Source organism: Brenneria sp. L3-3C-1 (genome assembly GCF_016456245.1).
Taxonomy (GTDB): domain Bacteria; phylum Pseudomonadota; class Gammaproteobacteria; order Enterobacterales; family Enterobacteriaceae; genus Brenneria.
Genome location: NZ_JAEMHF010000007.1, coordinates 115,344 through 173,014 on the forward strand (window position 1 = coordinate 115,344; position 57,671 = coordinate 173,014).

The following is a 57,671-nucleotide window of genomic DNA, read 5'->3' on the forward strand; positions in this document are numbered from 1 at the left end:
ACGCAACATACGGCGCAGCGGTTCAGCGGCCCCCCACAACAGTTGATCGCCTACCGTAAAGGCGGACAGATATTCCGGCCCCATATTCAGTTTACGCAGACGGCCAACCGGCGTGGACAGCGTACCGGTTACCGCGGCCGGCGTCAGTTCGCGCATCGTGACGTCACGATCGTTGGGCACGACTTTTACCCAGTCGTTATGGGTTGCCAGCATTTGTTCAATTTCCGGCAACGCCACATCTTTTTTCAACTTGATGGTAAATGCCTGACTATGGCAGCGCAGCGCGCCCACGCGCACGCACAGACCGTCAACCGGGATCACACGGCTACCGCCGAGGATCTTGTTGGTTTCCGCCTGCCCTTTCCACTCTTCGCGGCTCTGGCCGTTATCCAACTGCTTGTCGATCCACGGGATCAGGCTGCCAGCCAACGGCACGCCGAAATTATCGGTCGGCAACGTGCCGCTGCGGGTCAGCGCGGTCACTTTACGTTCGATATCCAGAATGGCTGAAGCCGGATCCTGAAGTTCTTTCGCCACGTCGCCATGCAACATACCCATCTGCACCAGCAGTTCGCGCATATGCCGCGCGCCGCCGCCGGAAGCCGCCTGATAAGTGGCGACGGACACCCAGTCCACCAGATCGTTGGCGAACAGACCGCCCAGCGACATCAACATCAGGCTGACGGTACAGTTGCCGCCGACAAACGTCTTAACGCCATTGTCCAGCCCCTGCTTAATCACCGCATGGTTGACCGGATCCAGAATAATAATCGCCTCATCCTGCATGCGCAGCGAGGAGGCGGCGTCGATCCAAAAACCCTGCCAGCCGCTTGCACGCAGCTTCGGATAGACTTCAGTCGTATAATCGCCACCCTGACAGGTGATAATGATATCCAGCGCGCGCAACGCGTCCAGATTGTAGGCGTCCTGCAACACGCCTTGCTGACCGCCCAACGCCGGCGCCGGTTCACCGTGCTGAGAAGTGGAAAAGAATACCGGGCGGATCATATCGAAATCGCGTTCTTCCACCATGCGCTGCATGAGAACCGAACCGACCATACCGCGCCAGCCAATAAAACCAACATTTTTCATGGTAACTGTCCTGCCTTGGGGGTGACAAAAAGAATTCTGACTGCTGTCTTTTACTCGTCATACTTCAAGTTGCATGTGCGTTGGCTGGTCAAATTCGTTCCAAACGAATTTGACCTTCGTTTGCCGCCTTCCTGCAACTCGAATTATTTAGAGTATCTATACCCAATAGATTTCAAGCTCGTGGGTATTGCGTGATAAACAAGTCTTTCCACCATACAAAATGTACACAAAGTCGCAAGTGAATTTATTCGATGCCGCCGCGCTTTTTAACAGTCATTCTAATATCATCACCCTGATATAGAATGACGCACGACATCTATTTGTTTAATTACCCGTCGATTTCAGGAAATTGGGTTTCAGGAGCTAACGACCACCATGACAGAAATGATCTCGGCAACCGTGCTGTTGCTGTTAATTATGGATCCTCTCGGCAACCTGCCTATTTTTATGTCGGTGCTGAAACACCTCGATCCCAAACGCCGACGCGTGGTGCTGGTCCGTGAGATGCTTATCGCGTTGGGTCTGATGCTGATCTTTCTGTTTGCCGGCGAGCGGATCCTGGCCTTTCTTAATCTACGCACCGAAACGGTATCGATTTCCGGCGGCATCATCCTTTTCCTGATCGCTATCCGCATGATCTTTCCCTCACGGGAAGGCAACAGTACCGGCCTGCCCGCCGGGGAAGAACCGTTTCTGGTGCCGCTGGCCATTCCGCTGGTCGCCGGTCCGTCGATTCTGGCGGCGCTGATGCTGCTGTCGCATCAATATCCCAATCAACTATCGTCCCTGACGCTGGCCTTATTTATTGCCTGGGCGATCTCGTTCATCATCCTGTTAATGTCGGATCTGTTTTTACGACTGCTGGGGGAGAAAGGCGTCAGCGCGCTGGAAAAACTGATGGGATTGATTCTGGTTATGCTGTCGACGCAGATGTTTCTGGACGGCATACGGGCATATATGTCGCTGTAAAAAAACAGGGGTTCGTCGCATCGCGGCCAAACCCCGTCTTATCATTATCAGAGAAACACGCTGCCTATGGCGGCGATCAGGAACGCAATGGTGCCGATCAGCGTTTCCATTACCGTCCAGGTTTTCAGCGTGGTTTTCTCGTCCATTTCAAGGAAACGCCCGACCAGCCAGAAGCCGGAGTCGTTCACGTGCGACAGCACCGTCGCGCCGCCGGCGATGGCGATCACAATAAAGCACAGATCGAACTGACTCAATCCGGTGGTCGCCGCCACGGCCGGCGCCATCAATGCCGCAGTGGTGGTCAACGCCACGGTGGCCGACCCCTGAGCGATACGCAATGCGGCGGAGACGACAAACGCGGCGACAATCACCGGCATACCGGTATCAGACAACATATCGGCCAACGCCGTACCGATGCCGCTGGCGCGTAATACGCCGCCAAACATACCGCCGGCCCCGGTGACCAGAATAATGGAACACACCGGCCCCAGCGCCCCTTCACAGGCTTTATCAAGATGGCGGCGGCTGTGTTGCCCGCTGAACATGATCAGAGAAAACAGGACGGTGATCAGCAGAGCCACCGGGGTTTTCCCCAGCATTCTCAGGAATTGCACCACGCCGCTGTCGCCGTTGATCACCCCCATGACGGTCAGCGTATTCAGTCCGGTATCAAGAAAGATCAACACCAGCGGCAGCAACAGTACGCTCAACACCACTAAAAACGACGGCGGCGTATGTTGGGGGTCGGCTTTTACTTCTTCCAGGAAGGTCGAAGGCAGCGGTAGATGGAATTTCTTACCCGCCCACAGGCCAAACAGATAACTGCCCAAATACCAGGTCGGAAAAGCAATAATCAGACCGACAATCACCAGCAGACCAATATTGGCGCCGAGCAGTTCACTCGCGGCAACCGGCCCCGGATGAGGCGGCAATAGCGCATGCATGACCGCAAATGCCCCGGCGGCAGGCAGCGCATAGGTCAGGGTTGAACCGCCAAAACGCTTCGCCACGCTGAAAATGATCGGCAGCATAACGATCAAGCCCGCGTCAAAAAAGATCGGGAAACCAAACAGCAGCGACGCGATACCTAACGCGAACGGCGCATGGCGTTTGCCAAATTTAATGATCAACGTGTCGGCCAATACGTTGGCGCCACCGGTGATCTCCAGCAAACGCCCGATCATCGCCCCCAGGCCGACCAGCAACGCGACCGAGGCCAGCGTACTGCCAAAACCACTCAGTAACGTCGGTACGATATTTTCATAAGGCGTTTTTGTTACGAGCGCGGTTACCAAACTGACTAATACAAGCGCCAGAAAAGCGTGGATTTTAAAACGCATGATCAGCACGAGCAACAGTGCTACCGCGCCTACGGCGATGAGTAGTAGCACACTGGCACTATAAGCGGATGATATTTCTGTCATAGTCGTAATCTCGTTTCAGTCACCTGATGTGGACTGGTTAATTGTTTGTGAGATACATCACATCATCATTTGATACCGGTAACATGATACGGGTAACATGTTAAAGTTAGGAACTAGTAAGTTTCATTTAATTTACATTTTGGGATGGAGATCAAATTATGCCGGGTCAAAGCGTTATTCTTATGGGCGTGTCGGGTAGCGGGAAATCGTCGGTAGGGGCCGCGCTTGCCCGGGCGATCCATGCAAAATTCATTGACGGCGACGATCTGCATCCGCGTGCCAACATCCAGAAAATGGCCGGCGGCACGCCGCTGAATGACGAAGATCGCGCGCCCTGGCTGGATCGTCTGAACGACGCGGCCTACAGCCTGTATCACAAAAACGAAACCGGCATCATCGTCTGCTCGGCATTAAAGAAACGCTATCGCGACCGCTTACGCCGCGACAATGAAGGGATGACCTTTCTCTATCTGAAAGGCAGTTTTGATCTCATTCTGGCGCGCCATAAAGCCCGGGCCGGACATTTCATGCCGACGGAACTGTTAAAAAGCCAGTTTGACGCTCTGGAAGAGCCCGGCAGCGATGAACCGGACGTACTGACCGTCGACATCGACGGCAGTATGGAAGAGGTGGTTAGCCGCTGCGTTGAGGCGTTGCGCCGCTCCCGCCAAGCGTGACGTAGTGCCGGTAGGGCGGCGATGGCAACACATAATCGGCTAAAGGCTATTGCCGTCCAGCAAGGTAAAGCCCACATCGATCATCGCCGGCTTCACTGGCTCACCTCGCAAACGCGCCAGCAAGAATTCCGCGCCAATCTGCCCCATGCGCTCGCGTGGGGTAAGAACGCTGGCCAGCTTCGGCACCATCGCCTGACCGATATCGTGACCATGAAAACCAGCGATCCCCATGTCTTTCGGCACCTGTAATCCCTGACGCTGACACTCAAACATCGCGCCAACCGCCAGGTCGTCGTTAGTACAGAAAATACTGTCGATTTGCGGGTGCTCGGCCTGTGCCTGTCGTAATAGCTCGCCCCCCAGAGAATAGGAGGAAGCGTGTTCACTCATCACGCAGTAGCTCGTCAGCCCATTATCCCGCATGGCCTGTTCATAGCCGCGACACTTTATGATCGTCCGTTCATCCTGCCGCGCGCCGAGATAAACAACATGGCGGCGCCCCAGTGAAATCATATGCTGGGTCATCTGCCGGGCCGCCTCAAAATTATCGAATCCCACGGCCATATCCAGACAAGGAGACACCGAATCCATCAGTTCGACAACGGGAATGCCCGCGACGTCAATCATCTGACGGGTGCGATCCGTATGCGAACGCTCAGCCAGAATTAAGCCATCGATGTTATAGGCCAGCAACGACATCAGCCGCTGCTCTTCCTTTTCGGGGTGATAGCCATAATGCGCCAACATGGTCTGATAACCCTGCGCTTCCGTGACTCGTTCAATACCGCGCAGCACTTCGGCAAACACCTGATTGGTCAACGACGGCAACAGAACGCCGATCGCCCGGCTGGTGGCGCTGGCAAGCATATTGGGAGCATGATTGGGGATATAGCCCAGTTCATCGAGCGCGATAGCGATCTTTTCCTGCAATGCCGCAGAAACCTGGGCCGGGTTGCGTAAATAACGGCTCACCGTCATTTTCGTCACGCCAACCCGATCGGCAACATTCTGGAGAACTGGTCTTTTTTTCTTCATCATCCACGGAGAGCGCCTGAAAATATTGAGCGGAAGTCTAACAAAAAAAGCGCGCAAGGAATATGCAGAGTCAGCGTTTTGACATCGGAACAAGGTATAAAGAAAAAACCGTGAACACATCCACGGATTACCGGCAGAAATCAACGCGATTAACAGATAATCGCGGCGGTTGGCGTTACCGAATCACGCTTATACCGGAGGCAAATCAAACAACAGGATCTCACTCTCTTTGCTGGCGTGCACCGACAGCGTTTCTTCATCCCAAATGGCGAAAGCATCGCCGGTTTGTGCCGAATGGCCGTTGATTTCCACGCTGCCGCGCACAACCTGGATCCAGATCCGGCGCGCCGCCTGTACCTGATAGATCGACTGCTCCTGCGCTTTCAGCGCCCAGCGCCACAACGTCATATCCTGAAAAATCTTCAGCGAACCGTCACGAGCATCCGGCGACAGCACCAACTGGCGTCCCTGCGGGATATCAAAGCGCTTTTGTTCGTAGCGCGGCGTCAGCCCGTTTTTTTCCGGGATAATCCAAATCTGATACAGGTGAAGTAAATCATCGCTACTGGCGTTGTATTCCGAGTGACGGATCCCGGTGCCGGCGCTCATGATCTGAAACTCGCCGGTCTGGATTTGCGCTTTATTTCCCATGCTGTCCTGATGTTCCACCGTACCGTCCAGCACATAGGTCAGGATTTCCATATCTTTATGCGGGTGCGTACCGAACCCTCGCCCGCCTTCAATCCGGTCTTCATTGATAACACGCAGCGCCGAGAAACCCATGAATTCCGGTTCGTAATAATCCGCAAATGAGAAAGTATGCCAGCTATCAAGCCAGCCGTGATTTGCATGTCCGCGCTGTTGCGCTTGACGTAAATAGATCATGTCAGTTTCTCCCGCGTTTTCGATGAATAAAGTCTAACGGGTCGCTAAGAATAAGATAGCGCAAAAAACTTAACGCGCTGTTCAAAAAATCAGAACGGAGACGTAGGCGGATACCCGCAAAAATGGAGGTTAAATCATGGACAAAAAACGCCCGGAGCGTTTTTCAGCGTTGCGGAGCAACGGCTTTAAGGGGGCGGCAAGGATAGGTGGCGGGCATAAAAAAAAAAGCCAGCACCCGAGCTGGCTAAAAAAATACTGGAAGCAATGTGAGCAATGTCGTGCCTTCGCGGTAAAACCGTCATGGTTATGTGAATCTTACCCACATGAACACGAGTCGGTCTCCCCGGAACGCATGACAATAATAATCATTATCATTCTCGTCTGTAAAGTATTTTTTTCGGTTGTCCGTTTAATCCTGAATCAGCGCCCGGGCCAGCAGGGTTATCGGGTGTTCGCACGGCTTGCTGGTGGACATTTCGATTTGCCATTTGCAGGTCTCGCAGTCGGTTATCACCAGATCGGCCCCGCTTTCCTCTATCTGGCGAAACAGCGATGCGCCAATCCCCTGCGAGGTCGGGTAATTTTCCTTTTTGAAACCGTAGGTTCCGGCAATCCCGCAGCACTGCGAATCCAGCACGATCAGCTCAAGCCCGGGAATGCGTTGCAGCAACGACAGGGTATAAGCGGTCCACCCCATTTTTTCCAGATGACAGGGCGTGTGATACGCTACCCGCAGCGGCAGCGGACGTAACGGCAATGTGCGCCCTTCTTCTTCCAGCAACCGGTACAATTGGCGGGTCGCCAGTTCAATGCCGTCGCGCACATGATCCGTATCGACGCCAAGCACATGCGGATACTCATCGCGCAGCATGAAAGTACAGCTGGAGGATGTCGCCACTACCGGCATGGAACGGCTGTTGATGGCCTCATCCAGCGATTTGATATTGACTCGCGCCTGCTTTCTTGCCCGATCGTGAAAACCATTGGCGACCAGCGGCACGCCGCAACACTTCTCCTTGCTCAACAGCTGCACGCCGATATCCATCGCGTTGAACACCCGGATAAGATCTTTCCCCAACTGAGGATGGTTATAGTTAACGTAACAACCATGAAAGTAGGCGACCTGGTCGCGGTAACGCAGTTGCTCTTGCGCCTGCTGGCGATACCAGCGGCGAAACGTGCCGAAAGAATATTTCGGCAACTGGCGGCGATGGTCGATTTTTAACGCCTTATCCAGTAGCTGACGCACCGGTTTCAGCCCGGTTGCGGTATTCACCAGCGGAGCCAATGGGGTGGCAATGGCGCCCATCAGATCGGTATGACTGAGAATGGCATCGCGCAACGTGGGCTTATGGGCGCTGTAGCTGGCTTTCGCCCGTTGGATAATATCGCCGATTTTGACGTCGGACGGACAGGCGACTTCGCAACGTTTACAGTTGGTACAATATTTCAGCGCCTCATCATACAAGGCAGGATCTTTACGCCGCAAACGTTCGCCATCCGGCCCGGCCTGTTTCGGCCCCGGATACAGAGGATTAACCCGCGATACCGGGCAATAGGTGGTGCAAACCGTACATTTGATACAGTCTTCAAAGCTGTTATCGGTTAGCAGGCTCATTGATTGCCCTCCTTCAGGATCTGCTCGGCGACATACAGCGCGCTGAGCATCGATACGCCCGCTCCGCACCCCTGGGCAATGGGATCGAACCCGGCCAGGACGGCGCCGATGGCATACAGGTTATCCGCCGTTTCGCCCCCGATAGCGGGACGCAGCGTCTCATCGGTTATCACGCCGAATTGCATATAGGGTTGGGAGGCGAACGCGTCCTGACGACTCCACGCGTCCCGCTGCGGCGCAAAGCGTACATCCAGTCCGAAGACGGGTTCAGTCACCCGATCAAATTGCGCAATCAGACCATTACTGAAGAAACTGCCGCTGGCCAGCACAACCTGATTCGCCCGCAGCGGAATATCGTGGTGATTACGGGTGTAGAGCGCCGTCTCCTGCGGTTCCAGTATGGCGCGCTCCACCCTGTCGCCCGGCATGACGATGCCCCCCTGCTGACGAAAACGGCGCAATAATGCCTGATGCAAACGCAGACCCGGCACTGAGGGCGGCAATGTCGGCAACAGCAATACCGGCTTGCCAAGCGCCTCGCGCAGCCCGGTCAGCGCCGAAGCCGCTTCCAGCCCCAGACAGGCGGGCATGATCACCGCATCATTACCACTGGCTAATAACCTCAGCTCTTCCGTCAGCTCCGCCTGATTCTCCGGCAGGTCGAGCACACGGGAGATATTCACCGCTCGGAATTCGCTGGGATTACGACGCAGCCGGTCCAGTACCGGCAGTTTCAAATCATCACTGCGGGCGGCGATCCCCTGCGCCTGAAGCGTTCCAGCCACAATACGGGACTGAAAGTCCAGAAAACCTTCAATACCGGCAATCAGCGGATTTTCCCAACGATCGGCGACCGCCAGACCACGGGTAACGCTGTCCGGCTGACTAAGCCAGCAGGGGCGGAATTTACCTAACGGCGTCATGCGCAGATGATTTTGCCGATAGTCGCCCAGCATAGACATATCGCAACGCGTCAGCAGCGCCTGAACCTGCGGCAACAACGCCGAGATCCGCTCGGCACCCATCAGCGAATAGGGATGATGGGGCGCCTGCCGGGCCAACTCATCCAGCGCGCTTAACGGCTGGTCGATCGGCCGGCCATCCGGCAGACAGGCGAGCAGATCCAGCGCCCCGGAGGAAAAGTGCAAGGCGCTTTGCCCGGCGCTGACGATAGCGCAACGTTTTCCCTGTTCCGCCAGCCGGATGCCGCAGGTTAACCCCGCCAGCCCGCCGCCGATAATCACCACGTCATAGCGCATGCTGTTCCTCCCGAACGTCATCGGCCGTCAAGCCGCATAAGCCCTGATATACCCAACTGGTAAACTCGCTTTCGCGCAGGGTATTGCCCCAGGCCACCGGGCGAATGCCTTTCCAGCGTTCATTCAGAAACTGGCTTAGCTGGGTAATCGACTGCTCCGGCGTCGACTGTCCGAACCGGCACAGTAACCCCGCGGCCCGGCAGGCGCACAGTTCACCCTGACAGGTGCCCATTCCGACGCGGGTACGCCGACGCAAATCAATCAGGTTATTCACCTGTAGCGATTCCACCGCATAACGCACTTCACCGGCGGTGACGGCTTCGCACTCGCATACCAGGCTGCTATCGAGACGCTCGCCGGATAACAGGCGTCCGGCGCGATCGCCATGTCGATAAATAGCCGAGCCGCGCAATGGCGCGGACAGCGGCTTGTCATCAGGGCGTTTTACCGTGAAGTGAGCCGATGAGTTTCGCTCTGCGGTTGCCTCGGAACCCGGCAACGCTCTCTGGGCAGTGGTACAGGCCACGTTGTGCCCCAGCTTTTCACAAATTTTATCCGTCACCCATTCCGCCATCAGCCGGTAGGTCATCAGTTTACCGCCGGTGATGGTGATAAAGCCTTCCAGACCATCGCGGCTGGCATGGTCGAGCAGCACAATGCCGCGGCTGACGCTGCGCCCGCTTGGGTCGCTGTCATTCGCCACCAGCGGACGGACGCCGGCATAAGCACGTAGAATGCGCGTAGCCGCCAGCTGCGGCGCCAATTTGCTGCCCTCACGCATCAGCGTTTCCACTTCGGCGGGGGTGACCGTCATATTATCTATCTGATCGTAATCGATATGGGTTGAGGTGGTGCCAATCAACGAGATGGTGTCGCCCGGCACCAGAATGTCGGCATCGGCCGGTTTACGGCAGCGATTAATCACCATGTTGTTAATGCGATGCCCCAAAATCAGCAGCGCCCCTTTTGCCGGGAACATGCGTACGCGCAGATCGGCGTACTCGGCAATATGCTGCCCCCAGATCCCTGCGGCATTCACCACCACCTGCGCGTAGATTTCGCCTTCAATGGCATGTTTATGATCGAAAACGCGTACCCCGGTGATGCGATCGCCCTGACGGATCAAGCCGATGACCTCATGGTAGGTCAATACCTCGGCGCCATGCTCCTCAGCATCGATCATATTGGCCGAAGTCAAACGGAAAGGATCGATGGTGCCGTCCGGCACCCGCACCGCGCCGATCAACGTCGGATTCGCCGCAGGCTCCAGACGCAGCGCCTCCTGCGGATCAATCGCCCGCGCATCGATACCCGCCTGTTGACAGGCGGCGATAAACTGGGACTGATAGGCGAGATCATCTTCCGGCAGCGTCAGAAACAGTCCGTCGGTTGGTTCGACGCAATGACGGGCGATACGTTTGAGAATCTGGTTTTCTTCAATACACTCACGTGCCGATTCGCCGTCCGTCACCGCATAACGCGATCCGCTATGCAGCAAACCATGGTTGCGCCCGGTGGCGCCGGTAGCCATGTCATGACGTTCGAGCAACAGGCAGCGTAACCCACGCAGCGCACAATCCCGCGCGGTTCCCGCGCCCGTCGCGCCGCCGCCAATCACAATGACATCGGTTTCCCGGTATGACCCGTTATTTTGCATATGCCCTCGCCCCAACCGGATCGTTATAAGGGGCTATTGGGACACAAACAATAGGGATAATGTTTGATAAAGAACAAAAACGAGCATAAAACGAAAATAATTCGGTAATTAAAAGTTATAAATGTGATAAGAGTCACTAAACTTAATCATGGAGTTAAACTCATTCTGTTAACATGAGCGCAAAGAATGTCACAGCGTTATAAAAACATAACATTTGGGTGATGAATCACAGTTAATTATTCGCCTATTCCCTACAATCACGTTCGTAATAGAACAATAAATTGTCGTTTTCTTTCGCATTGGAGATATCTATGCTGAGTATTTTTAAACCTGCAGCTCATCAGCCGCGAATAGCAAAAGATCAAATCGATCCTGTCTATCGCCGCTTGCGCTGGCAGATTTTCATGGGGATATTTTTTGGCTACGCCGCTTACTATCTGGTACGTAAAAACTTCACGCTGGCAATGCCTTATCTGATCGAACAAGGCTTTTCCCGCGGCGACCTCGGTTTCGCGCTATCCGGTATTTCAATCGCCTACGGTTTTTCCAAGTTCATCATGGGCTCGGTATCCGACCGTTCCAATCCGCGCGTGTTCCTGGCTGCCGGTTTAATCCTATCGGCCGCCGTCATGCTGTTCATGGGCTTCGTTCCCTGGGCGACGTCAAGTATTGCGGTAATGTTCGTACTGCTGTTCTTATGCGGCTGGTTTCAGGGAATGGGTTGGCCTCCGTGCGGGCGCACCATGGTTCACTGGTGGTCCCAGAAAGAGCGCGGCGGTATCGTTTCTATCTGGAACTGCGCGCACAACGTCGGGGGCGGTCTGCCGCCGCTGTTGTTCCTGCTGGGCATGGCCTGGTTTAACGATTGGAAAGCCGCGTTATACATGCCGGCGTTTGCCGCTATTCTGGTTGCGCTGATCGCCTTTGCGCTGATGCGCGATACGCCCCAATCCTGCGGCCTGCCGCCGATTGAAGAGTATAAAGACGACTACCCGGTTGATTACAGTGAAAAAGCGGAACAAGAGCTCACCGCCAAGCAAATCTTCATGCAATACGTGTTCCCCAACAAACTGCTGTGGTACATCGCTATTGCCAACGTCTTCGTCTACCTGCTGCGTTACGGTATTCTTGACTGGTCGCCAACCTATTTGAAAGAAGTGAAACATTTCGCACTGGATAAATCATCCTGGGCGTACTTCCTCTACGAATATGCGGGTATCCCCGGCACGCTGCTGTGCGGCTGGATGTCGGACAAGGTATTCAGAGGCAACCGCGGCGCGACGGGCGTGTTCTTTATGACGTTAGTCACCATCGCCACGGTCGTGTACTGGATGAACCCGGCGGGTAATCCCCACGTCGACATGGCCTGTATGATTATCATCGGCTTCCTGATTTACGGCCCGGTCATGCTCATCGGTCTGCACGCGCTGGAGTTGGCGCCGAAGAAAGCCGCAGGTACGGCGGCGGGCTTTACCGGTCTGTTCGGCTATCTTGGCGGTTCCGTTGCGGCGAGCGCCATCGTCGGTTATACCGTTGACTTCTTCGGCTGGGACGGCGGCTTCATGGTGATGATCGGCGGTAGTATCATATCGGTGATATTGCTGATTGTGGTCATGTTCAGCGAGAAAAAACATAAAGCCGAATTAGCAGCACGGTCATAATTCCGGTATATAACTCGCATCCCTCTGGCGGCGTCTATTCGACGCCGCCTTTCTATCAACAGAAAGAGGTTTGACGGCATGAACGCTCAGTGTCAGAGATCCTCACGCCAACCCGCCCGCCGCCGTTACTTCAGAAACAGATCCCGCAGGTAGTTCGGCACCGCATTTTCCACGTTGGTGCCGATCACCTCCAGTTCAGGCAACAAATTCTTTAAACGCTGATGGGCATTTTGCATGATGCAGCCTTTACCGGCCATCGACAGCATTTCGTAATCGTTCATGCCGTCGCCAAAGGCAATACACTCTTTCAGTGAGAATCCGATGATTTTCGCCACCTGCTCCAGCGCATGCCCTTTGGACACGCCTCCGGCCATCACTTCCAGGCAGGTCAGCGTCGAAAAGCTTACGTTAACGCGATCGCCCCAGCGCGCGTTGATCGCCTCTTCCAACGGCAGCAATTGCTCATGAGAATCACAGGTGAAAAAGATCTTGCTGACGCCGTCGGTTTCCAGCAAGGCGGGTTCGAACAGTTTATATTTAAACACCGACTCTTTAAAAAACCGCTCTTCTTCCGGCCGCTGACGGTTCATAAACCACTCATCATTACGATATACATGCGTCAGCATATCCGGGTTATTGTGCACCACGCTGTAAAGATCGCGGGCAATGTCCGGATCCAGATTATGGCTGAAGATCAGATCGCCTTGCGTATTGTGCACCCGTGCGCCGTTGGAGGTGATCATAAACGCGCTGATGCCAAGACCGTCACGGATTTGCGCGACGTCCATATGGTGCCGTCCGGTGGCGAAGACAAAATGAATTCCCTTTTCGGTCAGCGACCGGAGGATCTCTTTCGCATACGGGGATAAGGTATGGTCGGCTGATAATAGGGTGCCATCTAAATCGGAAGCTACGACATGGTACATCACGGTGAGATCTAACCTCTGGTGGTGTTGTGGCGGCACTCGCCGCAAAATTTAATGATAATGAGCAAAATGCTCCAGGATCAGCGCCAATGCCTGAGCACGAATTTTATCTTTCTCAAACAGAATTTCATGCCGCGCCCCTTTAATAACCTGAGGCCCGCCGCCCGCACAGGGATGGCCATGCCGCGCCAACGCCTGACAAAATGCATCCTGACTGCGGTTATCCACCACCCGATCTTCTTCAGCCTGTAATAACAGGATAGGCGTGGTGATATCAGCGGCCTGCGCCAGCAATTGCTTACCCACGATTATGGCTTCGCGCACCCAATGATAGGTCGGCCCGCCAACACGCAAATCCGGGGAATCGGCATAAAATCTCACGCTGCGCTGATAACGCTCGCGGCTGTGGGTCAGCATGTTGACCATGTAAGGCAGCGGCCGCCATTGCCCGGTGCCAATCGCATAATAATCACGCACCGACGGATGCCGTTCCGCCCAGTCAACAATACGCCAGGCCAGCCAGCCAGGCATCGGCAGATGGATGCCGCACATCGGCGCGCAGAGCGCCGCCGCATCAAAGGTATCCGGCTGACGGGCCAGAAACTGCGCCAAAATGGCGCCGCCCATAGAGTGAGCCAACGCAAACCGGCGAGCATAGGCGTAAGGGGCAAGCTGCTGTTGCCACAACAGCTCGACATCGTCCACATAATCGCTAAAACGCAATACGTGCCCGCGATGACCATCTTCGAGCAACCGGCCGGATCGCCCCTGTCCCCGGTGATCCATCATCAACACATCATAGCCATTACTGAACAGATCGTAAGCGACTTCGCCGTATTTTACATAGCTCTCGATACGACCGGAAAAGACCACGACGATTTTATCGTGCTGAGGCGACGTAAAACGCACAAAGCGGATCGGCACGTTATCCACGCCGATAAACTCCCCCTCTTCGCGCTTACGCCAAAAGTCCAACAGTTCTCCGGTAGCAAACGCAGAAAACTGCGCTTCTCGCGTTAACAGGCTATCGTGATACGAAGTCATCACACATCTCCGGTGCAGGCCCGTAAAGCTATCGGAACAATTTTGCGAGCGTTTACCCAATAAATTTCAACGTTGCGGCAGACGGCAACCGAAAGATCCCCTGAGCCTGGATAACCCTGCGACTGGAACGCGGCCACCGCGGTAACCTGAAAGATGGCGGGCATATAGTACAAAGAAAACAACCGGTGTATTGTGACATAAAAAATTTCCGGGAGAAATAAACGCCGGGAGCGTTTTTTGACCATGTCAGGCATGGGTTCGTCAGGGTGGAAGCAGGCCGCCTTGCATGAGTTTTTAACATCGCGGGCGTCCTGTCCGCCATAACAAACCGTATTCAGGGAACATTCATCGATGACCTTAAACTGGTGGCTAACCTATCTACTCACCACGCTGATACTCAGCCTTTCCCCCGGTTCAGGCGCGATAAACACCATGAGCACCGGCATCAGCCACGGATACCGCGGCGCCGTCGCCTCGATCGGCGGCTTGCAGGTTGGCTTAACGATACATATCGTGTTGGTCGGCATTGGGCTGGGTACGTTGCTGTCACAATCCCTGCTGGCCTTCGAAATCCTCAAATGGCTGGGAGCGGCTTACCTGATTTGGCTGGGGATCCAACAATGGCGCGCGGCCGGCGCCTTGGATCTGCAAGCGTTGGCAAGCGCCATGCCGCGGCGCAGGCTATTTAAACGCGCCATTCTGGTTAACCTCACCAACCCGAAAAGCATCGTATTTTTAGCCGCGCTGTTTCCGCAATTCATCATCCCCCATCAGCCTCAGGCGGCGCAATATCTGGTGCTGGGCGTCACCACCGTGGCGGTCGATATTATGGTGATGATTGGCTACGCCACGCTGGCGACACACATTGCCGGTTGGTTGAAAGGGCCGCGACAGATGCAAACGCTAAACCGGATTTTCGGTTCGCTGTTTGTATTGGTCGGCGCGCTGCTCGCCACCGCCAGAAAAGTCTAGCCACGGAGTGAGCTTGCGGGCTCCCCCACCGGCGGCAAGCGCAATCGGCGGGGGAGAACGACCGGCGTCATTAACCGTTAGCGGGAAAAAATCAGATGCAGACCGAAAGCGGTAAACAGCACGCCCGCAACGCCATCCACCCACTTGGCCAACCGCTGATAGCCACGGCGCATGGCGGGTAACGCAAACACCAGTACGACCAGGCTGAACCACAGCAGGGTTTCCACCGCAATCAACACGAACAGCCCCCAGCGCGCGCCGCTGCCGACGCTGTCGCCGACAAATAGCGAAAACACGCTGCCGAAATACACCAGCGCTTTTGGGTTCGCCAGGTTGGTCAGCAGGCCGCGCATAAAGGTTTTACCCCGCCGAGGCAGCGTAATCGCCGCCTCCTGCGTAGTTTCCAACTGCGCTTTACTGCGCGCCGAGCGCAGCATCTGCCAGCCCATCCAGCACAGGTAAGCGCCGCCGGCGAGCGTAATCGCGCGGTGTAACCAGGCCATCTGCTGCAATAACAGGTGTAACCCCAACAGCGCAATGGCCGCCCAGATGACCACCCCCAGCGAAATACCCAGCACGCCCATCATCGCTTCGCGGCGGGAACGGCTGGCCGCCGTTTGGGAAACGAAAAAGAAGTCGGGGCCGGGACTCATCAGCGCGATGAAATGAACCAGCGCAACCGTCAGAAACAGCATTAACATGATTATTTTCCTATCGCTTGAACAAACGTCGGCGCTGAAGATGAATGGCGATCATTCGTCGTCGTCATCAACATGATCGCGAATCATGGTCATAAAAGGAGAGCCGAAACGTTCAAGTTTGCGCTGCCCCACGCCATTAATATTCAACAACTCCGCGGCGGTAATCGGCATCAGTTCGGCCATCTCCAGCAGCGTCGCATCGCTGAACACCACATAGGGCGGAATATTCGCCTCATCGGCAATGGATTTGCGCAGCTTGCGCAGCTTGGCGAACAGTTTGCGATCATAATTGCCGCCGTAAGATTTCTGGCTGGCGCGCGGCTTCAGATTAATCACGCGCGGTACGGCGAGCTGCAACGGCACCTCGCCGCGCAGCACCGGGCGCGCCGACTCGGTGAGCTGTAGCGCGGAATGCATGGCGATATTCTGATTCAGCAGACCCAGGTGGATCAGTTGGCGCAGCACGCTCACCCAATGCTCTTGCGATTTATCCCGACCGATGCCATACACCGGCAGCTTATCGTGACCGAATTCGCGGATACGCTGGTTGTTCGCGCCGCGCAGCACTTCAACGACATAGCCCATGCCAAAGCGCTGCCCCACGCGATAGACGCAGGAAAGCGCTTTTTGCGCCTCTACCAGAGCGTCATAACGCTTGGGCGGATCGAGACAAATATCGCAGTTGCCGCACGACTGCTGGCGACCTTCGCCAAAATAGTTGAGCAATACCAGACGGCGGCAGGTTTGCGCCTCGGCAAACGCGCCCATGGCATTCAGCTTATGGCGTTCAATATCCAACTGTTGTCCGGCGGGTTTCTCTTCCAGACAGCGCCGCAGCCACGCCATATCCGCCGGATCGTAAAACAACGCGGCCTCTGCCGCCAAACCGTCCCGTCCGGCGCGTCCCGTTTCCTGATAGTAGGATTCAATATTGCGCGGAATATCGAAATGCACCACAAACCGGACGTTAGGTTTGTTAATCCCCATGCCAAAGGCGACGGTCGCGACCACCACCTGAAGGTCGTCGCGCTGGAAGGCTTCCTGTACCTGCGCCCGACGCTGGTTATCCAGCCCGGCGTGGTAGGCCGCCACGCTCAGCCCGCGGCTTTGCAGCCGAGCGCTGATATCTTCCACCTTCGCCCGGCTGTTACAGTAAATGATACCGCTTTTGCCGCGCTGGCCCTGCACAAACATCCACAGTTGATCGAGCGGTTTGAATTTTTCAACCAGCGTATAGCGGATATTCGGCCGGTCAAAACTGCTGACCTGAATCAGCGGAGCGCGCAGATCAAGCAGACGAACGATATCCTGTCGGGTGGTTTCATCGGCGGTGGCGGTCAACGCAATTACCGGCAAGCCGGGAAAGTGCTGTTTGATCTGCCCCAGCGCCCGGTACTCGGGACGAAAATCATGGCCCCACTGGGAAATACAGTGCGCCTCGTCCACCGCGATCAGTGACGGTCGCCATTGGATAAGATGGTCGAGGAAGCTGTCGGTGGTCAGACGCTCAGGCGCGATGTACAGCAGTTTGATCTGCCCGCTGCGGCAGCCGGCCATCACCTCAAGCTGTTGCTCGCGCGTTTGGGTCGAATTGAGGCATGCCGCCGAGACGCCGGAAGCCTGTAGTTGATCGACCTGATCCTTCATCAGCGAAATAAGCGGGGAAACCACCAGCGTCAGGCCGTCCATCACCAGCGCAGGGATCTGATAGCACAAGGATTTCCCGCCGCCGGTCGGCATGATCACCAGACAGTCCTGCCCGCCGATGGTCGCGTTGATGATTTCCTGCTGACCCGGTCGGAATTGCTGGTAGCCGAACGTATCACGTAATACCTGAACCGCCAGCGCTTCCTTATTTAATACTTCCGCCGTAGACACGCCTTCCCCAATCCGATGAAATCCAACAGACGCTATTTTCAGCGCCGAACGGTAAAACTGCAATGTTTTAAATCGCGACGCGCCACGTTATCGCCATACTTGCGAACATCGCCGAAAAAACTTTTCGGTTGCCGTCGGTTTGCATCGGAACGCGCGAGCGGACAACGCGTCCCGGCGCCATTCCGACTAGAACTAGAACATATCGTTCAACGTCACCCCAATCCCGAAACGGGTCTGGCGGTGATTATAGTCAATCAGCGACTCACCATAGCCGCTGAATACTTTGGTATAAAAGCGTACATGGTCGGTAAGCGGATAGCTCCAGCCAAGTTCGCCGCCGCCGTAACCGCTGTTCCAGTTATAACGCCCTTCGGCGCTGAATATGCTGTCGCCCCAGACGTAGCCGACGCGCAGGCGGTAGTGCCCCATATATTTGGTGATATCCGGGTTATCGTCCTGACTATCGGATAAACGGATCCACGGCTTGAGGTCCAATTGCCAGTTGCCGTTTTGCGCCATCAGACGAACATAGGCGCGATCCCAACTGCGTGATGTCGGTTCGGAACGCCCGTTCGACTGATGATTGAACCCGACTTCAACATCCCGCAGCGTCCAACCGGCGAACGTGTAATCGGTCGCCCAGCCGAGAAAAACCTGCGGCTCGTAATCCGTTTCACGGAAGGGGGAAGATTCGCTTTTATTGGATAACTGCCACCAGGAACGCTGCGTATACGATGCGCCCAGCAACGAACTGTCGCCGAAAATACCGCGCCAAATCGGGAAACCGAGGCTGAGCTGGAAATTGACCTCATCCTTGCGTGCTTCGTCCGCCCAGTTATAGCTCTGTATCGCAGTTTTATTTATATTACTGGTGTAGGTATACAGCAGATAATTGCTCTCATACGGATAGAGAATAAACGGACTATCATGTTTCTGTAACAGACTGGCGATAATACTGCCGCGCACCGCAGGTTTGTCATGCACTGGCTCTATTTTTGCTTCTTCCGCCTGCACTTGTGTCGCCAGCAGCATAACCAACATGCCAACAATTTTACGCATTCACTTTCTCTCCTGAGCGATCATAATCACTACCTCAACCTAAGCCCGCCATTTTACACAGTTCGACGGCATTTGAATCAACGTTCGATGGTTTCTCAGTCTTTTCTGGAAAGAAACAAAATCAACGCATAAAATAAACAATTAATTAACACTTGGAGCAGCATTTAGCTCCGTCTGCTTCCGGCATTCACTCCATAGGAAGGCAACTATGCCTAACACGTCATTAACCCAAGGCGCGGTGTTGACCCGGGACACCGTTCGACAACTGGTTGCCGATATCTTTATCTATAAAATGCCGTTCAATAGTGAATTGGGCCTGGAGCTACAGCATTTTGACACCGATCGGGCAACGTTGACTTTCACGCGGCAGGACAAGCTGATCGGTAACGCCTTACAGAAAATCCTGCATGGCGGGGTGATTGCCGCAGGGTTGGATGTGGCGGCGGGTTTAGTTTGCGTGGGTAATACGCTGCTGCGTCATGAAACCATCAGCGAGCAAGAATTCCGCCAGCGTCTTTCCCGCATGGGCACCATTGATATGCGGGTCGACTACCTGCGGCCGGGACACGGGGAATATTTCACCATCACCAGTCAACTGCTGCGCGGCGGCAATAAAATCGCCGTCGCACGGGCTGAATTGCACAATCAACAGGGATCACATATCGCCAGCGCAACGGCGACTTACATTGTTGGCTAATAGTAAGGGTGAAAGCGAACGCCGTTTTGGGTAAACTTCCCTTTTCCCGCCGTTTTTTATCGAGTCATCAATGGATGCACAACAAACTCGTCAGGGTATTGTCTTCGCCCTGGGCGCCTATTTCATTTGGGGCATAGCGCCGGTGTACTTTAAGCTGCTAGAGCATGTACCGCCGAATGAAATACTGACGCATCGTATTATCTGGTCGTTTTTCTTTATGCTGATCCTGCTGACCCTCAGCCGGAAATGGCGCCAGGTGCGTTATGCCTGCCGCAATGTCAAACACCTGTTATTGCTGGCGTTGACGGCGGTACTCATCGGCGGCAACTGGTTATTGTATATCTGGGCGGTAAATAATCACCACATGCTGGAGGCCAGCCTCGGTTACTTTATTAACCCGCTGGTGAACGTCATGCTGGGGATGCTGTTTCTGGGCGAGCGCTTTCGCCGCCTGCAATGGTTCGCCGTTTTACTGGCCGTCGTCGGGGTGCTGGTACAGCTATGGACCTTTGGCTCACTGCCTGTCATCGCGCTCGGGCTGGCATTCAGCTTTGCCTTGTATGGTTTGCTGCGCAAGAAAATCGGTATTGACGGTCAGACCGGCATGATGATTGAAACGCTGTGGATGTTACCGATGGCGGTTATCTATCTGTTTTTTATTGCCGATACCCCGAGCAGCCATATGACGGAAAACGCCTGGTCGTTAAACCTGCTGTTGATCTTCGCCGGCATTATCACCACCGTACCGCTACTGCTTTTCACCGCCGCGGCCCTGCGCCTGCGCCTTTCCACCTTAGGTTTTTTCCAGTATCTCGGCCCCACCATGGTGTTTCTGCTGGCGGTTACCTTTTATGACGAAACCTTTGGTGACGATAAGTTGATTACGTTTGCCTTTATCTGGAGTGCGCTGGCGCTGTTTATTCTCGATGCGCTGTATACCCAGCGTAAACTACGGCGCGCTCGGATTACGAACCCTGAGGGCAACGCGGCCAACACACGGGCAACGTGAAGTATGACGGGGATAAACCGAGTCGTCGGATAATCTAATAGGGAAATGAAAACGTCCCGCGCGCCCATTTTCACGGCGCGCGGCGCGCTTTCAGAGCCAGTTTTTGCGTTTGAAATACAGATAAGGGGCCAGCCCGGCCAGAATCATCAATACAATCGCGCCCGGATAACCGAAAGACCATTTCAGTTCAGGCATAAATTCAAAGTTCATCCCGTAGCTGGACGCCACCAGCGTCGGCGGCAGGAATACCACCGAGACCACCGAGAAGATCTTGATGATCCGGCTCTGCTCGATATTGATGAAACCCATCGCCGCCTGCATCAGGAAGTTGACCTTCTGGAACAGCGATTCGTTGTGCGGCAACAGGGATTCGATATCGCGCAGGATTTCGCGCGCCTGTTCCAACTGGCCGGAAGGCAAGCGGGCTTTACGCACCAGAAAATTCAACGCCCGCTGGGTATCCATCAAGCACAGACGAACCTTCCAGCCCACATCCTCCAGTTCCGCCAGCGTGGAAAGCGCATCATCATATTCGTCTCCCTGACGCCCTTCCATAATGATGCGGCTCAGCGATTCCAGATCGCTGTAGATATTTTCGATTTCATCGGCCAACTGTTCGATTTTGGTTTCAAATAGATCGAGCAGCAGTTCATAGGCATTGCCATCAACCAGCGTCTGACTGCGGGCGCGCATGCGGTAAAGGCGAAACGCGGGCAGCTCGCGCTCACGCAGCGTATACAGACGACCATCGCGAATGGTAAATGCCACCGTGGCATTGCCGGCATGATCTTCAGCGTCTTCAAAAAAGAAGAAGGAGTGAATGTGCAGCCCGTCTTCATCTTCAAAGAAACGCGCGGATGCCTCAATGTCTTCCAGTTCCGGCCGGGTCGCCAGACTCTGTCCCAGCTCCTGTTGTACTTTTTCACGCTCGCCGTCTTCCGGCTCGATTAAATCGACCCAGACAGACGAGGTCAGATCGTCGGCATCATCCAGTTCCAGACGGGATAGACGACAATTGTCCAGTTTAAATGCACTCAGCATAGGCCATAGCTCCCTTTTCAGTAGCAGAGATGGACAACGCGATAGAAGCACAGAAACAGAGGTGAAAACGTCACCGGCAGGTTTCAGTCCGTTCGACGGATCTGACTCGTAGCGATATGAATAGCATCGCTGACAACCACGAAGGCTATCAGCAGTGGAGAGATAGCCTTAGAAGTTGTACCTAATGAGCAGGTTATTGAGCCAGTATCGACTGGGTGCGTCCAAGGCGTAGGCCCTCCGGGAATAATGATGCGCGCATGTTACGCCGAGATGAAAAAGGCTGTCAACTTTAAAACCCATTGCAACGCGCTGTCGTCAATTGAATAAATGGCCGGTCTTTTGTAACAGAGCCTGTGCAATTTGATCCGGCGTCATTTTTCTCTCGTATTTTATGTTTCACACGGTTTCCAGCCGGGCATAGGCGGCCACCAGCCATTTAATGCCCTGCCCCTGAAACGCCACCTGAATGCGGCAATGGTCGCCGCTGCCTTCCAGATTGACGATGGTGCCGTCGCCGAATTTGGCATGGCGAACCCGCTGACCCAGACGATAGCCGCTGTCGTTCTGAGCGATCGGGGTGCCGAGACGCTGATGATTGACCGGACGGGTAACGCTGGCGCGCAACCTCACCTCTTCAACACATTCCGCCGGCAGCTCGCCCACAAAACGCGAAGGACGGTGATACGCCTCTTTACCGTATAACCGCCGGGTTTCCGCATACGTCAGCGTCAGCTTCCGCATGGCGCGCGTCACACCCACATAAGCCAGACGGCGTTCCTCTTCCAGCCGCCCGCCTTCGTCGAGCGACATCTGGCTGGGGAACATCCCCTCTTCCATCCCGACGATAAACACTTGCTGAAACTCCAGGCCTTTGGCCGAGTGCAGCGTCATCAGTTGCACCGCGTCCTGATAGGCATCCGCCTGCCCTTCGCCCGCCTCCAGCGCCGCATGCGACAAAAACGCCTGAAGCGGCATCAGATCCTGATCTTCATCCTGATAGCTGTACTGCCGCGTCGCGGTGACCAGTTCTTCCAGGTTTTCTATCCGCGCCTGGCCCTTCTCGCCTTTTTCCTGCTCGTACATGCTCCACAGGCCCGAATCTTTGATCACCCGGTCGGTTTGCACATGCAGCGGCAGTTCGGCGGTTTCATACGCCAACGCATCCACCAGTTCCACAAAACGTTGCAGCGCGGAGGCTGCGCGCCCCGCCAGCGCTTTTTCCTGCAACAGCACACGGGTGGACTGCCACAGCGTCAACTGCCGGTCACGGGCCGTCTGACGCACCACATCAAGCGTTCTGTCGCCAATGCCGCGCGTCGGTGTATTGACCACGCGTTCAAACGCGGCATCGTCATTGCGGTTGGCAATCAACCGCAGGTAAGACAGCGCGTCTTTGATTTCCTGCCGTTCGAAAAATCGCATGCCGCCATAAATGCGGTACGGCATATTCTGTTGCAGCAGCGCCTCTTCCAGCACGCGCGACTGGGCATTGCTGCGGTATAAAATGGCGTTATCATTCAGCGAGCCGCCATTTTCCTGCCAGACTTTAATCCGGTTGACCACAAACCGCGCCTCGTCCAGCTCGTTAAACGCGCAGTACAGTGAAATCGGCTCGCCCTCCGCGCCGTCCGTCCACAAATTTTTGCCTAATCGCCCGCCGTTATGGGCGATCAGGGCGTTGGCGGCATTCAGGATATTGCTGGTGGAACGGTAATTCTGCTCCAGCCGGATGGTCTGCGCGCCGGCGAAATCGTGCAGAAACAGCTGAATATTTTCCACCTGCGCGCCGCGCCAGCCGTAAATGGACTGATCGTCATCGCCGACGATCATCACATTGGCGCTGTCGCCCGCCAGCATGCGGATCCAGGCGTATTGAATCCGGTTGGTATCCTGAAACTCATCCACCAGAAGATTGGTGAAGCGCTCACGATAATGGTTCAGGATCTGCGGCTTATTCAGCCACAACTCATGCGCCCGCAGCAGCAATTCGGCGAAATCCACCAGCCCGGCGCGATCGCAGGCCTCCTGATAGGCCTGATAAACCCGCTGCCAGGTCTGTTCTATCGGATTGCCATAGCTTTCAATATGCTGAGGACGCAGCCCCTCATCTTTTTTGCCGTTGATGTACCACATCGCCTGACGCGGCGGCCACTGCTTCTCATCCAGATTCAACGCCCGTATCAGGCGTTTGAGCAGACGCAGCTGATCTTCGCTGTCCAGAATCTGGAAATCCTGCGGCAATCCGGCATCCAGATGGTGAGCGCGCAGCAGGCGATGGGCCAATCCATGAAACGTGCCGATCCACATCCCGCCCTGACTGGTGCCGATCAGATGATCGATACGGTGGCGCATTTCCGCCGCCGCTTTGTTGGTGAACGTCACCGCCATAATGGAATACGGCGAACAGTTTTCGACAGACAGCAGCCAGGCAATACGATGCACCAGCACCCGCGTCTTGCCGCTGCCGGCCCCGGCCAACACCAATACATTGCCGCGTGGCGCGGCTACCGCATCACGTTGTTTGTCGTTGAGGCCATCAAGCAGATCAGAAACGTCCATAGATACCGGTTTTCCGTTAGCGGGAAACGGCGTCGTCGCCAGGGAGACGCCTTTCCACTGAGTATTTATCCAGGTAATTATAACAACGCTGTCAGCGATGCCAACCGGGAAATTTCAATATGCGGCAGCAAGCGGGCGTCATCGATGCGCAACAGGTTGCCTTCACGCAGGTTAATCCAGCAAGACTGCATACCGCAACGAATCGCCCCGGCGACGTCGGCGGTGAGATCGTCGCCCACATGTAAAATCCGCCGCGGCGGCAGACCGAGTTTTTCCGCGGCCAGACGATACATGTCGGCGAACGGCTTGGCGCGGCCATGCGGACCGGCACGCAGAATAAACGCAAAGTAGCGATCCAAACCAAACAGATGCGGTTGCGCGTTGCCGTTGGTGATCGCCGCCAACGGCATACGTTCGGCCAGCGTCGCCAGCGTACGGTGCGTCTCTTCCGACACGTTGATTTGGCTGCGCCAGTGGGCGAAATTGTCCATCGCTTCCCGAGCGCCCCGGGCCGCGTCGTCGGCGCTCAGGCCAATGTTAATCATCGCCTGTTCCACCGCGCGGCGTCGCCATTCGGTCACATCGTGGTAGATTTCCGGCTCCCGAACCCGAAGTTCAGCGCGCAGGCGCTGGAAATCCGCCGACTGAAAATCCCGCAAACCCGGATGGTATTGTTGCAGAAAGCTTACCGACTCCCGTTCGGTGCGCCGTATCACCTCATGGTTATCGTACAGCGTGTCATCCAGATCGAAGGTAAGCGCGCTGACAGTGCCCAATGGTCGGTAAAAATGCATCAGGCTTTTCCCCGTTTGGCGCGTGGATGCGCGGCATCGTACACAGACGCTAAATGTTGAAAATCCAGATGGGTATAAATCTGCGTGGTGGAAAGGTTGGCGTGACCGAGTAACTCCTGCACCGCCCGCAAATCGCCGCTGGATTCCAGCATATGGGTGGCGAACGAGTGGCGCAGTTTATGCGGGTGAACGTGGCTGTTTACCCCCTGCTTCACCCCCCATTCGGCAAAGCGCTTCTGCACATTGCGCATCGAAATACGTCGCCCCTGATTGGAAACAAAAACCGCGTCGTCTTCCGGCCCGAACAGTTCACGCAGCCCCAGCCAATGCTCAAGCCAGATTACCGCCGTTTTTCCAATAGGCAACCTGCGCTCTTTGCTGCCTTTCCCCACCACCCAGACTTCGCCGCTCGCCAGATCGACGTGCCGGCAATCCATCCCCACCAGTTCAGCCAGACGCAAACCCGCGCCATACATCACTTCCAGCATGGCGCGATCGCGCACCGCCAGCGGATCGTCGAGATCGATATCCAGCAGGCGGTTCATCTCATCCACGTCCATATTCTTGGGCAAATGGCGTCCGGCCCGTGGCGTAGACACCCCTTTCGCCGGGTTCGCGCTCAGCGCGCCCCGCGAGACCATCCAGTCCAGAAAACTGCGCAGAGCGGACAAACGCAACGCCAGACTGGCCGCGTGCAGTCCATCCCGCTTACTGCGGGAAGCCACCGCGCGGACGCCGGCCGCATCCAGCATGTGCCAATCACTCAGTCCCGCGGCCGACGCTATCGCAATAATCGCCGCCAACTGACGGGCATAGCTGATTTGCGTCAGTGGGCTGAGTTGACGTTCAACCTTCAGGTAACGCAAAAATTCATCAACCTGATGTTGCAGGGATGCGATACCCGGTGCCGGTGCGGCGGGCTGGCTCATATCCGCTCAACCCAGCGCTCCAGCATGGCGGGCAGCATGGTCGTCGCCAGCTGTTGCAATAGCACGGTACCCATACCATCCTGATAGTGGTGACTGTCACGGCTGGTGAAGATAAGCAACCCCAGGTCGTGTTTTTCACCCATCATCGATAAGGCGACCGAGCCGACCTGCTTCGCCTGCGGCAACAGCAACAGCAGTTCAGGGCCATTCAGGCTGCCGAGATAATGGTTGGCCTGACCAAGACGCTGAATGCGTAAAGGTTCAAACAAGGAGCGATTCAGAGAGAGATGGGTAAAATCGGAGGGCGCGCCGATGCGCCATTTGTCGCTGAACAGACGAACCGACGCCCCCGCCAGCCCCAGCTTGCGCGCCCAGCGCTGAAGCCGGTCCAGCATATCCAGCAGGCTATCCGCCGAAGCCAGTTCCGTTTGCAGCTTCAGTAGCCGGTTAAACAGCAATTCGTTAGCCCCGGCCTGTTCCATCAACAGCGTGATTTCTTCCTCCAGTTGGGTGATATGGTTACGCTGGCGCGCCAGTTGCCACTCCACCAGCGAGACCGTGCCCCTGACGGGATGCGGTATCCGCATCTGCTCGATTTGCCGGGCATTGCGGATAAAAAAATCGGCATTCTGTTGCAGGAACTGCAAAACCATATCGTCACTGAGTGCGATCTGGCGCTCGGCCTGCTCCTCGACATTCTTCATAAATGAATAAATCCATCGTAAACATGCGTAGCAGGACCGGTCATAAATAACGGATGCCCCGGCCCATCCCAGTGGATATCCAACTCTCCGCCCGGCAGCGACACCCGGACCTGTGCAGACAACAGCGCCTGTTGAATACCTACGGCCACGGCGGCACAGGCGCCGCTACCGCAGGCCTGAGTTTCGCCCGCGCCGCGTTCGTAAACACGCAGGGCGATCGTATTGCGATCGATGACTTGCATAAAACCGATATTAGCACGTTCGGGAAAACGTTCATGGCTTTCCAGCAACGGCCCCAGCGACTCGACGTTGGCGGTCGCCACATCCTCGACCTGAATAACACAGTGAGGATTGCCCATTGATACCACGCCGCACAATACCGTGTGCTCTTCGGCGCGCATAATGTAGGTTTTTTCCGCTTTTATGGCGCGAAAAGGGATCTGCTGCGGATCAAAATTAGGTTCCCCCATGTTCACCCGAACCAGATCATCGTCGGTGACGCTGAGTACCATCCTCCCCGTTTGGGTACTGACCGCGATATCGCGTTTGCTGGTTAATCCTTTCAGACGCACAAAACGGGCGAAGCAGCGCGCGCCATTGCCGCATTGGGCTACTTCGCTGCCATCGGCATTGAAAATACGGTAATGGAAATCCAGTTCAGGATCGTACGGCGGTTCCACCACCAGAAGTTGATCGAAGCCGACGCCGCAATGCCGATCCGACAAACGGCGGATCAGCTCGGGTGAAAAATAAACATTCTGCGTTACGGCATCAACAACCATGAAATCATTGCCTAATCCGTGCATTTTAGCGAACTGCATTATCCTGACTCCGCTGGCTTAACCGGGCGCGGTAAAAACGCTATCGTGACCTGTTATAAAAATATTATCGCCATCTACTGCTGCGCAGACGATGGTTGTTGTGCGCGATCCGTATCCTGCTGCTGAGCGGTTGGCGCGGCTGATTGCGGCTCCGGCGGAAAGTAAAGCGGCCCTTTTAAGCCGCATCCGAACAGACTAAGCAACGATAACGCCAGAAAAAACTGACGAAATACCTTTTTCATAACATTAAAACCTGTAATTCATACATGTATGCTCTCTATAATCGCAGGTGGATCATGAAAATCAATAGGAATCGAAAATGAACGATAGCGAGTTCCATCAATTAGCCGACGAATTGATGCTTCAGTTGGAAGAAACGTTGGATAATTTTGACGGTGATGCCGATATCGATTACGAAACCAACGGCGGCGTGATGACGCTAAGCTTCGAAAACGGCAGCAAAATTGTGATTAACCGTCAGGAGCCGCTGCACCAAATCTGGCTGGCGACCAAAGCCGGCGGTTATCATTTTAATTATCAGGACAACCGCTGGATATGCGATCGCGGCGGCGATGATTTTATGGCGCTGCTGTCCGATGCCTGCTCAACGCAGGCCGGAGAAACGATTCACTTCAGCTGACTCGCGTTCCCGCCATACGCCGGAACTTACCGGCGTCTGATGAGTACCATCATCAATACCGTTGTCAGCAGGATCGCCACGCTCAGCATATTCAGCAGCGGCCAGCCGCGGCCGAATGCCATCATGCTGCCCGCCGAAAGCGAAGCCAGCGCATTGGGCAGGCTGATAACCAGCGAGTTGATTCCCTGTAGCCGGGCTTTATGCACCGAATGGGAAAACGCGTTCAACATAAACGTACCGCCGTTGAACATGAAGGCCCAGCCAACGCCGAACATGATGAGCGCGGAAAGGAAGTGCCAAAAGGTCAGGCCGCTTAGCGCCAACGCGATCCCGATCAGGTTACAGATAATCCCCGTCACCACCACCGCCGTGGCGCTCAATCTTTTTGCCAACACCACCAGCAACAGCGCCGGGGCATACATGGCGACAAAATGCCACTGCAACACCGTCGCGCTGTGGCTGACGGAAAAATGGTGCTGATGCATCGCCAGCGGGGCGGCGTTCATCAATAGCGTCATCACCACAAAACCAACGGTACAACTGGCGGTGCCGAGCACAAACGCGCGGCTTTTGAGAATGGAAGGCAGCGGCTCATCATGCTGCCCGGCCTGAACGCCGGCCGCCGCCGGCGGCAAATTCAGGCCAAGCAACAGTAAAGCCGTCACCATGCAGATCAGCGCCGCGGCAAGAAAACTGCCGAGAAACGGATACACCGGCCAGAGATCGGAAGATTGGCTGGCGGCAAAAGGCCCGAGAAAACCACCAAGGATCCCGCCGCTGATCACCCAGGCGATGGCGCTGTTCTTCTGCTGGTTGTCACTGAACACCTCGGCGGCGGCGAAACGGTAATACTGATTAAAGGCGCAGGACATGCCCAGCACAAACGTCGAGAACACAAACAGAGGGAAACTTTTCTGCACAATCGCCGCGGCCGCCAGCAGCGATCCCGCGATGCCCAGCAGGGTTCCGATAATAAAGACGTTTTTTCTGCCGTATTTCGCCATCAGCGACGAGACGGAGTAAATCATCAGCGTGGCGCCGCATACGGTGGCGGTAATCGGCAGCGTGGCCAGTAACGGGATCGGCGCCATCAGGATACCCACCAGGGTGGACGATAAGGTCATCAGCGAAATAATACTGCCCGTCAAACCTTGTCCCAGCGCCAGTAACACCAGATTTCTACGTTGCAACGCGTCCATAGCAAGTCCCTTTCTAAAGGCGCCGAAAAGAAAAAATCAGAATATTTGTAAACGCTGCGGCATGGCTCTTGAGGCATCGCCAGCCACGGGGGTGATACACAGGTGGGAAAGCGCGCTACTGCGGAATGGGATCACCTGGGTACGACCATCCAGTTGAACGATCTGATAGAACTGCGGCAGGTTGAAATTGATAAAGCTGGAGCCATAGGTAAAGCGGTCGTGAGACGACGAGTAGAAACGGCTGACGTCACGCACCAGTTCCTCTTTGCTGCCCTCGCAGTGTTGATACACTTCAACCCGGTTGGACTCATCCAAAATATAAATATTAAACCCTTGATTGTCGTCCACATCTTCAAAGAAGAACTGGATAATGCCTTCGCTGGCGACGCCGTCAATAACCGGGGGCAAGTGGATATGGTTGGTTTCAACCTGCACCCCTTGCAGCTTGTTATTGGAAATCGCGCCATAGAATTCTACGGCATTTTCCAGCTTCTGCACCGAAACGCTCAGCCGCTCAAAAAACAGTCCCCAGGTTTGTCCGGCCACTTTCACCGCTTTAAAACGCCCCGGCTCCTGACGCGTGCTGGTCAGCCGTGACTCAATGCATTCAGAGACCAGTTGCTGCACGCGGGTGCGAATAAGCCCGCGCAAATGCTGGCTGTAGCAGAACACTTCCAGCGACTCCGGCAACGCAGCATCCTGATGCATTTTGCCCAGAATGGTTTTCAGGGCTTCCAGCACCGCCTGCTCGCCGCTGAAATGCAGCGTACGCACCTCATTCCAGGAGTTGCGGTACAGCAAATCAATGCTGCCCACCAGACATTGCTGCTGCTGTCCAAAGCTGAAAACGTCCATCTGCCGGAAATCAAAATGCACGATCTGATTGCGGAAAGCGGCGGTCGGATCGTGCTCCAGATTGACAATGATCGCTAAATGACGAATCTCACACGGGCTGTACAACGCTTTCGGCGTCGGCGCGGACAGACGCAGCGGGAAATGGCTCGAGACATCGGCCACCAGTTCCTGTAGACGGGTGATATCGCACAGCTCGTTGCCTTTAATGTGCAGATGCGTACTCGGCGTCAGCAGGCCGTTAAAATAGGCCCAGGCGACCAGCTTATTCAGGTAGCGGTTATATTCCAGCGGCTGATGGCTGATGATGGCGTCCATCGAGGGCGCCTGATTGTACAAATACCAGCCGGTACGATTGGCGCGCCCCGCCGGAACATAAATAAAGGTTAAATTCGGCTCCGACAAATCGGGGGAAATCTGCGGATTGAGCAGCGTTACCTTGCCCGGCAGCGCTTCGAACGCGGCATACAGCTTACGGGTCAATACGCCGATATCCTGCGGACTGGCGCTGACGCTCAGATTATTACGGCGGGCGAAACGGATCAGGTTACGATAGGTTTGCATCATCGCATCCAGCAGTTCGTTATGCGCTTCACGTACCCGTTCGATTTTCCAGTTTGCCCGATTGTCCAACATCGCCAGATGCTCGTCGCTCCAGCCCCATTCCTTCACCAGTTGCCTCAAAATCTGATTCCGCCAGCCTACGCAGGCATGCTCGCGCGAAAGTTTTTCACAGACTTTTAAATAGAAACATCGGCGCACCAGATCCAGACGGGTCAGATCGTTTATCTGCGTCAGATAATTCGTCACCCGCTCCAGCATCATGCAATAAGGATCCAGACCAAAAGAGACGATCTCGCCTTTATGCAGGCGTTTTTTGATATCCATCGACAACAGTTGCGTATCGGGATACTCCCAGGAATAGGTTTCCAGCAGCAGCGTTTTCAATACGGCTTTGTAAGGGGAGTCGATGCTTTTATAGAGCTGCCACAGGCTGGCGCCGAAATACTCTTCCGCCGAAAGCGTGCTCAGCCCGCCCAGATCCAGCCACTCGTTCGGCGCCAGCACCCCCTGCGCATACAGCGACAGGACATACTCATCGTAATGCGGCTCTTCTTCCACCGGCACCATGTTCCACAGAATACGTTTGCCCGCCATGCGGACAGCCGTGCGGTAGAATTCATCAAGCAACAGAATATGCTGAGTAGAACCGCAGTCTTCGCCGCCCAGACTGCCGCTCTCATTGTGGCGGAAACGGTTTTCATCCATCAGGAAGAAGCTGACGTCCACGCCCTGCGAGGCCGCCCACTGCTCCAGCAGGGTACATTTTTTCTGTAACCGCTGACGCTCTTCGTTATCCAGCCAGGATTGATGGCACACCCAGATATCCAGATCGGAGCTACAGCTTTGGCCGATGGATGAGGTGCTGCCCATGGAATAGACGCCGGTAATCGGCAACTCGCCTTGTTCGTGCGAATCGGCAAACGAGCCCCATTTCAGTTCGATGTTATCCAGATAGTGTTGTTGCTTTTCATCAGGCGCGTAGAAGCAAATGCCGTGAGGAACCTTGCCCTCGACGTAGCCCGGCATGAGTGGATGATGATGATGTAATAAAATCGGCACAAGACTGTAAACCTGCTGAAAAGCGGGTTTCATTGCTGCCAGAGCACGATCAACACGCAGTTGATTGATCGCATCCAGTCTTTGCTTCAAAGTCTCGATATAGAAGTACAAGACGTTTCGCCTGATTGTCCCAGTGCTTAGAAGAACCCCATATTCCCAGCTCGCCAGAAGTAAAATTTAGAGGAATGACTGGCAAAACAGTGCTGGAAACGTGATCAATTTAACACCTTGCTGATTAAGCGTAAAGAAAGTAAAGAAAGTTAGACTTATCCTCCTTGCTTTCATTACGTTTTTAGTTATCGCTCGGCCAATCTAATTTGTTGCCTCTCTTTTCGACACCCTTTTCCCCCTTGGTTTAAAAACCAGTACCAATGTCCGCAACCTGACACCGGCGCACCATCAGTGATACGATGGCGAAAGAAAATGATAAAAACGGTATCAAGCATGTTAGACAATATTATTAGAATTGCCACCCGGCAAAGTCCGCTTGCGCTGTGGCAAGCACGATATGTTCAGCAGCAGTTGAACCGTTACCATCCGGGACTTCAGGTCGAACTGATACCCATGGTGACCCGCGGTGATATTATTCTCGATACCCCATTGGCTAAAGTCGGCGGTAAAGGATTGTTTGTTAAGGAACTGGAATTAGCGCTGCTGGAAGGCCGCGCCGATATCGCCGTTCACTCAATGAAAGATGTGCCCGCTGAATTCCCTGAAAGACTTGGTCTGGCGATCGTCTGCGAACGCGACGACCCCCGCGACGCCTTTGTTTCCAACCGCTATGCCAACCTTGAGCAGCTTCCGGCCGGCGGTTGCGTAGGCACTTCCAGCCTGCGTCGTCAGTGCCAATTGCGCGCCCGGCGTCCCGATCTCATCATCCGTGATTTGCGAGGCAACGTAGGGACGCGGTTAGCCAAGCTGGACGCCGGCGAATATGACGCGATCATTCTGGCGGCGGCGGGGTTAAAACGTCTGCAACTGGAAGAGCGTATTCGTTGCCCGTTAAGTCCGGAAGAATCGCTGCCCGCAGTCGGACAAGGCGCGATCGGCATTGAATGCCGGTTGGACGATCAACGCACCCGCCAGCTTCTTGCCCCGCTGAATCATGCCGATACCGCCTCTCGCGTACTGGCTGAACGGGCCATGAACCTGCGCCTTGAAGGAGGATGCCAGGTTCCTATCGGCAGCTATGCCGAACTGGATGGCGATACGCTGTGGTTACGCGCCCTGGTTGGCTCGCCCGATGGCAAGCAAATCATTACCGCGGAGCGTAAAGGCAATACGTCGGATGCGGAGCGGATTGGCATTGCGCTGGCGGAAGAGCTGTTGGCAAAAGGCGCCCGGGAAATTCTTCAGGCGGTTTATCAGGAAACCCCTTCATCATGACAATTCTGGTTACCCGTCCGTCACCGGCTGGTGAGCAACTGGTGACCCGTTTGAGAAAGCGTGGCTATAGCGCTTATCACAGCCCGCTAATTGAATTTTCGCCGGGCGATGAGCTGGCGCAATTGCCCGCTCGGCTGGCAGCCTTACGCCCCGGCGATCTGATTTTCGCCCTTTCGCAACATGCCATAGACTATGCGGATCCCCTGCTGGCGCGAACCGGCGCAGGCTGGCCGCAAACGCCGGCCTATTACGCCATTGGCCGCGCCACCGCCCTGGCGCTGCATAAAGTCAGCGCCAGGCATGTCGCCTACCCTGAGGGTCGTGAAACCAGCGAAACTTTACTGCAATTACCCGAACTCCAGCATATTAATGGCAAACAGGCACTATTATTACGGGGTAACGGCGGACGGGAATTACTGGGCGCGATACTGGCGGAACGCGGAGCGCAAGTCAGCTACTGCGAATGCTATCGACGCAGCCCCGTTTATTATGACGGACTGGAACAAAGCCGCCACTGGCAGCAGGCGGGGATCGACAGGCTGGTGATCACCAGCGGAGAAATGCTACAACAGATCTATACTTTAGTTCCTGATTACTATCGGGCTTCCTGGTTACTGGGTTGCCAGTTGATAGTGGTGAGCGAACGTCTGGCTGCCCAGGCTCGCCAGTTAGGCTGGCATAACATTCGGGTAGCCGATAATGCCGACAACGATGCGCTCATGCGCGCACTACAATAAACCTGATCATGGGATGTACCATTATGACGGAACACAATACCCCCACAACCCCATCCGAAGAGGTTGCAGAACGGGTTGAACCCGCGCATCAGCAGCAGGAACCCACATCGCAGCCAGCCAAACGCAGCGGTACGGTGCTGGGGGTTATCGCGATTGTGATTGCACTGGTGCTGAGCGGCGGACTTTATTACTACACGCATCAACAGGCCCAGCATGAATCTGTCGCGATTGCGGGTCTGGCGTCTCAGTTAGATACGCTGCAACAACAATACAAGCAGGAACAACAGCAGTGGCGGGACACACAGCAACAGCACGCCAAAGCACAGGATGCCGCCGAGCAGCGCCTTAATGCGCTGACCCGCCAGTCTGATGAAATGCGCGAAAAGCTGGCCGCCTTGTCCGATAACGACACCAGCACCTGGTTGCTGGCGCAGGCGGATTTTCTGGTGAAACTGGCGGGCCGCAAGTTGTGGAGCGATAAAGACGTCACCACGGCGGGCGCATTGCTGAAAAGCGCTGACGCCAGTCTGGCGCAAATGAACGATCCCAGTCTGATTGAAATCCGTCGCGCGCTCACCAGCGACATCAGCGCGCTGGCAGGCGTCAGCCAGATAGATTTTGACGGCATCATCCTGAAAGTGAACCAACTGACCGATCAGGTGGATAACCTGCGTCTGGCCGACAATGATACCGATGAAGCGCCAATGGATGAAAACAGCACCGAGCTATCCGCCTCGCTCAGCGAATGGCGGCAAAACCTCAGCAAAAGCTGGCATAACTTTCTGGCGGAGTTCATCTCCATCCGCCGCCGCGATAGCGCCGCCGAACCGTTGTTAGCGCCCAATCAGGACGTTTATCTGCGCGAGAACATCCGCTCGCGTCTGCTGGTTGCCGCACAGGCCATTCCGCGTCATCAGAATGAAACCTATAAACAATCGCTGGAAACCGCCTCTACCTGGGTCAGAGCTTACTTCGACACCAGCGATCCCAACACCCAGGCATTTCTGGATCAGCTTGATGAATTGAGTCAGCAATCCGTGTCGATGGATGTCCCCAGCGAACTGCAAAGTCAGCCATTACTGGAAAAACTGATGCAGACGCGGGTGCGTAACTTACTGGCGCAGACGCCAGCGACTCAACAGGAGGGCTGAACATGCTAAGGATCTTGTTGCTGTTTCTTATCCTGATCGCCGGCGTGGTGGTTGGCCCGATGGTGGCCGGTCATCAGGGATACGTGCTGATTCAAACGGACAACTACAATATTGAAACCAGCGTCACCGGTCTGGCGATCATGCTGGTGCTGCTGTTTCTCGCTCTGCTGATCGTTGAATGGGCGATCCGCCGTATTTTCCGTACCGGCGCCCGAACCCGCGGCTGGTTCCTGGGCCGCAAACGCAGCCGCGCCAGAAAACAGACCAAGGCGGCGCTGCTCAAGCTGGCGGAAGGCGATTATCGCCAGGTGGAAAAGCTGATGACCCGCAATGCCGATCATGCCGAGCAGCCCGTGGTTAACTATCTGCTGGCGGCCGAAGCGGCGCAACAACGCGGGGATGATTTTCGAACCAAACAATATCTGGAGCGCGCCGCGGAAATTGCCGATACCGACCAACTGCCGGTCGATATTACCCGGGTACGTATCCAACTGGCTCGTCATGAAGATCACGCGGCCCGTCACGGCGTCGACCGCTTGTTAGAGGTCGCGCCCCGCCATCCGGAAGTGCTGCGTCTGGCCGAGCAGGCTTTTTTGCGCACCAGCGCCTACAGCGCGCTGCTGGATATTCTTCCCGCGATGCGCAAAACGCATTTGCATGATGAAGAACGCTTGCTGGAACTGCAACAGCAGGCTTATATCGGCCTGATGAATCAGGCGATGGCGGACGGCGGCAGTGAAGGACTGAAACAATGGTGGAGCAATCAGAGTCGTAAAGTGCGTCATGAAGTGCCGTTGCAGGTCGCCATGGCCGAGCACCTTATCGAATGCGACGATCACGATACCGCCCAGCAAATCATTGTTGACGGACTCAAGCGCCAGTATGACGATCGCCTGATTCTATTAATGCCGCGCCTTAAGGCAGGCGATCCCGATCGGCTGGAGAAAATGTTGCACCAGCAGATAAAGCAGCAGGGCGCGACGCCCTTACTCAACAGCACCCTGGGTCAATTGTTGATGAAGCATGGCGAGTGGCAGCAAGCCAGCGATGCCTTTCAGGCGGCGCTGGATCAGCGCCCTGACGCGTACGACTATGCCTGGCGGGCCGATGCCCTCGATCGCCTTCATCTGCCTGACGAAGCGGCGCAAATGCGGCAAAAAGGCCTTATGCTCACCCTGCAATCCCCCGCGGAGTCACCGCAACAAGGCGCCTGACCGGCGTCTTCAAGCCAAAAAAAACGCTTACCGGCTAACGGTAAGCGTTGAAAAAATCAGGTCTGTAAGACAACAGTGTGGTGCCTCACTCAACGTTATGTCCGAAAAATCCGATGGAGATGCAACATCTTCATCTGGAGTTGGACCATAGGCACCTTAAATTGGCTCTGCGTCATTCCCAGGATTATGAAGCCGAAGCAAACATAGAAGGTGGAATGAGCATCTACGCTTAATATTATGCATTTTTCACGCCATATTTTCAACACCGGCACAAAATAGACAAAGAAAACTGATTACCCACTGAAAAATAATATAATTATTTTTTATAGGTACGCTATCCAACTTGACGACGGTCGCAAGAATCAGACCTGGCTCACACTATTGTCGCCATTCAGAGACGGATTAAACCGGAAAATAATCTATTATTATTTATCAATAGGTTAAATGTCTCCATTTTGAGACACTCAGCACCTCTTCTGTCGTCAAATACCAACACCCGCCGCAGCCAGGGCGAATACGTTATCCGTTAAAAATCCCGCTGGCTCAGTATCGCCAAACGGGCGCGATAGCCATTTCTGATATGCTGACAGGCCGCTTCCTGCGCGGCTTCCCGATCGCGCCGCACCAGAGCATCAACAATCATCTGATGCTCTTTTTTGGCTTCGGCGCACCGCTCAGGCAAGTCATAGGTGGTTCCGCGCAGCAGCGACAGATGAATGCGTAAATTATCCAGCATCTCATTCAGATAGGGATTGTGGGTGGCGCGATAAATCTGGCGATGGAACAAACGATTGTGATCGTGCAACTGCTTACCATCGACGATGTTCTCTTCCACGTTGACCATATTCTGCAACAGAGCGATCTCTTCGTCTGACGCCGACGCGACGGCAAGCTCCATCGCCAGCCGCTCCAATCCCTCACGTACGGCAAATAGCTGGCGCAGACGTTCATAGCTGATTTGCGCGATCATCAGACCGCGCTGCGGCCCCGGCTCGACCAGTCCCAACGTTTCCAGCCGGTGCAACGCTTCACGGATCGGCGTGCGGCTCAGCCCGAATTGCTTTGCCAGCCGGGCTTCCTGTAAACGTTCCCCAGGCAATAGCTCACCCCTTTCAATAGCGGCTATCAGGGTATCAAACGGCGATAAAGCCGCCTCACGATCGGTTAGTTTTAGATTCATAATCCATCAATTAGTGATTTAACAATAAAACAGGCCACCGGCATGGACAGGAAAACCGCCTCTCTGGTGCCTGTGCGGATCGCCCACTGGAGGGTGAGCGCCAGTTAAGTTGAAAACTTTTCAATGTTTGCCCGCCGCAATACGGTTAGCAATATCTTGTATTGCTTATTTTGTTCTTAACTTAGCTAAAAAGCATCTTTGCAGCGATTAACCCTATTGCTATCCTGTTCAGCCACAATGGTATACAAATGAATGCAGAAAAATAAATACCTAATCCGCCTGCCCTCAGGCACCAGACCACCTTCATCGTTAACATCATAGCATTGCGCTTAAGGAGTCACCGCGATGACCACTACTCCCGCGATCCCTCGCGGAGAACAGCTTAGTCAGTTTATCAGCCATGCGTCTCAGCTTCCGATCCCTGCGGCTGTCCTGCACGAAGCCAAACGCGCGCTGATCGATTACCTTGCCGTCGCGCTGGGCGCCGTCAACGATCATGCCGTGCAGAGCGTGCGCCAGGTGGTTAAACGCTGGAATTCCCAGGGCGATGCGCAAATCTTGCTCGGCGGCAAAACCACGCCCGCGCTGGCGGCGCTGATTAACGGCACCATGGCGCATGCCGCCGATTACGATGATACCCATCCGGCTGGCGCCGGACATCCAAGCGCCCCTTGCTGGTCCACCGCGCTGGCGATGGCGCAAGCCTATCAGGCCAATGAACAAGCCGCGTTGATCGCCTTTATTACCGGTTTTGAAGTCATGGCCAAACTGGGCGGCGGCTGGGTGCCTGGCGTGGGCCGCAATCTGCAACGTCGCGGATTCCATCCAACGTCAATCGTCGGCCGGGCGGGCGCCGCCGCCACTGCCGCCTCGATTCTGCAACTGAATCCGCAGCAAATCGCCAACGCGCTTGGTGCGGCGGCCACCATGATGGGCGGGCTTCAGAAATCCTCCGGCACGCACGGCAAACCGTTCCATGCGGGCAAAGCCGCGATGGACGGCATCATGGCCGCGGAACTGGCGGCGGAAGGGTTCACCGCCGCGCATCACTTCTATGAAACCGACGGTTGGGTGAAAATATTTATTCAGGATGGCAGCGCGGAAATTCCTGCGTTGGATTTCGGCCACAGTTGGGAACTGCTCGGCAACGGCTACAAACTGTATGCCAGTTGCCGGGGCACCCACGCCTCAATCGAAGCCGCGCGGTCGCTATATCCGCAGCTTAACGGCCGAAAAATTACGCGCATCCACGCCAAAGTCCACCCGATGGGCATGGTTAACGCCGGGATTGCCAATCCGAAAACGCCGCTGGAAAGCAAATTCAGCATCCCCCACTGCATTACGCTGGCGCTAAGCGGCTACGCGTTGACCGATACCGATTTCACGCAGCAAACCGTTGACGATCCGCGTCCCCGCCAGTTGCTGCCGTCGCTGGATATCGAGGCCGTTGACGGTCAGTCCGCCAGCGCCGCCTTTATCGATATCTGGTTGGAAGATGGCGAGCGGCTGCACGGTGAAACCCAGGTCTATCGCGGTCATCCGCAAAACCCGCTCTCCGAGGCGGAACTCCGGGCGAAGTTCGATACCCTGACCGTACCGGTCTTGGGCACGGCTAACAGCGGCAGACTGTATCAGGCGGCGATCAATTTTGAACAGCCCGGCTCCCTTGCCGTCATCACCGAGATTCTGGCCGGACGTCCATAGCGTCTGCGGCGTCAACCATAACCATGTCGTCCCGATTGGCCGCGATCCCGCCGCTTTTCGGGACTTATCGCAAGATTTGTACAGGAATGTTTTATGACCATTGCCCGCCAGTTTGCCCACAACCTGCTGGAATTTTCCCGCCAGATCTTTCCCGCCGAGGCACTGGCTCACGCCAGAACCGCCATTATTGATACGCTTGGCGTGACGCTGGCCGGCGGCATTCAGGATGGCGCGGAAAAGCTCCGCGCGGTAATCACGCCGTCGGCGGCGGCAGGCCGGAGTCGCGTGTTCGGCACCCAGTTGCGTCTCAACGCGCTGGACGCCGCCTTGCTGAATGGCACGTCCGCCCATTTACTGGATTTTGATGATTCCAACTCCTGGCTACACGGCCACATTTCGGTCGTGGTGCTCCCGGCCCTGCTGGCGCTGGCGGATGAACATCAATCCAGCGGCGCGCAGATATTACGCGCCTACCTGTCCGGTTACGAAGCCGCGGTACGGATGGGAAAGACCGTTAGCCCGTTTCAGTATCGCCACGGCTGGCACCCCACTACCTCGGTTGGCGTCTTTGCCGGTGTGGCGGCCTGTGCCGTCCTGCTCGATCTCACCGAAGAAGAAACCGCGACCGCACTGTCGATTACCGCCTCGCTGGCTTCCGGCATCAAATCCAACTTTGGCAGTCAGACCAAATCGCTGGCGGTCGGCCAAGCCAACCGCAACGCGGTGATGGCCGTGTTGCTCGCGCGTCAGGGATATAGCACCGGACAAACCGCTTTTGAACACCACCACGGCTACTTCAACGTCTACAATCAAGGGCCGGAAAACTATGACTCCACGCCGCTCACCGAAACATGGGATGCGCCCTCTCATATCCTCGATCCGGTAAAAGGCAATACCTTCAAGGCGTTTCCCTGCTGCTACGCCATCCTGTCGCCGCTGGATGCCCTGCTGACGCTACGCGAAGAAACGGCGCTGCCAGCCGACCAGATCGCACGGATTCAGGTCGCCATTCATCCGATCCGTTTCCCGCACATCAATACGCCAAAGCCGGAAACGCCGCTGGCGGGGAAATTCAGCCTGCATTACTGTCTTGCCCGCGCCTGGGTCAGTGGTCAGTTGACGCTGGACGACTTTATTGATGAAGCCGCCTTTAGCGATCCCCTCACCAATGATCTGATGGGAAAAGTGGAACTAAGCTGTCACGATGAAAGCACCACGCACAGCGCCCGGGTAACCCTGATTAGCCGGGACGGCCAGCATTTCACCCGCCATGTGGCGGGAGCGCCTGGCTCAAGCGCAGACAATCCGTTGCCGAAAAACCTGATAGAGCAGAAGTTCCTCGAGTGCGCCAGTAAGGTGATGACGCGCGAGGACGCTCAGGCGTGGTATCAGCGTCTGCTTCAGGATGACTTTGACTAAACGGCCCGATCGGTCGTCAATAACCGCCGCTCCCGCCGGCAAACGTTGTACGAGTCGGGGGGAACTGGCCGCTTCTCATCGCGTTACCACGGGATCGTTATTATGCTTGAACTGATTCCGCCAGAGATATCGCCGCTGTTTGCCGGCATTCTGGTGTTTTGCAGTTTTCTCACTTCGGCCCTTACCGCCGCGCTGGGACTGGGAGGCGGCGTAACGCTGCTGGCGATAATGGGATTAGGTATGCCCGTCAGCAGCCTGTTGCCGGTACACGGCATCGTCCAGCTTGGCTCAAACATGAGCCGTACCCTGATTCAGCGTAGGCATGTGGTATGGCCGCTGGTGCTATGGTTTTTTATCGGCAGCGTCGCGGGCATCACGCTTGGCGCGCCGGTCGCGGTATGGATACCGGACAGCATCGCCAAAATCGCCCTGGCGCTGTTTATCCTGTGGTCGGTGTTTCGTCAGCGCACGCCGCCCAAAAAGGTGAACCGGCTGTATTTTATTCTTGGCGGGGCGATAACCAGCCTCGGGACCATGATTGTCGGCGCAACCGGACCGTTGGTCGCCGGACTGATCGGCTCGCAAGGGCTGACCAAACAACCGCTGATCGCCACCCACGCCACCTGTATGGTGCTGCAACATGGTCTGAAAATCCTGGCTTTCGGCCTGTTGGGTTTTGCCTACGCCAGTTGGATGCCAATGCTGATCGCCATGATTGCCAGCGGCGTGCTGGGCACCTGGCTCGGCACCCGACTGCTGGATAACCTGCCCGAAAGACTGTTTCGCACCGCGTTTCGTCTGACCATGTTTATCCTCAGCACCCAGCTTATCTGGCAGGGTATAAAAGGATGGCTGTAATTCGGGAAGGAAATAACCAAAAAATAGATGGGATATAAATAAAAAATCTATTTTTTCTCGAGTTATCTTCATTGAAGTCAGTTAAAAACACATGCCTCCGCAAGGGCTTTTTCCTTTATCCAATATTCTTCTTTATATATTGAAATTTGCTATTTGCCATTTAGATTCCAGCTTGAGAACATTGGTATACAAAAGAATGCAGTTGATAACTTTTATATAATTTACAACAACTTAACAATATTATTGCTTATCTCAAGGGTTCTTATGTTGAATAAAATACTCGTTTTTACGGCAGTAATGCTGCTAACACTGGGGAATTCACTGCTACCGGCCCACGCGCAAACCGCCGCGACGGGTCATGGTGAAACGTTAAAAAAAATCAAGGCCCGAGGGGAGCTGGTGTGCGGCGTGCATCCCGCCCGACATGGTTTTTCCTCTATCGACAGCAAAGGACAGTGGACCGGTCTGGATATCGACTATTGCCGCGCGCTGGCGGCGGCCATTTTCGGCGATGCCGGTAAAGTTCGCTTTTCCGCCTTGTCTACCGCACAACGCTTTCCGGCCATTCAATCCGGCGAAGTGGATGTGTTATCCCGCAACATCACCGCTTCGTTATCCCGCGACTCTTCACTGGGACTTAACTTCGCCCCGCCAACCTTCTATACCGGCACCGGTTTCATGGTTCGTGCGGATGCCGGCGTGAAGAAAATCGAGGATCTGGATGGCGCAACGATATGTATCACACCGGGCAGCAGCACTGAACATAACGTAGCCCAAATTTTTGCCTCACGTAACCTGCGCTATACGCCGGTGGTGATCGAAAACAACAAAGAGTATGTCGCCGCCTATCTGTCCGGCCGTTGTGATGTGCTGGCCCGCGATAAAGTCGCGCTGCCGGGCGTGCGTGCTTTTGATGCGGAAAATGCCGCCGATCATGTGATTTTACCGGGCATTTACTCCAAAGAACCGTTGGCGATGGCCGTACGTCAGGGCGACGATCAGTGGTACGACATTGTTAAATGGGTGGTTTACACCACGTTTAACGCCGAGGAAATGGATATCACTCAGCAGAATGTGGACAGTAAATTGCAGTCCATCGATCCCGACGTGCAGGCGTTACTGGGCCTGACCGGCGACTACGGTCAAAAACTGGGGCTGGACAATAAGTGGGCCTATAACATCGTCAAACAGGTCGGTAACTACGGTGATATCTATAACCGCTACTTCGGCCCGGACACACCGGCGCCGCTGGATCGCGATCTGAACAATCTGTGGAACAAGGGTGGCTTGCTGTACGGTTTACCCAACCGTTAATCCCGTTCGTCGCGGCGTAAACGAAGGCCCGGCCTTCGTTTACGCCGCGATATTAAGCAGGGAAAGTCAGGTAATAGAGGATGGTTTTTTTGACCGAAATAAAAGAAACACCGATGATGAAGCAGCCAAAAAAGAGCATTAAACCATCCGCTTTTCCGTTATTTTCGGAAAAGTTTTTTGTCTATAAAAATATCGCTATCATCGTGAGTAATAAATCATTCCGCGCATGGTTTTATCAAATCCTGCTTGGCGTACTGATTATTTTATTCAGCTACTGGCTGTATAGCAACGTGGTGGGTAATTTACGATCGCAGAATATTGCGACCGGCTTTGGCTTTCTGCACCATACCGCGCAATTTGAGATTGGCGAAAAACTCATCAGTTACACGGCGCGCGACAGCTATACCCGCGCGCTGGCGGTCGGACTGCTGAATACGCTGTATGTCTCGCTATGGGGGATCGTACTGGCCACCGTACTGGGCTTTTCCGTCGGGATTGCCCGGGTATCAAAAAACTGGCTGTTGGCCCGCATTGCCGGGTGTTACGTTGAGTTGCTGCGCAATGTGCCGGTGATCTTACAGGTGATTTTCTGGTCGGTGGTGATCCGTAATCTACCCAGCCCGCGCGCCGCCATTGAACTCGGTAGTCTGGGCTTTCTCACCAATCGCGGCCTCGCCTTCGCCCTGCCCGCGGCCCATTCCGGCTGGCTGTGGTGCGCTATCGCCTTGTTCACGGCATTGATTATCAGCGCCGTATTGAAACGAGTGGGGCGCCGCCTGCGTGAACATCATGGCCGCATCCTGCCGGTCGGACGGATTGCGCTGGCGCTGATTATCGGCCTGCCGCTGCTGGCATGGTGGCTATCCGGCAGCCCGCATCAGCTCAATCGCCCGGTGTTGAGCGGGTTTAACTTTCGCGGCGGCTTCACCATCAGCCCGGAGTTTACCGCGCTGCTGCTGGGGATTTCCCTCTACGCTTCCGCGTTTATCGCTGAAATTGTCCGGGCGGGCATTCAGTCGATTCCGAAAGGGCAACTGGAAGCCGCGCGTTCGCTGTCTCTATCCCCCTGGCAGATAATGCGCAACATCATTATCCCGCAGGCCATGCGGGTCATCGTCCCGCCGCTGACCAGTCAATTTGTCAGCCTGTCCAAAAACAGCTCTATTGCCGTCGTCGTCGGCTATCCCGAGTTGGCCAATATCGGCAATACCCTGATGAACCAAACCGGCCAGGCGCTGGAAGTGATCGCGATTATGATGGTGGTCTACCTGACGATCAGCAGCGTGACGTCGCTGTTGATGAATATTTTTAACCGCACCGTTGCCATCAAAGAACGCTGAGGAGAGCATCATGTCGTTCCCTGCTTTTTCACTCCCCGCGGCGGCACCCCGGTGGTTCACCGTCTGGCGCTGGATGAAACGTAATCTGTTCAGCAGTCTACCGCAGACTATCCTGACGCTGCTGTTGGCCGCGTTGTTACTGACCATCGGCGACAAACTGCTGCGCTGGGGCATCATTGACGCCGTCTGGCGCACCACCGATCCAGAAGAGTGCCGGGTTGCTGCCGGCGCCTGCTGGGCGGTGATTAGTGAAAAACATCGGCCGATCTTGTTTGGTCTCTATCCTTACGACCAGCACTGGAGACTGGTCATTGCCATGCTGATCTGGTTTTTCACCCTCGGTCTGTCGCTGATGCCGCGCTTCTGGCATTCGCGCATTTTGCTGCCGTTATGGGGCGTGTCAGTCGCTATCATGGCGGTTCTGATGAGCGGCGGTGTATTGGGGCTGCCCCGCGTTCCCTCATCCGAATGGGGCGGGCTGCCGCTCACCATCCTGCTGTTTAGCGGCACCGTCGTCATCGGCATGCCGTTTTCGGTGCTGCTGGCGCTTGGCCGCCGCTCGCCGCTGCCTTTCCTGCGCGGCCTGTCGGTGATCTTTATCGAGAGCCTGCGCGGCGTACCGTTGATTACTATCCTGTTTGTCGCCGTTAATGTCTTTCCGCTGTTTCTGCCTGCCGGGATGGAAGTGAACAAATTGCTGCGCATTATCGTCGGCATCGCGTTGTTTTTTGCCTGCTATCAGGCGGAAGTGATCCGCGGGGGTTTGCAATCCGTGCCGCGCGGGCAGTATGAAGCCGCCGCCGCGCTCAATCTGGGGTACTGGCACACCACCACCAAAATTATTCTGCCGCAGGCGCTGCGTATTTGTTTGCCTGCCATGACCAATCACATTATCGCCGCGATGAAGAACACCTCGTTCGTCATCATTATCGGGCTGTTCGATATTCTCACCGCCACCAGTTCGGTTATGCAGGATCCACTCTGGCGCCGCTATTACCTTGAGACCTATCTTTTTATTTCGGCCATCTATCTGCTGTTTGGCTTTTTGCTTTCGCGCTATGCGCTGTGGGTGGAAAAACGCATCGATGCCAGCCGTAACCCTGAAACATTTAACCACGGAGCTTTGTCATGAGTAGTTCACTTTCCACTGAGCCGGTGATTGAAATCAAATCCGTCAGCAAATGGTACGGCGAGTTTCAGGCGCTGAACAACGTCACGCTGAACGTGGCGAAAGGGGAACGCGTGGTGATCTGCGGCCCCTCCGGTTCGGGCAAATCCACGCTGATCCGCTGCATTAACCGGCTGGAAGAACATCATCAGGGACAGATCCTGGTCAACGGCATCGAAATGAACGACAACATCAGGAATATCAACCGCATCCGCCTGAGCATCGGCATGCTGTTCCAGCAGTTCAACCTGTTTCCGCACCTGAGCGTACTGGATAACCTGATTATCGGCCCGACGCTGGTCAGGCAGATGAAAAAGCAACAGGCGATCGAACTGGCGATGCGTTATCTGGAAAAAGTGCATATTGCCAACCAGGCGCACAAATTTCCGCTTCAGCTATCCGGTGGGCAACAGCAGCGCGTAGCGATTGCACGCGCGCTATGTATGCAGCCGGAAATTATGCTGTTCGACGAACCGACATCGGCGCTGGATCCGGAGATGATTAAAGAAGTGCTGGACGTGATGCTCGATCTGGCTGAAAGCGGCATGACCATGATCGTGGTCACTCATGAAATGGGCTTTGCCAAAACGGTGGCGGACAAGGTGATCCTGATGGCTGATGGCGGCGTGATCGAATCCGCGCCGCCACAAACCTTTTTCAACGCCCCGTCGCACCCGCGTACGCGCCAGTTCCTGGACCAGATACTCAGCCATTAACGGCGCTACGGGCTGTCGCCTGTCGGAGACAAAATCAGGATAGAGGGATTAATTTATTGTATATCAATAAAAAAGATGTCTCTGTCTCACGACAGAATAGCAATCAATGCCGGCCGAATACCGGCATTGCTTGTCAACTCAACGGGACGCCAGCTGTTCCAGACTTTGCTTCGCTATCTGGTACAGGTAGTGCGCAGTTGGGAACAGCGCCCGATCGTCCACCCGGAATTTGGGATGATGCAGCGCATAAGGGCCGCCAGAACCCACCATCATAAAAGTGCCCGGCAGCTTCTGCTGATAAAAGGCGAAATCTTCGCCGATAGGGCTGGCTTCAATGCGCCGCGCTTCAAATCCTTCTTCCGCCGCCACGTTCAGCGCAAAGTCGACCCACTCTGCCGTATTCACCACCGAGGGCGGCCCGGCGTGCCAGAGAAACTCGATTTCAGCGCCAAAGGTGCCGGCGATACCGGCGACGATTTGGCGGAAACGCTGTTCAATCAGCTCGCGCACCTCCTGACTGAAGGTTCTTACCGTTCCTTCTACATAGGCGGTATCGGGGATCACGTTCCAGGTACTGCCGCTATGCACCTGAGTAATCGACACCACGGCGTTGTTATCAGACGGCACGGTACGGCTGATAATGGTTTGAACCGCAGAAATCAGCTGGCCGAGAATAATAATCGGATCATTTCCTTCATGCGGTTTCGCCGCATGGCAGCCTTTTGCCGCGATTTTGATTTCAAAGCGATCGACCCCCGCCGTCAGCGCGCCCTCTTTGCCGCCGATCACGCCAACCGGCAGCGTCGGATCGTTATGAATGCCAAAGATCGCCGCCGCGTTGTCCAGCGCCCCGGTGGCGATGACTTCCGGCGCGCCCAGCCCGGTCTCTTCCGCCGCCTGAAACAGAATACGCACCGTACCTTTTAGTTCCGGTTCAATCTTCTTCAGCAAAATAGCCGCGCCCAGAGCGGCGGAGGAATGGAAATCGTGCCCACAGGCATGCATGACGCCTTTACTGCTTGAGGTGAATTCAACCCCGGACTCTTCTTCAATCGGCAGGGCATCGATATCCGATCGCACCACCACCAGCGGCCCGTCCTGTTGCCCGCCGACTTCGGCCACCAGACCGGTTTTCAGCGGCAAATCGAGTACGCGGATCCCTTCCTTTTCCAATACTTCCCTGATTTTCCTGGTGGTTTCAAATTCCTGATTCGATAACTCAGGATGCCGGTGCAGATCGTGCCGGAATGCCTGGATAAACTGCGCCAGAGGCGCATGCTGAGGTGCTATTTTCATTAATGCTGACTCCACATTATCCGCCCTGATGAACAGAGCTGCCCATTTAACGGGCGTGCAGGTATTTTTTATTTTCCCGGTCAAATATCGTATTCAACCGGCTCGGGTATCTTGGTAAGCTGCCGCAAGAAGCGCTGCGTTTGCGGGTTGTCGGAAAAACTGATCACTTTTTCCGCCGGCCCTTCTTCAACAATGTGGCCGTCCGCCATGAAGATCACCCGATCCGCCACTTCCTGAGCGAATTGCATCTCATGCGTGACGATCACCATGGTGGTGTGGTTCTTCGCCAGCTTCTGGATCACCTGTAGCACTTCATGCACGCGTTCCGGATCCAGCGCCGACGTCGGCTCATCGAACAGAATGGCTTTCGGATCCACCGCCAGCGCCCGGGCAATGCTCACGCGCTGCTGCTGCCCGCCCGATAGCGTTACCGGATATTGCGCCGCTTGAGGCAACAGGCCAACCTGCTCCAATAGCGCAAGTCCAATCTCATTGGCCTGTTTTTTCGGCATTTTCTTCACCACAATCAGCGCTTCGGTGATATTTTCCAACGCCGTCTTATTCTTGAACAGGTTGTAGTTCTGAAACACCATGGCGGTCTGCCGACGCAGCGCATACGCTTCTTTACTCGAATAATGGCGCGTGTCCAGCAACTGCTCGCCGATCTCAATCGTCCCGGCCTCCGGCGTTTCCAACAGGTTCAGACAACGCAGCAAGGTCGATTTTCCTGAGCCAGACGGCCCGATAATCGCGACGACTTCGCCTTTGGCGATATCCAGACTGATATCATTCAATACCACCTGATTACCAAAGCTTTTGGTGAGATTCTTTACACTGATCATTTCAGCCCCTTATCGCTGCAACGAGTGATTCAGTTTCTTTTCCAGTTGCTTCTGCAACCAGGCATAAACAATGATCACCAGCCAGTAAATCAGACCAACAACCAGGAAGGTCTCAAAGAAACGTAACGATTCTGCGGCAATCATCTTGCCTTCCGCAAACAGTTCGGACACACCCAGCGCAAACGCGACCGAGGTATCTTTAATCAGCGAGATGAACGTGTTGCCCGTTGCCGGCAACGCATTCAGCATGGCCTGAGGCAGCACAATCCGACGATAAATCTGCGCCTTGTTCATGCCAATCGATAAACCGGCTTCCGTTTGCCCGAAATCAACCGACGCCAGCGCCGCGCGGAATATTTCCGCCATGTAAGCCGAAGTTTTCAGACTGAAACCAATAATCGCCGCCGACATGGCGCTGAGATCGGATAAGGCGGGGAAAAGCTGCGGCAACCCGAAATAGATGATAAACAGTTGCACCAGCGAAGGGATGCCGCGGAACAGCGAGATATACAGCTCGACCAGTTTAACGACAGGCGTGATCTTGCTTTCCCTGACCAACGCCAGCACCAGGCCGATAATCATGGCGAAAAACATAGAAACGATCGCCAGCAACAGCGTCATGGGCAAATAGAGCAATACCTGGGGAAAGACTTTCAACAGGTAGGCAAGATCGATATTCATGATTAATACCATTGATACCGCCATCGGGCGCGGCACACCGCGCCGATGGCATTAAGATTGTCAGGAAGCGGTCACGTATTAATGAACAGCCGGCGGCGTCGTGATATCCTCGCCAAAATATTTGATCGACAGTTCTTTCAGACGCCCGTCGTCGCGCATTTTGCTCAACTCTTCGTCAAACTGTTTACGCAATGCATCGCCCTGCTCATTCTTGTGGAACGGAAAGCTGACTTCCTCGATAACCAACGGATCGCCCACCAGCTTAAACGCCAGGTTGCGTTTGTTGATTTCGGCCAGCAGGATCGGACGCGAGTTCACGTAACCTTCAACACGTTTGGAAAGCGCATCGTTCATCGCCCCGTCACGCGTTTCATAAGTACGGATATTCACGCTGCCGTCAGCAAACGCCTGCTTCAGATTGTTGATGTGATTCGACCCCAGCACACCCGCCACCGTTTTGCCTTTCAGATCGTCCAGCGTATTGATGTCGGCATTATCTTTGTGGGTCACGATCTGGCTGCCGTAATAGCTGTACGGCTGGGCGAAGTTGTACTTTTCCTGACGGACGGGCGTAATAGCCACCACGTTGGCGACCGTATCCAGCTTGCCGGCTTCCAACTGCCCCATCAGGCCGCTAAAATCGGCGGTTACCCACTCGACCTTGTAGTTCAGATCCTTGGCGATAGTTTCCGTAACCTCAACATCGAAACCGACCAGCTTATTATCCTGCTTGAAGCCGCTCGGATAGCTCTGGCCGGTGGAACCCACTTTCAACACTTTCTGCCCCTGCGCGGCGTTATCCTGAGAATCGCAGCCGGCCACAAGAAAGGCAGTCGTCAACGCTAAAGCGGACAGGGTTAATTTTTTCATTATCATTTTCGTGCCTCTCATTTTGAGTTTCTCTTTTTCCACTGGTTATATAATTGGGCATCAAGGATTTTTTCCATCCAAATCGTCAGGTGTCCTTTGCCCAAATCGGTTTGCCCGACTTCTCTAAAACCATAATGTTTATACATCTCAATCAGCCAGGGATGGTTCTGTGCCGTCCCTAACGACACCGCCGGCGCCTTGAGCTGGTCGATGAGAATAGTCTGCTCAAGCCAGGCCATCATTTGCTTACCCAGGCCCTGTTTTTTATGCTCAGGATGCGTGGCGAACCACCCCAGGTGCGGCAAACCATACGGGCCAGGCTCTGGCCCCCAGGGGTAACGGATGGTGAAGGACGAGACCATTTTCCCTTCCTTTTCCATCACATACACGCCATGGGAAGCAATGTGGTTACGCACCATCTCAATGTCGGCGTGTGCCGCGGAGAAATTGATCCCCAACTGACGTATCGGCTCAAAAGCCGCCAACGCCAAAGCCAGAAACGCCTCGTCATCCTCCAGCGTAACCTGGCGAAATACCGTACTCATGATTCCACCTTATTTACGCTGGCAACAGACCCGAGTTATCCGCATAGCGGATCACGTCATCCACTTTCTGTGGCGCGCTGCCCAGATAATTGGCCGGATTCAACCACCCATCCAGTTCGTCCGATGTTAACTGAGCAGACAGCACGGGGTGTTCCAGCAACACGGATTTAAACGACTGGTTGTTTTCGAATGCCTGCATCGAGCACTCATAAACCAGATGATGCGCAGTCTGTTTGCCCAGACGTTTGCCAATCTCAAACATCACTTTTTCGGACAATAACAAACCGTTTTGCAACTCCAGATTAGCCCGCATCTGTTTTTCATTCACCGACATGCCGCGTAAAATCCCCAACGCATTCTGGAGCTGGGCGGACAGATAGATGTTTATTTCCGGTAAAGCGATCCATTCCGCGCGCCAGCTCATCGCATCACGCTCATGTTCCACCTTCATGGATTCATGGATCAGCGCCGCGCTTTTGAACACCGGCGAGGTCAGGCTTGCCAACCCCTCAAGCGCCGCCGGATTACGTTTGTGCGGCATCGTCGTCGAACCGATTTTACCTTCCGAGAACGGCTCCTCGATTTCGTTAATTTCAGTGCGCATCAGGTTGTACAATTCGTTGCCGATCTTGCCTAACGTACCACTGATCAGCACCACCACCGAGGCATATTCGGAAAAACGATCGCGGGCGGACTGCCAGCCGATATTCGGCGTGTTCAGGCCCAGCTTATCCAGCGTCAAACGCTCGATTGCCGGCCCTTGTTCGCCAAAGGAAGCATAGGTGCCGATGGCGCCGTTGATATTGCCAACCAGAACGCGCTGTTTGATTTCGCTCAGGCGCTCAAGATGGCGGACAAACTCATCCAGCCAGACCGCCAGCTTGAAGCCGAAAGTGGTGGGTAACGCCTGCATGCCGTGGGTACGGCCCGTCATCAGCGTATATTGATATTTTTTCGACAAGCGTTTCAGCTCAACCGCCAACAGTTGGGTGTCCCTGATCACGATGTCAAATGACTGTTTTAATTGTAATACCGTGGCCGTATCGACGATATCCTGCGTGGTCACGCCATAGTGGATAAACTCGCCGGCGGCGCCGCACTGCCTCTGAATCGCGGCTATCGTCGGCATCAGGGAATGCTTCATCCGGGCCGCATCCTTGGCGATCTCTTCCACATCCAGCGCGCCGGCGTCGGCTTTTTCAGCAATCGTTTTTGCCGCGTCCTGCGGGATGACGCCAAGCTCTCCTTCGGCCAGCGCCAGCGCCACTTCTACTTCAACTTGCTTGGTCAGGCGGTTATGTTCCGACCACACGCCGCGCATTTCGGGCGTGCCAAAATTATTCCCTATAAGAAGAAAATCAATAAGATGTGATGCCATAATTTACTCGTTAGTGTTGGATTTACAGGCGGGATTTATATCGTTATTTTAGTCTGCGAAAATATAACATGCGGTAATTAGGCGACTTATATCTTCGGGATCTATTATAGATCAGAAAGTTTGATCGGAGAGATTATGCCGACAAGCCGACTCGGCTTAAAGCACAGGCGAAAAAAAAGCACACCTTTCGATGTGCTTTTCTTTGAAAAATGGTCGGCGAGAGAGGATTCGAACCTCCGACCCACTGGTCCCAAACCAGTTGCGCTACCAAGCTGCGCTACTCGCCGAATCTACTGCCGTATTACTTAAGCATCGTCAATGCTTTCGTCTGTGTGGTGCGAAGAGAGGGACTTGAACCCTCACGTCCGTTAAGACACTAACACCTGAAGCTAGCGCGTCTACCAATTCCGCCACCTTCGCATAACTCACAAACGTCTAAATCTGGGGTGGCTAATGGGACTCGAACCCACGACAACTGGAATCACAATCCAGGGCTCTACCAACTGAGCTATAGCCACCATACACCACGCTTTACTGCTTTCTACTATTTGACGCGGTACTTCCTTTACGGGGTAGTAAATGTACCACCGCAGCTCTTGCACACAACTTAGTGGTGCGCCCGACAGGATTCGAACCTGAGACCTCTGCCTCCGGAGGGCAGCGCTCTATCCAGCTGAGCTACGGGCGCATAGCGCCGTTGCGGGAGGGGATACTACGGATTTAACGGGTGCCTGTCTAGTGCTTTTTTATTGAAATGGCGCGTTTGCTTATGCTTTGCTCATTTCACGTTAAATAACGTACAAATCCGCTCTCCCCTCCCTTAAGAGCTACGATTTAGCCCTTATCATCGGCTGTTTTTTACCCAATCCCAGCACAAAATAGCAAAGACTGACAAAAGCTAAAAACACCATACCGACGATAAGCGACATCCGCGTATCGACATTGATGTACATGCCCACCAAAACACACAGTAAAAACGCCATTGTCAGATAATTCACCCACGGGAACAGCACCGATTTGAACGGATGCGCGGCCAGAGCGGCGCGATGATGTTCACGGAAACGCAGTTGGCTTATCAGCACCACAAACCACGGGATCATACCGGGCAATACGCTGGCGCTGTAGACATACACAAATACCTGCTCCGGATTGGGGATAATGTAGTTCAGCAGCGAACCCGCCATCAGGCAGAGAATCGAAATCGTGACGCCTGCCGCCGGAACGCCGCCGGCGGTCACTTTTCCCAGCCAGGCGGGAAGCTGGCGGTTGTTCGCCAGTGAATAGAGCATACGCCCGCAGCTGTACATTCCGCTGTTGCAGCCGGATAGCGCCGCCGTCAGCACAACAAAGTTAATAATCCCCGCGGCGGCGGTAATGCCGATTTTCGCGAAGGTCAGCACAAACGGGCTGCCGGAGGTGCCGATTTCATTCCACGGAAAAATCGTCACGATAACGAATATCGCCCCCACGTAAAAAATCAGAATACGCCACAAAATATTATTGATGGCGCGCTTCAGCGTTACCTGCGGGTTTTTCGCTTCTCCCGCGGTGATCCCGACCAACTCAACGCCCTGATAAGACGCCACCACCAGACAGAGCGCGAACAGCAATCCTTTCCAGCCCCCGGCGAAAAAGCCGCCGTGCGCGGTCAGATTGGTAAAACCGGTGGCTTGACCGTGGTTGCCGAAGCCAAAGAAAATCACCCCCAGCCCGACCACGATCATCACAATAATGGTGGTGATTTTTATCATTGCGAACCAGAACTCGATTTCACCGTACAGCCGCACCGCCGCCAGATTTGCTCCCGCGACGAGCGCCACCGCCGCAATGGCCGGGATCCATTGCGGCAAGTCGGGAAACCAGAACTGGACATAGACGCCGATCGCCGTAATTTCTGAAATCCCGACCGCCATCCACATAAACCAATACCCCCACGCGGTGAGGTAGCCAAAAAAGGGATTCATGTATTTATGGGCATACACGGCAAAAGAACCGGCGACAGGCTCCAGAAACAGCATTTCTCCCATTGAGCGCATAATAAAGAAAACGAATATTCCCGCGGTAATGTAGGCCAGCAGGACCGACGGGCCGGCCCACTTCAACGCGCTGGCCGCGCCCATAAACAACCCGACGCCAATGGTGCCGCCGAGCGCAATCAGCTCGATATGCCGGGCTTCTAAACCCCGGTGGAGCTTCTCCTGTTTTACATCTTCTGCCATAAATCCTCTGTCTTCATCTGTTGTGTTTATCCGGGCGGCAACCGGTTATTGTTGTTATCAACCACCCACAGCATCCCTACTCGTAGTAGGCCTTTTAGTAAATTAGCGGTCGTGAAGATACCGCAATGCGCATTGGAATGCACACCGTTCGCTCTGACAAGCGGGGAATAAGGTTCAGCATTGATTAACAATTTGCGAATGGGTAATGAAATAACCCGCGAATCTGATTGGCTTGGAAAGGAAACAAGAGCGCGCGACAGGCGCTCCCGTGAAGAAAACTACAGACGTCCGCTGTAATGATAAGCAACATACTTCAATAATTTTAGCTGGCGGAAAATACGACTCGGCTGCGACAGCAAACGATAGAGCCATTCCAGCCCCAGATTTTGCCAGGCCAGCGGCGCGCGCTTGACGTGTCCGGTAAAGACATCATAGGTTCCCCCCACGCCCATATATAAAGCATCAGGGTGGTGACTGCGGCAATCACGCATCAGAATTTCCTGCCGTGGCGATCCCATCGCCACGGTGACAATCTGCGCGCCGCTGGCGCGAATACGCTCAAACAGCGCATCGCGCTCCGCCGGCGCGAAATAGCCATCCTGGCTGCCGACGATATTGACGTTCCACTGCGCCCGTAGCTTGGCGGCCGTTTGCGCCAACACCTCCGGCTTACCGCCGATCAAAAAAACCGGCGTCCCCTCCTGACCAGCGCGCAGCATCAGCGCTTCCCACAGGTCGGCGCCGGCGATACGGCTCACCTCGGCCTGCGGATATTTGCGGCGAATCGAGCGAACAATACTGATCCCGTCCGCATATTTGTATTCGGCCTTATCCAGCAACGTGCGCAGCGCCACATCTTTTTCCGCCGTTAATACTTTCTCGGCGTTAATTGCCACCAGCGTTCCGGTGACGACCCGCGGTCCGGCGAAAAGATAGTCGACAAACTGCGCCATGTGGCGAAAGCCGTGGATAGATAGACCACGAATCGAATATTGCGGGATAACTGCTTTTTCTTCCATTTTCAATCCTTTACAGCACGCTACGCGTGGGCGGCGCCGGCGGAGCGATTGACGGCGCCGCCGATGGCCGGGAACGCAGCAGACGCTGCCTGATCAATCCGGCGCTTTCCAGCAGCCAATACATCAATTTGGCGGCCAGCAAGCACAGACCAAACACCAGGCAGAAAAACACCACCCGGGAAACAAACGCATCAACGCCTTCACGCGCCAGTACAATGATGTTGAACACCGCCCCAAAACAGAACGCCTGCAAAACCGCCGCCTTGTATCGATTACCGTCGTTTTTGCCCAATTCATACACCCAGTCGAACCATTTGATAATCAATCCAACGGCGATCGCCCCCAGCGGAATGAATAGCACCCCGCCCATCACCACCAGCGAACCTAATAACGTCGGAGAGATTGCCAGCCCGGAATGGTTATTCAACACTTCCCAGGTAAAATAGTTGGCGCTGTTCAACACCAGATTCGGGCGGTCAGGCCACAGCCAGGAAGGAATAAAGACGTAGAAATCGCGCGCGATGGGCGCCAGCCCCTGAAAGTCGATTTTATCGTAGTTCTGCCACAACAGCGCCAGATTCTCCCACGGCGAGAACGTGTCGCGGGTCAGATACAGAAAAGTATAGAACGCCTCATCGCCGCTGACATCCATGCCGTATCGCTTAAGCGCCAGCCAGAACATGCCCACCACGCCGAACACCCCGGCAGCCGCCAGCATCCACAGCGTTATCCAGCCGCGCACAATGCCGATAAACAGAAACAGCGCGAAAGCGATGATCACATTCGCCCGCGTCCCGCCGACGATCACATAGGTCAGCATGCCAAACGCCACCGTCCCGATAAGAAACAGCAGCCAGGCTCGCTGCGTCTGACGTAGGAAATACACCACCAGCATGGCCGGAATAAAGAAATAGAAAAAGCGCTTCAACGCCACGCCGGAGACTTCACTGGAAAAGATCTGGCTATAAGAGCGTAATTTGAAGAGCAGAAAACCGTTGTTGAGGAAAAACATGCCAACCGTCGCTATCGCGATCAGCGCCAGCAATATCCATGTCAGATGGGCTTCGACCCGGCTCATGGTGAAAACCGGCGGACGGGCCGCGGCGGTCTTCCCGCGCAGGCGGGTTTTATAGCTGACATAGTAAATGGCGTAAAACGCCGTGGCGGAAAGCAGCGCCTGTAGCAAATACGGCACCGGCACCACTTCAACGCCAAAACGGAAGGCCAAAACGCATGTAAACGGAAAACCGAAATAGAAGGTCAGTAGATAAAGCAGCGAAAACAGCACATTGAAGTTAAAACGAACACGACGGAACTCCTGCCAGGTTAGTGTCAGGATAAAAATGACCGAAATAAGGTAAACCACAAACAGCCCACCAAATTGCCCCAGCGTCATGTTGGTTCTCCCGCCGCCAACGCCAGAGCCTGCCGCCAGCCGTGCAGATAATTAGGGTTAAAGAACGCGATCTGATGCTTATCCACGGATGCCAACTGGCGCTGGGCCTCACGCACCAGCGCCTCATCCAGATTATCGCCATAGAACAACACCGGAAGATGCTGTTCGGTAAGATCCTGCCAGAAAGGATTCTGTCGGCTGATAACAAAGGGAACGCCAAACTGAATCAATAGGCACAGTGTGCCGATGCCCTGCTGACGATCGAAAATAAAATAACCTAAATCACAGCTGCGCAACATATTCAGATAATCATCAAACGCCAGTTGCTCTTTCAGCAACTGAAAATTTTTAATTCCAAACAGCGCCAGCCCTTCTTTCTCTACCTGCTCGATATAATGCCGGTTATTGGCCGGATAGCCCATCGGCACAATCACCCGCACATTGGCGCCGAACCGTTTATGGATGGCGCGCAACGCTTCCTGGTGACGATTGGTGCGGTCGCCGGAGTTGCCGACCAGAATAGTCAACGGCCCCGCCAGCGGCTTATCCGCTTTAACGTCGGTTAACGCCGGATCCATCCGCGTCGGGAAGTAAAGCAACGACGTCGGCACCCGGGGATGCCGCGCTTGATACCAACTCAAATCGCCCCGCGTGGCGAACACATGCCCGACCCGATTTTGGGCGAGACGCCGTAACAGATAAAACAGACGATACTTCAGGCTGCTTGATTCTTCGTACAGATCCGCCCCCCAGATATGCCAGTAAACCTGCGCAGGCTTGATCTTACCGCTCAGCAATGCCAGCCATAACATGGGATTAAACTGTCCGTGCAGAAAGAAGCGCGTACTGCGATCGGCGCAGGCCCGCGCAATCACCGCCTGCGCCAGCGTCTTTTTATCCGCATAGGTTTCAATGTGCAGCGCCGGAAAATCAGCCTGCGGCAACGGATCGCGCGCGGCCACGATAAAATGCCCGACCTGCCGCGCCGGCAATTCGGCCGCCAGCACATCATTAAAGAAACGCAAAACCGTCTGGTTATGGTGCGGGATATCAGATCCCAGGACATGGATCAGTGTCGTCATGCTCGCCTACGGTAAATAATGAATACGCTACAACAAAGCAAAAAATAGACCAGATAGGTCGCCATATACGCCTGCGCCGCGCCTAATGCGCCATTAACCGGGATCAGCCAGTGCGCAAACCCGGTGAGAAGCAGAAACTGGCTGACTTCGGTGAGCAGATAAAAGCGCAGCGCGGCTTTGGCGATCACCAGATAACCAAATACGTAAGCGCCCACTTTCATCACATCGCCCACCAGTTGCCAGGCGAACAGGTCTCTCATTGCGGTAAACTGGCTGGAGAACAGCAGCCAGATAGCAAAATCGCGCAACAGCCAGACGCAAAAGCTGACGCCCGCCACCACCGGGAGGACAAACTTTAATGACTGGACGATTTCCCGGGCCAGTGCGGTTTTATCCGTCAGGCGCGAGAGCGTCGGCAACAGATAAACCGT

The 57,671-nt window shown here is 54.9% G+C and carries 51 protein-coding genes and 4 tRNA genes (2 of these 55 cut by a window edge); 18 read left to right on the plus strand and 37 right to left on the minus strand.

The annotated features are described in order from the left end of the window. A protein-coding gene (gene asd / locus JG725_RS14325) for an aspartate-semialdehyde dehydrogenase (protein ID WP_172291352.1) crosses the window boundary here: on the minus strand, window positions 1-1,092 show its 5' portion. It extends 12 nt beyond the left edge of the window; only the first 1,092 of its 1,104 coding nucleotides appear in the window; its start codon is at window positions 1,090-1,092; the stop codon falls past the left edge of the window. 375 nt (window positions 1,093-1,467) lie between these two features. Between asd and JG725_RS14330 the strand changes: the two genes are divergently transcribed. Beyond that, window positions 1,468-2,061 (plus strand): YhgN family NAAT transporter, encoded by a 594-nt coding sequence (locus JG725_RS14330; protein WP_172291353.1) that lies wholly within the window; start codon window positions 1,468-1,470, stop codon window positions 2,059-2,061. 47 nt (window positions 2,062-2,108) lie between these two features. Here JG725_RS14330 and JG725_RS14335 read toward each other — a convergent pair whose 3' ends face one another. Beyond that, window positions 2,109-3,485 (minus strand): GntP family permease, encoded by a 1,377-nt coding sequence (locus JG725_RS14335; protein ID WP_172291354.1) that lies wholly within the window; start codon window positions 3,483-3,485, stop codon window positions 2,109-2,111. Window positions 3,486-3,643: 158 nt separating this feature from the next. Here JG725_RS14335 and JG725_RS14340 point away from each other — a divergent pair, with 158 nt between their 5' ends. Beyond that, a complete protein-coding gene (locus JG725_RS14340) occupies window positions 3,644-4,162 on the plus strand; it encodes a gluconokinase (RefSeq protein ID WP_172291355.1) in 519 nt (172 codons plus the stop codon). A gap of 39 nt (window positions 4,163-4,201) precedes the next feature. Here JG725_RS14340 and gntR read toward each other — a convergent pair whose 3' ends face one another. The 5 genes from gntR to glpA all read right to left on the minus strand — a co-directional run bounded on the left by gntR (window position 4,202) and on the right by glpA (window position 10,616). Continuing rightward, window positions 4,202-5,197: a gluconate operon transcriptional repressor GntR gene (gntR, locus tag JG725_RS14345; RefSeq protein WP_172291433.1), complete on the minus strand. Its 996-nt coding sequence runs from the start codon at window positions 5,195-5,197 to the stop codon at window positions 4,202-4,204. Window positions 5,198-5,386: 189 nt separating this feature from the next. Continuing rightward, window positions 5,387-6,082 carry a pirin family protein gene (locus JG725_RS14350; protein ID WP_199378605.1) on the minus strand — a complete coding sequence of 232 codons (696 nt, stop codon included), beginning with the start codon at window positions 6,080-6,082 and terminating at the stop codon, window positions 5,387-5,389. Window positions 6,083-6,491: 409 nt separating this feature from the next. Continuing rightward, on the minus strand, window positions 6,492-7,700 hold the full coding sequence (gene glpC, locus JG725_RS14355) for an anaerobic glycerol-3-phosphate dehydrogenase subunit GlpC (RefSeq protein ID WP_199378607.1): 1,209 nt from the start codon (window positions 7,698-7,700) through the stop codon (window positions 6,492-6,494). Next, the gene (glpB, locus tag JG725_RS14360) at window positions 7,697-8,959 is read right to left on the minus strand and encodes a glycerol-3-phosphate dehydrogenase subunit GlpB (protein WP_199378609.1); all 1,263 of its coding nucleotides are present in this window, start codon (window positions 8,957-8,959) and stop codon (window positions 7,697-7,699) included. Before glpB ends, glpC begins: the two co-directional genes overlap by 4 nt. Beyond that, on the minus strand, window positions 8,949-10,616 hold the full coding sequence (gene glpA / locus JG725_RS14365) for an anaerobic glycerol-3-phosphate dehydrogenase subunit A (RefSeq protein ID WP_199378611.1): 1,668 nt from the start codon (window positions 10,614-10,616) through the stop codon (window positions 8,949-8,951). The genes glpB and glpA overlap by 11 nt, the downstream gene beginning before the upstream one ends. 311 nt (window positions 10,617-10,927) lie before the next feature. On the opposite strand from glpA, the gene glpT reads away from it, so the two are divergent. Further along, entirely contained in the window at window positions 10,928-12,277 is a 1,350-nt protein-coding gene (gene glpT, locus JG725_RS14370; RefSeq protein ID WP_172291360.1) for a glycerol-3-phosphate transporter, read from the plus strand. A 125-nt stretch (window positions 12,278-12,402) separates the two neighbouring features. On the opposite strand, the gene yigL is transcribed toward glpT, so the two are convergent. Both yigL and pldB read right to left on the minus strand, forming a co-directional pair. Further along, window positions 12,403-13,203, minus strand: coding sequence for a sugar/pyridoxal phosphate phosphatase YigL (gene yigL / locus JG725_RS14375; protein ID WP_199378687.1), 801 nt, complete (start codon window positions 13,201-13,203; stop codon window positions 12,403-12,405). Between the two features lie 51 nt (window positions 13,204-13,254). Next, window positions 13,255-14,247, minus strand: a complete 993-nt coding sequence (gene pldB, locus JG725_RS14380) for a lysophospholipase L2 (protein ID WP_172291361.1) — start codon at window positions 14,245-14,247, stop codon at window positions 13,255-13,257. Between the two features lie 351 nt (window positions 14,248-14,598). On the opposite strand from pldB, the gene rhtB reads away from it, so the two are divergent. Then, window positions 14,599-15,219 (plus strand): homoserine/homoserine lactone efflux protein, encoded by a 621-nt coding sequence (rhtB, locus tag JG725_RS14385; RefSeq protein WP_172291362.1) that lies wholly within the window; start codon window positions 14,599-14,601, stop codon window positions 15,217-15,219. 77 nt (window positions 15,220-15,296) lie between these two features. Here rhtB and rhtC read toward each other — a convergent pair whose 3' ends face one another. From rhtC to pldA, 3 genes are all read right to left on the minus strand, one after another. Further along, window positions 15,297-15,920 (minus strand): threonine export protein RhtC, encoded by a 624-nt coding sequence (gene rhtC, locus JG725_RS14390; protein ID WP_172291363.1) that lies wholly within the window; start codon window positions 15,918-15,920, stop codon window positions 15,297-15,299. Window positions 15,921-15,971: 51 nt separating this feature from the next. Then, window positions 15,972-17,798 carry an ATP-dependent DNA helicase RecQ gene (gene recQ, locus JG725_RS14395; protein ID WP_172291364.1) on the minus strand — a complete coding sequence of 609 codons (1,827 nt, stop codon included), beginning with the start codon at window positions 17,796-17,798 and terminating at the stop codon, window positions 15,972-15,974. A gap of 192 nt (window positions 17,799-17,990) precedes the next feature. Beyond that, window positions 17,991-18,857, minus strand: coding sequence for a phospholipase A (pldA, locus tag JG725_RS14400; protein WP_172291365.1), 867 nt, complete (start codon window positions 18,855-18,857; stop codon window positions 17,991-17,993). Window positions 18,858-19,065: 208 nt separating this feature from the next. Between pldA and JG725_RS14405 the strand changes: the two genes are divergently transcribed. Then, the gene (locus JG725_RS14405) at window positions 19,066-19,554 is read left to right on the plus strand and encodes a thioesterase family protein (protein ID WP_172291366.1); all 489 of its coding nucleotides are present in this window, start codon (window positions 19,066-19,068) and stop codon (window positions 19,552-19,554) included. A 70-nt stretch (window positions 19,555-19,624) separates the two neighbouring features. Then, complete coding sequence (gene rarD, locus JG725_RS14410) at window positions 19,625-20,563, plus strand: EamA family transporter RarD (RefSeq protein ID WP_172291367.1); 939 nt, start codon at window positions 19,625-19,627, stop codon at window positions 20,561-20,563. A 90-nt stretch (window positions 20,564-20,653) separates the two neighbouring features. On the opposite strand, the gene corA is transcribed toward rarD, so the two are convergent. The 7 genes from corA to JG725_RS14445 form a co-directional block, all read right to left on the minus strand. Next, a complete protein-coding gene (gene corA / locus JG725_RS14415) occupies window positions 20,654-21,604 on the minus strand; it encodes a magnesium/cobalt transporter CorA (protein ID WP_172291368.1) in 951 nt (316 codons plus the stop codon). Window positions 21,605-22,000: 396 nt separating this feature from the next. After that, on the minus strand, window positions 22,001-24,163 hold the full coding sequence (gene uvrD, locus JG725_RS14420) for a DNA helicase II (RefSeq protein WP_199378613.1): 2,163 nt from the start codon (window positions 24,161-24,163) through the stop codon (window positions 22,001-22,003). Between the two features lie 77 nt (window positions 24,164-24,240). Further along, window positions 24,241-24,957, minus strand: a complete 717-nt coding sequence (gene yigB / locus JG725_RS14425; protein WP_199378615.1) for a 5-amino-6-(5-phospho-D-ribitylamino)uracil phosphatase YigB — start codon at window positions 24,955-24,957, stop codon at window positions 24,241-24,243. Further along, window positions 24,957-25,886, minus strand: coding sequence for a tyrosine recombinase XerC (gene xerC, locus JG725_RS14430; protein ID WP_199378617.1), 930 nt, complete (start codon window positions 25,884-25,886; stop codon window positions 24,957-24,959). Before xerC ends, yigB begins: the two co-directional genes overlap by 1 nt. Continuing rightward, window positions 25,883-26,590 carry a DUF484 domain-containing protein gene (locus tag JG725_RS14435; protein WP_172291372.1) on the minus strand — a complete coding sequence of 236 codons (708 nt, stop codon included), beginning with the start codon at window positions 26,588-26,590 and terminating at the stop codon, window positions 25,883-25,885. Before JG725_RS14435 ends, xerC begins: the two co-directional genes overlap by 4 nt. Next, window positions 26,587-27,411 (minus strand): diaminopimelate epimerase, encoded by an 825-nt coding sequence (gene dapF, locus JG725_RS14440; protein WP_172291373.1) that lies wholly within the window; start codon window positions 27,409-27,411, stop codon window positions 26,587-26,589. Before dapF ends, JG725_RS14435 begins: the two co-directional genes overlap by 4 nt. A 74-nt stretch (window positions 27,412-27,485) precedes the next feature. Then, complete coding sequence (locus JG725_RS14445; RefSeq protein WP_216660559.1) at window positions 27,486-27,653, minus strand: lipoprotein; 168 nt, start codon at window positions 27,651-27,653, stop codon at window positions 27,486-27,488. A 77-nt stretch (window positions 27,654-27,730) separates the two neighbouring features. Between JG725_RS14445 and cyaY the strand changes: the two genes are divergently transcribed. After that, window positions 27,731-28,051, plus strand: coding sequence for an iron donor protein CyaY (gene cyaY / locus JG725_RS14450; protein WP_199378618.1), 321 nt, complete (start codon window positions 27,731-27,733; stop codon window positions 28,049-28,051). 26 nt (window positions 28,052-28,077) lie between these two features. On the opposite strand, the gene JG725_RS14455 is transcribed toward cyaY, so the two are convergent. Beyond that, the gene (locus JG725_RS14455) at window positions 28,078-29,250 is read right to left on the minus strand and encodes an MFS transporter (protein WP_199378621.1); all 1,173 of its coding nucleotides are present in this window, start codon (window positions 29,248-29,250) and stop codon (window positions 28,078-28,080) included. 36 nt (window positions 29,251-29,286) lie between these two features. Continuing rightward, window positions 29,287-31,836 (minus strand): class I adenylate cyclase, encoded by a 2,550-nt coding sequence (locus JG725_RS14460; protein ID WP_172291376.1) that lies wholly within the window; start codon window positions 31,834-31,836, stop codon window positions 29,287-29,289. Window positions 31,837-32,169: 333 nt separating this feature from the next. Between JG725_RS14460 and hemC the strand changes: the two genes are divergently transcribed. The 4 genes from hemC to hemY are packed head-to-tail and all read left to right on the plus strand — an operon-like array spanning window position 32,170 to window position 36,213. Then, window positions 32,170-33,111: a hydroxymethylbilane synthase gene (gene hemC, locus JG725_RS14465; protein WP_199378623.1), complete on the plus strand. Its 942-nt coding sequence runs from the start codon at window positions 32,170-32,172 to the stop codon at window positions 33,109-33,111. Continuing rightward, a complete protein-coding gene (hemD, locus tag JG725_RS14470) occupies window positions 33,108-33,848 on the plus strand; it encodes a uroporphyrinogen-III synthase (protein WP_172291378.1) in 741 nt (246 codons plus the stop codon). Before hemC ends, hemD begins: the two co-directional genes overlap by 4 nt. A gap of 23 nt (window positions 33,849-33,871) precedes the next feature. Further along, window positions 33,872-34,999 (plus strand): uroporphyrinogen-III C-methyltransferase, encoded by a 1,128-nt coding sequence (hemX, locus tag JG725_RS14475; RefSeq protein ID WP_172291379.1) that lies wholly within the window; start codon window positions 33,872-33,874, stop codon window positions 34,997-34,999. Between the two features lie 2 nt (window positions 35,000-35,001). Continuing rightward, window positions 35,002-36,213, plus strand: a complete 1,212-nt coding sequence (gene hemY / locus JG725_RS14480; RefSeq protein WP_199378625.1) for a protoheme IX biogenesis protein HemY — start codon at window positions 35,002-35,004, stop codon at window positions 36,211-36,213. A 526-nt stretch (window positions 36,214-36,739) separates the two neighbouring features. Here hemY and JG725_RS14485 read toward each other — a convergent pair. Continuing rightward, entirely contained in the window at window positions 36,740-37,393 is a 654-nt protein-coding gene (locus tag JG725_RS14485; protein WP_199378627.1) for a GntR family transcriptional regulator, read from the minus strand. 345 nt (window positions 37,394-37,738) lie between these two features. Here JG725_RS14485 and JG725_RS14490 point away from each other — a divergent pair, with 345 nt between their 5' ends. The 7 genes from JG725_RS14490 to JG725_RS14520 all read left to right on the plus strand — a co-directional run bounded on the left by JG725_RS14490 (window position 37,739) and on the right by JG725_RS14520 (window position 45,912). Next, complete coding sequence (locus JG725_RS14490; protein ID WP_199378629.1) at window positions 37,739-39,097, plus strand: MmgE/PrpD family protein; 1,359 nt, start codon at window positions 37,739-37,741, stop codon at window positions 39,095-39,097. Between the two features lie 93 nt (window positions 39,098-39,190). Further along, window positions 39,191-40,516 carry an MmgE/PrpD family protein gene (locus tag JG725_RS14495; RefSeq protein WP_199378631.1) on the plus strand — a complete coding sequence of 442 codons (1,326 nt, stop codon included), beginning with the start codon at window positions 39,191-39,193 and terminating at the stop codon, window positions 40,514-40,516. A 102-nt stretch (window positions 40,517-40,618) separates the two neighbouring features. Continuing rightward, complete coding sequence (locus JG725_RS14500) at window positions 40,619-41,374, plus strand: sulfite exporter TauE/SafE family protein (RefSeq protein ID WP_199378633.1); 756 nt, start codon at window positions 40,619-40,621, stop codon at window positions 41,372-41,374. A 264-nt stretch (window positions 41,375-41,638) separates the two neighbouring features. Then, window positions 41,639-42,688, plus strand: a complete 1,050-nt coding sequence (locus JG725_RS14505; protein WP_199378635.1) for an amino acid ABC transporter substrate-binding protein — start codon at window positions 41,639-41,641, stop codon at window positions 42,686-42,688. 203 nt (window positions 42,689-42,891) lie between these two features. Next, window positions 42,892-44,028 (plus strand): ABC transporter permease subunit, encoded by a 1,137-nt coding sequence (locus JG725_RS14510; RefSeq protein WP_330529050.1) that lies wholly within the window; start codon window positions 42,892-42,894, stop codon window positions 44,026-44,028. A 10-nt stretch (window positions 44,029-44,038) separates the two neighbouring features. Beyond that, window positions 44,039-45,160: an amino acid ABC transporter permease gene (locus tag JG725_RS14515; protein ID WP_199378637.1), complete on the plus strand. Its 1,122-nt coding sequence runs from the start codon at window positions 44,039-44,041 to the stop codon at window positions 45,158-45,160. Then, window positions 45,157-45,912, plus strand: coding sequence for an amino acid ABC transporter ATP-binding protein (locus JG725_RS14520; RefSeq protein WP_172291387.1), 756 nt, complete (start codon window positions 45,157-45,159; stop codon window positions 45,910-45,912). Before JG725_RS14515 ends, JG725_RS14520 begins: the two co-directional genes overlap by 4 nt. A 138-nt stretch (window positions 45,913-46,050) precedes the next feature. Here the strand turns inward: JG725_RS14520 and JG725_RS14525 are convergent, their stop codons facing one another. From JG725_RS14525 to wzxE, 15 genes are all read right to left on the minus strand, one after another. Beyond that, entirely contained in the window at window positions 46,051-47,208 is a 1,158-nt protein-coding gene (locus JG725_RS14525; protein ID WP_172291388.1) for a M20 peptidase aminoacylase family protein, read from the minus strand. Window positions 47,209-47,288: 80 nt separating this feature from the next. Next, complete coding sequence (locus tag JG725_RS14530) at window positions 47,289-48,050, minus strand: amino acid ABC transporter ATP-binding protein (protein ID WP_172291389.1); 762 nt, start codon at window positions 48,048-48,050, stop codon at window positions 47,289-47,291. A gap of 9 nt (window positions 48,051-48,059) precedes the next feature. Continuing rightward, complete coding sequence (locus JG725_RS14535) at window positions 48,060-48,731, minus strand: amino acid ABC transporter permease (protein ID WP_172291390.1); 672 nt, start codon at window positions 48,729-48,731, stop codon at window positions 48,060-48,062. 78 nt (window positions 48,732-48,809) lie between these two features. Beyond that, entirely contained in the window at window positions 48,810-49,607 is a 798-nt protein-coding gene (locus tag JG725_RS14540) for an amino acid ABC transporter substrate-binding protein (RefSeq protein WP_172291391.1), read from the minus strand. An 11-nt stretch (window positions 49,608-49,618) separates the two neighbouring features. Beyond that, a complete protein-coding gene (locus JG725_RS14545) occupies window positions 49,619-50,146 on the minus strand; it encodes a GNAT family N-acetyltransferase (protein ID WP_172291392.1) in 528 nt (175 codons plus the stop codon). A 13-nt stretch (window positions 50,147-50,159) separates the two neighbouring features. Next, on the minus strand, window positions 50,160-51,524 hold the full coding sequence (gene purB / locus JG725_RS14550; RefSeq protein WP_172291393.1) for an adenylosuccinate lyase: 1,365 nt from the start codon (window positions 51,522-51,524) through the stop codon (window positions 50,160-50,162). A 210-nt stretch (window positions 51,525-51,734) separates the two neighbouring features. Beyond that, window positions 51,735-51,811: transfer RNA gene (locus tag JG725_RS14555), tRNA-Pro, on the minus strand. 46 nt (window positions 51,812-51,857) lie between these two features. Beyond that, window positions 51,858-51,944, minus strand: a tRNA-Leu gene (locus tag JG725_RS14560). Between the two features lie 22 nt (window positions 51,945-51,966). After that, window positions 51,967-52,042: transfer RNA gene (locus tag JG725_RS14565), tRNA-His, on the minus strand. A 93-nt stretch (window positions 52,043-52,135) separates the two neighbouring features. Then, window positions 52,136-52,212 (minus strand) — tRNA-Arg (locus JG725_RS14570). Window positions 52,213-52,351: 139 nt separating this feature from the next. Then, complete coding sequence (locus JG725_RS14575; protein ID WP_172291394.1) at window positions 52,352-53,743, minus strand: amino acid permease; 1,392 nt, start codon at window positions 53,741-53,743, stop codon at window positions 52,352-52,354. Between the two features lie 278 nt (window positions 53,744-54,021). Next, entirely contained in the window at window positions 54,022-54,762 is a 741-nt protein-coding gene (wecG, locus tag JG725_RS14580; protein ID WP_172291395.1) for a lipopolysaccharide N-acetylmannosaminouronosyltransferase, read from the minus strand. Between the two features lie 10 nt (window positions 54,763-54,772). Continuing rightward, complete coding sequence (wzyE, locus tag JG725_RS14585; protein ID WP_199378639.1) at window positions 54,773-56,158, minus strand: ECA oligosaccharide polymerase; 1,386 nt, start codon at window positions 56,156-56,158, stop codon at window positions 54,773-54,775. After that, on the minus strand, window positions 56,155-57,240 hold the full coding sequence (locus JG725_RS14590) for a TDP-N-acetylfucosamine:lipid II N-acetylfucosaminyltransferase (protein WP_199378641.1): 1,086 nt from the start codon (window positions 57,238-57,240) through the stop codon (window positions 56,155-56,157). The genes wzyE and JG725_RS14590 overlap by 4 nt, the downstream gene beginning before the upstream one ends. Further along, window positions 57,237-57,671 carry the 3' portion of a lipid III flippase WzxE gene (wzxE, locus tag JG725_RS14595; protein ID WP_199378643.1) on the minus strand. The gene runs 816 nt beyond the window's last position, so the window shows 435 of its 1,251 coding nt (coding positions 817-1,251); its start codon lies off the right edge, out of view — the gene reads right to left on this strand; it ends in the stop codon at window positions 57,237-57,239. Before wzxE ends, JG725_RS14590 begins: the two co-directional genes overlap by 4 nt.

What these genes read in the sequence shown, in the direction of transcription:
- JG725_RS14505 (WP_199378635.1), top strand. Translation starts at nt 41,639, where the DNA reads ATGTTGAATAAAATACTCGTTTTTACGGCAGTAATGCTGCTAACACTG.
- glpT (WP_172291360.1), top strand. Translation starts at nt 10,928, where the DNA reads ATGCTGAGTATTTTTAAACCTGCAGCTCATCAGCCGCGAATAGCAAAA.
- hemY (WP_199378625.1), top strand. Translation starts at nt 35,002, where the DNA reads ATGCTAAGGATCTTGTTGCTGTTTCTTATCCTGATCGCCGGCGTGGTG.
- JG725_RS14405 (WP_172291366.1), top strand. Translation starts at nt 19,066, where the DNA reads ATGCCTAACACGTCATTAACCCAAGGCGCGGTGTTGACCCGGGACACC.
- JG725_RS14350 (WP_199378605.1), bottom strand. Translation starts at nt 6,082, where the DNA reads ATGATCTATTTACGTCAAGCGCAACAGCGCGGACATGCAAATCACGGC.
- rhtB (WP_172291362.1), top strand. Translation starts at nt 14,599, where the DNA reads ATGACCTTAAACTGGTGGCTAACCTATCTACTCACCACGCTGATACTC.
- pldB (WP_172291361.1), bottom strand. Translation starts at nt 14,247, where the DNA reads ATGACTTCGTATCACGATAGCCTGTTAACGCGAGAAGCGCAGTTTTCT.
- JG725_RS14515 (WP_199378637.1), top strand. Translation starts at nt 44,039, where the DNA reads ATGTCGTTCCCTGCTTTTTCACTCCCCGCGGCGGCACCCCGGTGGTTC.
- JG725_RS14495 (WP_199378631.1), top strand. Translation starts at nt 39,191, where the DNA reads ATGACCATTGCCCGCCAGTTTGCCCACAACCTGCTGGAATTTTCCCGC.
- glpA (WP_199378611.1), bottom strand. Translation starts at nt 10,616, where the DNA reads ATGCAAAATAACGGGTCATACCGGGAAACCGATGTCATTGTGATTGGC.
- gntR (WP_172291433.1), bottom strand. Translation starts at nt 5,197, where the DNA reads ATGAAGAAAAAAAGACCAGTTCTCCAGAATGTTGCCGATCGGGTTGGC.
- JG725_RS14545 (WP_172291392.1), bottom strand. Translation starts at nt 50,146, where the DNA reads ATGAGTACGGTATTTCGCCAGGTTACGCTGGAGGATGACGAGGCGTTT.
- uvrD (WP_199378613.1), bottom strand. Translation starts at nt 24,163, where the DNA reads ATGGACGTTTCTGATCTGCTTGATGGCCTCAACGACAAACAACGTGAT.
- JG725_RS14330 (WP_172291353.1), top strand. Translation starts at nt 1,468, where the DNA reads ATGACAGAAATGATCTCGGCAACCGTGCTGTTGCTGTTAATTATGGAT.
- xerC (WP_199378617.1), bottom strand. Translation starts at nt 25,886, where the DNA reads ATGAGCCAGCCCGCCGCACCGGCACCGGGTATCGCATCCCTGCAACAT.
- hemC (WP_199378623.1), top strand. Translation starts at nt 32,170, where the DNA reads ATGTTAGACAATATTATTAGAATTGCCACCCGGCAAAGTCCGCTTGCG.
- purB (WP_172291393.1), bottom strand. Translation starts at nt 51,524, where the DNA reads ATGGCATCACATCTTATTGATTTTCTTCTTATAGGGAATAATTTTGGC.
- hemD (WP_172291378.1), top strand. Translation starts at nt 33,108, where the DNA reads ATGACAATTCTGGTTACCCGTCCGTCACCGGCTGGTGAGCAACTGGTG.
- JG725_RS14435 (WP_172291372.1), bottom strand. Translation starts at nt 26,590, where the DNA reads ATGAAGAATGTCGAGGAGCAGGCCGAGCGCCAGATCGCACTCAGTGAC.
- glpB (WP_199378609.1), bottom strand. Translation starts at nt 8,959, where the DNA reads ATGCGCTATGACGTGGTGATTATCGGCGGCGGGCTGGCGGGGTTAACC.
- corA (WP_172291368.1), bottom strand. Translation starts at nt 21,604, where the DNA reads ATGCTGAGTGCATTTAAACTGGACAATTGTCGTCTATCCCGTCTGGAA.
- JG725_RS14490 (WP_199378629.1), top strand. Translation starts at nt 37,739, where the DNA reads ATGACCACTACTCCCGCGATCCCTCGCGGAGAACAGCTTAGTCAGTTT.
- JG725_RS14575 (WP_172291394.1), bottom strand. Translation starts at nt 53,743, where the DNA reads ATGGCAGAAGATGTAAAACAGGAGAAGCTCCACCGGGGTTTAGAAGCC.
- glpC (WP_199378607.1), bottom strand. Translation starts at nt 7,700, where the DNA reads ATGAGCCTGCTAACCGATAACAGCTTTGAAGACTGTATCAAATGTACG.
- JG725_RS14455 (WP_199378621.1), bottom strand. Translation starts at nt 29,250, where the DNA reads ATGGACGCGTTGCAACGTAGAAATCTGGTGTTACTGGCGCTGGGACAA.
- wecG (WP_172291395.1), bottom strand. Translation starts at nt 54,762, where the DNA reads ATGGAAGAAAAAGCAGTTATCCCGCAATATTCGATTCGTGGTCTATCT.
- JG725_RS14445 (WP_216660559.1), bottom strand. Translation starts at nt 27,653, where the DNA reads ATGAAAAAGGTATTTCGTCAGTTTTTTCTGGCGTTATCGTTGCTTAGT.
- JG725_RS14485 (WP_199378627.1), bottom strand. Translation starts at nt 37,393, where the DNA reads ATGAATCTAAAACTAACCGATCGTGAGGCGGCTTTATCGCCGTTTGAT.
- JG725_RS14335 (WP_172291354.1), bottom strand. Translation starts at nt 3,485, where the DNA reads ATGACAGAAATATCATCCGCTTATAGTGCCAGTGTGCTACTACTCATC.
- JG725_RS14525 (WP_172291388.1), bottom strand. Translation starts at nt 47,208, where the DNA reads ATGAAAATAGCACCTCAGCATGCGCCTCTGGCGCAGTTTATCCAGGCA.
- JG725_RS14535 (WP_172291390.1), bottom strand. Translation starts at nt 48,731, where the DNA reads ATGAATATCGATCTTGCCTACCTGTTGAAAGTCTTTCCCCAGGTATTG.
- JG725_RS14540 (WP_172291391.1), bottom strand. Translation starts at nt 49,607, where the DNA reads ATGATAATGAAAAAATTAACCCTGTCCGCTTTAGCGTTGACGACTGCC.
- cyaY (WP_199378618.1), top strand. Translation starts at nt 27,731, where the DNA reads ATGAACGATAGCGAGTTCCATCAATTAGCCGACGAATTGATGCTTCAG.
- dapF (WP_172291373.1), bottom strand. Translation starts at nt 27,411, where the DNA reads ATGCAGTTCGCTAAAATGCACGGATTAGGCAATGATTTCATGGTTGTT.
- JG725_RS14590 (WP_199378641.1), bottom strand. Translation starts at nt 57,240, where the DNA reads ATGACGACACTGATCCATGTCCTGGGATCTGATATCCCGCACCATAAC.
- yigL (WP_199378687.1), bottom strand. Translation starts at nt 13,203, where the DNA reads ATGTACCATGTCGTAGCTTCCGATTTAGATGGCACCCTATTATCAGCC.
- rarD (WP_172291367.1), top strand. Translation starts at nt 19,625, where the DNA reads ATGGATGCACAACAAACTCGTCAGGGTATTGTCTTCGCCCTGGGCGCC.
- rhtC (WP_172291363.1), bottom strand. Translation starts at nt 15,920, where the DNA reads ATGTTAATGCTGTTTCTGACGGTTGCGCTGGTTCATTTCATCGCGCTG.
- pldA (WP_172291365.1), bottom strand. Translation starts at nt 18,857, where the DNA reads ATGCGTAAAATTGTTGGCATGTTGGTTATGCTGCTGGCGACACAAGTG.
- wzyE (WP_199378639.1), bottom strand. Translation starts at nt 56,158, where the DNA reads ATGACGCTGGGGCAATTTGGTGGGCTGTTTGTGGTTTACCTTATTTCG.
- JG725_RS14530 (WP_172291389.1), bottom strand. Translation starts at nt 48,050, where the DNA reads ATGATCAGTGTAAAGAATCTCACCAAAAGCTTTGGTAATCAGGTGGTA.
- JG725_RS14500 (WP_199378633.1), top strand. Translation starts at nt 40,619, where the DNA reads ATGCTTGAACTGATTCCGCCAGAGATATCGCCGCTGTTTGCCGGCATT.
- hemX (WP_172291379.1), top strand. Translation starts at nt 33,872, where the DNA reads ATGACGGAACACAATACCCCCACAACCCCATCCGAAGAGGTTGCAGAA.
- yigB (WP_199378615.1), bottom strand. Translation starts at nt 24,957, where the DNA reads ATGCATTTTTACCGACCATTGGGCACTGTCAGCGCGCTTACCTTCGAT.
- JG725_RS14520 (WP_172291387.1), top strand. Translation starts at nt 45,157, where the DNA reads ATGAGTAGTTCACTTTCCACTGAGCCGGTGATTGAAATCAAATCCGTC.
- JG725_RS14340 (WP_172291355.1), top strand. Translation starts at nt 3,644, where the DNA reads ATGCCGGGTCAAAGCGTTATTCTTATGGGCGTGTCGGGTAGCGGGAAA.